The organism is Pseudomonas sp. NPDC089395 (genome assembly GCF_044749525.1).
In the GTDB taxonomy this organism is placed as follows: Bacteria; Pseudomonadota; Gammaproteobacteria; order Pseudomonadales; family Pseudomonadaceae; genus Aquipseudomonas.
Genome location: NZ_JBIVID010000012.1, coordinates 113,857 through 168,345 on the forward strand (window position 1 = coordinate 113,857; position 54,489 = coordinate 168,345).

General features: G+C 63.0%; 49 protein-coding genes, 1 tRNA gene and 2 pseudogenes (1 of these 52 only partly in view). 21 read left to right on the forward strand and 31 right to left on the reverse strand.

The features are described 5' to 3' along the window. Together rssB and ACIPZG_RS22860 are read right to left on the reverse strand one after the other, a co-directional pair. Positions 1 to 104: the start of a two-component system response regulator RssB gene (gene rssB, locus ACIPZG_RS22855; RefSeq protein WP_043274075.1), read on the reverse strand. 1,081 nt of this gene lie to the left of the window's left edge; the window shows 104 of its 1,185 coding nt (coding positions 1-104); the start codon lies at positions 102 to 104; the stop codon falls past the left edge of the window. 294 nt (positions 105 to 398) lie between these two features. After that, complete coding sequence (locus tag ACIPZG_RS22860; RefSeq protein WP_400717130.1) at positions 399 to 1,106, reverse strand: VacJ family lipoprotein; 708 nt, start codon at positions 1,104 to 1,106, stop codon at positions 399 to 401. A gap of 189 nt (positions 1,107 to 1,295) precedes the next feature. Between ACIPZG_RS22860 and ACIPZG_RS22865 the strand changes: the two genes are divergently transcribed. Next, positions 1,296 to 1,859, forward strand: coding sequence for a phosphonoacetaldehyde phosphonohydrolase-related protein (locus ACIPZG_RS22865; protein WP_400717133.1), 564 nt, complete (start codon positions 1,296 to 1,298; stop codon positions 1,857 to 1,859). 123 nt (positions 1,860 to 1,982) lie between these two features. Beyond that, a complete protein-coding gene (locus ACIPZG_RS22870; protein ID WP_008099220.1) occupies positions 1,983 to 2,246 on the forward strand; it encodes a DUF4404 family protein in 264 nt (87 codons plus the stop codon). 120 nt (positions 2,247 to 2,366) lie between these two features. On the opposite strand, the gene queF is transcribed toward ACIPZG_RS22870, so the two are convergent. Beyond that, complete coding sequence (gene queF / locus ACIPZG_RS22875; RefSeq protein ID WP_400717136.1) at positions 2,367 to 3,197, reverse strand: NADPH-dependent 7-cyano-7-deazaguanine reductase QueF; 831 nt, start codon at positions 3,195 to 3,197, stop codon at positions 2,367 to 2,369. 68 nt (positions 3,198 to 3,265) lie between these two features. Next, entirely contained in the window at positions 3,266 to 3,769 is a 504-nt protein-coding gene (locus tag ACIPZG_RS22880) for a plastocyanin/azurin family copper-binding protein (RefSeq protein ID WP_400643429.1), read from the reverse strand. A 245-nt stretch (positions 3,770 to 4,014) separates the two neighbouring features. Between ACIPZG_RS22880 and cinR the strand changes: the two genes are divergently transcribed. Both cinR and ACIPZG_RS22890 read left to right on the forward strand, forming a co-directional pair. Beyond that, on the forward strand, positions 4,015 to 4,695 hold the full coding sequence (cinR, locus tag ACIPZG_RS22885) for a two-component system response regulator CinR (RefSeq protein WP_400717138.1): 681 nt from the start codon (positions 4,015 to 4,017) through the stop codon (positions 4,693 to 4,695). Then, on the forward strand, positions 4,695 to 6,032 hold the full coding sequence (locus tag ACIPZG_RS22890; RefSeq protein ID WP_400717141.1) for a heavy metal sensor histidine kinase: 1,338 nt from the start codon (positions 4,695 to 4,697) through the stop codon (positions 6,030 to 6,032). The genes cinR and ACIPZG_RS22890 overlap by 1 nt, the downstream gene beginning before the upstream one ends. Positions 6,033 to 6,141: 109 nt before the next feature. Here ACIPZG_RS22890 and ACIPZG_RS22895 read toward each other — a convergent pair whose 3' ends face one another. From ACIPZG_RS22895 to ACIPZG_RS22905, 3 genes are read right to left on the reverse strand one after another with little or no spacing between them, the layout of a single operon-like run. Then, positions 6,142 to 7,383, reverse strand: a complete 1,242-nt coding sequence (locus ACIPZG_RS22895) for a lipoprotein-releasing ABC transporter permease subunit (protein WP_400717143.1) — start codon at positions 7,381 to 7,383, stop codon at positions 6,142 to 6,144. Positions 7,384 to 7,423: 40 nt separating this feature from the next. Next, the gene (gene lolD / locus ACIPZG_RS22900; protein WP_400643433.1) at positions 7,424 to 8,107 is read right to left on the reverse strand and encodes a lipoprotein-releasing ABC transporter ATP-binding protein LolD; all 684 of its coding nucleotides are present in this window, start codon (positions 8,105 to 8,107) and stop codon (positions 7,424 to 7,426) included. 7 nt (positions 8,108 to 8,114) lie between these two features. After that, the gene (locus ACIPZG_RS22905) at positions 8,115 to 9,365 is read right to left on the reverse strand and encodes a lipoprotein-releasing ABC transporter permease subunit (protein ID WP_400717145.1); all 1,251 of its coding nucleotides are present in this window, start codon (positions 9,363 to 9,365) and stop codon (positions 8,115 to 8,117) included. 93 nt (positions 9,366 to 9,458) lie between these two features. On the opposite strand from ACIPZG_RS22905, the gene ACIPZG_RS22910 reads away from it, so the two are divergent. Together ACIPZG_RS22910 and ACIPZG_RS22915 are read left to right on the forward strand one after the other, a co-directional pair. Further along, entirely contained in the window at positions 9,459 to 10,043 is a 585-nt protein-coding gene (locus ACIPZG_RS22910) for a PilZ domain-containing protein (protein ID WP_400717148.1), read from the forward strand. A 31-nt stretch (positions 10,044 to 10,074) separates the two neighbouring features. Beyond that, a complete protein-coding gene (locus tag ACIPZG_RS22915; protein WP_008099191.1) occupies positions 10,075 to 10,791 on the forward strand; it encodes a glycerophosphodiester phosphodiesterase in 717 nt (238 codons plus the stop codon). A 48-nt stretch (positions 10,792 to 10,839) separates the two neighbouring features. Here the strand turns inward: ACIPZG_RS22915 and sthA are convergent, their stop codons facing one another. The 3 genes from sthA to ACIPZG_RS22930 form a co-directional block, all read right to left on the reverse strand. Further along, on the reverse strand, positions 10,840 to 12,234 hold the full coding sequence (sthA, locus tag ACIPZG_RS22920; RefSeq protein ID WP_400717151.1) for a Si-specific NAD(P)(+) transhydrogenase: 1,395 nt from the start codon (positions 12,232 to 12,234) through the stop codon (positions 10,840 to 10,842). 203 nt (positions 12,235 to 12,437) lie between these two features. Continuing rightward, complete coding sequence (locus ACIPZG_RS22925) at positions 12,438 to 13,436, reverse strand: FAD:protein FMN transferase (RefSeq protein ID WP_400717153.1); 999 nt, start codon at positions 13,434 to 13,436, stop codon at positions 12,438 to 12,440. Between the two features lie 185 nt (positions 13,437 to 13,621). Further along, positions 13,622 to 15,085 carry a glyceraldehyde-3-phosphate dehydrogenase gene (locus tag ACIPZG_RS22930; RefSeq protein WP_400643436.1) on the reverse strand — a complete coding sequence of 488 codons (1,464 nt, stop codon included), beginning with the start codon at positions 15,083 to 15,085 and terminating at the stop codon, positions 13,622 to 13,624. Between the two features lie 169 nt (positions 15,086 to 15,254). Here ACIPZG_RS22930 and mfd point away from each other — a divergent pair, with 169 nt between their 5' ends. The 3 genes from mfd to ACIPZG_RS22945 are packed head-to-tail and all read left to right on the forward strand — an operon-like array spanning position 15,255 to position 22,635. Further along, positions 15,255 to 18,704, forward strand: coding sequence for a transcription-repair coupling factor (mfd, locus tag ACIPZG_RS22935; protein WP_400717155.1), 3,450 nt, complete (start codon positions 15,255 to 15,257; stop codon positions 18,702 to 18,704). A 9-nt stretch (positions 18,705 to 18,713) separates the two neighbouring features. After that, a complete protein-coding gene (locus ACIPZG_RS22940; protein WP_400717158.1) occupies positions 18,714 to 19,286 on the forward strand; it encodes a CsiV family protein in 573 nt (190 codons plus the stop codon). A gap of 1 nt (position 19,287) precedes the next feature. Then, positions 19,288 to 22,635 (forward strand): SNF2-related protein, encoded by a 3,348-nt coding sequence (locus ACIPZG_RS22945; protein ID WP_400717161.1) that lies wholly within the window; start codon positions 19,288 to 19,290, stop codon positions 22,633 to 22,635. Between the two features lie 57 nt (positions 22,636 to 22,692). On the opposite strand, the gene nagZ is transcribed toward ACIPZG_RS22945, so the two are convergent. Genes nagZ through ACIPZG_RS22960 form a run of 3 tightly spaced genes read right to left on the reverse strand, consistent with a single transcriptional unit; the run spans position 22,693 to position 24,986 of the window. Next, positions 22,693 to 23,691: a beta-N-acetylhexosaminidase gene (gene nagZ, locus ACIPZG_RS22950; RefSeq protein WP_400717211.1), complete on the reverse strand. Its 999-nt coding sequence runs from the start codon at positions 23,689 to 23,691 to the stop codon at positions 22,693 to 22,695. 22 nt (positions 23,692 to 23,713) lie between these two features. Continuing rightward, positions 23,714 to 24,238: a L,D-transpeptidase family protein gene (locus tag ACIPZG_RS22955; RefSeq protein ID WP_400717164.1), complete on the reverse strand. Its 525-nt coding sequence runs from the start codon at positions 24,236 to 24,238 to the stop codon at positions 23,714 to 23,716. 40 nt (positions 24,239 to 24,278) lie between these two features. Further along, on the reverse strand, positions 24,279 to 24,986 hold the full coding sequence (locus tag ACIPZG_RS22960; protein WP_400643441.1) for a TetR/AcrR family transcriptional regulator: 708 nt from the start codon (positions 24,984 to 24,986) through the stop codon (positions 24,279 to 24,281). A 221-nt stretch (positions 24,987 to 25,207) separates the two neighbouring features. Here ACIPZG_RS22960 and lexA point away from each other — a divergent pair, with 221 nt between their 5' ends. Further along, positions 25,208 to 25,816 (forward strand): transcriptional repressor LexA, encoded by a 609-nt coding sequence (gene lexA / locus ACIPZG_RS22965; RefSeq protein ID WP_008094109.1) that lies wholly within the window; start codon positions 25,208 to 25,210, stop codon positions 25,814 to 25,816. A gap of 13 nt (positions 25,817 to 25,829) precedes the next feature. Continuing rightward, positions 25,830 to 26,306 (forward strand): SOS-induced cell division inhibitor SulA, encoded by a 477-nt coding sequence (sulA, locus tag ACIPZG_RS22970; protein WP_008094108.1) that lies wholly within the window; start codon positions 25,830 to 25,832, stop codon positions 26,304 to 26,306. A 39-nt stretch (positions 26,307 to 26,345) separates the two neighbouring features. On the opposite strand, the gene ACIPZG_RS22975 is transcribed toward sulA, so the two are convergent. From ACIPZG_RS22975 to ACIPZG_RS23005, 7 genes are all read right to left on the reverse strand, one after another. Beyond that, entirely contained in the window at positions 26,346 to 26,579 is a 234-nt protein-coding gene (locus ACIPZG_RS22975) for a hypothetical protein (protein ID WP_004376430.1), read from the reverse strand. A 50-nt stretch (positions 26,580 to 26,629) separates the two neighbouring features. Continuing rightward, positions 26,630 to 27,145: a DUF6586 family protein gene (locus ACIPZG_RS22980; RefSeq protein ID WP_400717166.1), complete on the reverse strand. Its 516-nt coding sequence runs from the start codon at positions 27,143 to 27,145 to the stop codon at positions 26,630 to 26,632. Between the two features lie 115 nt (positions 27,146 to 27,260). Continuing rightward, the gene (topA, locus tag ACIPZG_RS22985) at positions 27,261 to 29,873 is read right to left on the reverse strand and encodes a type I DNA topoisomerase (protein ID WP_400717168.1); all 2,613 of its coding nucleotides are present in this window, start codon (positions 29,871 to 29,873) and stop codon (positions 27,261 to 27,263) included. Positions 29,874 to 29,973: 100 nt separating this feature from the next. Further along, positions 29,974 to 30,225: a DUF1653 domain-containing protein gene (locus ACIPZG_RS22990; RefSeq protein ID WP_008094098.1), complete on the reverse strand. Its 252-nt coding sequence runs from the start codon at positions 30,223 to 30,225 to the stop codon at positions 29,974 to 29,976. 80 nt (positions 30,226 to 30,305) lie between these two features. After that, positions 30,306 to 31,481 carry an acetyl-CoA C-acyltransferase FadA gene (fadA, locus tag ACIPZG_RS22995; RefSeq protein WP_008094097.1) on the reverse strand — a complete coding sequence of 392 codons (1,176 nt, stop codon included), beginning with the start codon at positions 31,479 to 31,481 and terminating at the stop codon, positions 30,306 to 30,308. 31 nt (positions 31,482 to 31,512) lie between these two features. Next, a complete protein-coding gene (gene fadB, locus ACIPZG_RS23000; protein WP_400717170.1) occupies positions 31,513 to 33,660 on the reverse strand; it encodes a fatty acid oxidation complex subunit alpha FadB in 2,148 nt (715 codons plus the stop codon). A 499-nt stretch (positions 33,661 to 34,159) separates the two neighbouring features. After that, positions 34,160 to 34,597 carry a hypothetical protein gene (locus ACIPZG_RS23005; RefSeq protein WP_400717172.1) on the reverse strand — a complete coding sequence of 146 codons (438 nt, stop codon included), beginning with the start codon at positions 34,595 to 34,597 and terminating at the stop codon, positions 34,160 to 34,162. Between the two features lie 109 nt (positions 34,598 to 34,706). Here ACIPZG_RS23005 and ACIPZG_RS23010 point away from each other — a divergent pair, with 109 nt between their 5' ends. Further along, positions 34,707 to 35,147, forward strand: a complete 441-nt coding sequence (locus ACIPZG_RS23010; RefSeq protein WP_008094089.1) for a universal stress protein — start codon at positions 34,707 to 34,709, stop codon at positions 35,145 to 35,147. A gap of 57 nt (positions 35,148 to 35,204) precedes the next feature. On the opposite strand, the gene ACIPZG_RS23015 is transcribed toward ACIPZG_RS23010, so the two are convergent. After that, positions 35,205 to 37,133 carry an ATP-binding cassette domain-containing protein gene (locus tag ACIPZG_RS23015; RefSeq protein WP_400717174.1) on the reverse strand — a complete coding sequence of 643 codons (1,929 nt, stop codon included), beginning with the start codon at positions 37,131 to 37,133 and terminating at the stop codon, positions 35,205 to 35,207. A 221-nt stretch (positions 37,134 to 37,354) separates the two neighbouring features. Between ACIPZG_RS23015 and ACIPZG_RS23020 the strand changes: the two genes are divergently transcribed. After that, entirely contained in the window at positions 37,355 to 39,283 is a 1,929-nt protein-coding gene (locus tag ACIPZG_RS23020; RefSeq protein WP_400717176.1) for a transglycosylase SLT domain-containing protein, read from the forward strand. Between the two features lie 118 nt (positions 39,284 to 39,401). Here ACIPZG_RS23020 and ACIPZG_RS23025 read toward each other — a convergent pair whose 3' ends face one another. Both ACIPZG_RS23025 and ACIPZG_RS23030 read right to left on the reverse strand, forming a co-directional pair. Next, positions 39,402 to 40,205: an MOSC domain-containing protein gene (locus ACIPZG_RS23025; RefSeq protein WP_400717178.1), complete on the reverse strand. Its 804-nt coding sequence runs from the start codon at positions 40,203 to 40,205 to the stop codon at positions 39,402 to 39,404. Positions 40,206 to 40,261: 56 nt separating this feature from the next. After that, complete coding sequence (locus ACIPZG_RS23030) at positions 40,262 to 41,197, reverse strand: chemotaxis protein CheV (RefSeq protein WP_400717180.1); 936 nt, start codon at positions 41,195 to 41,197, stop codon at positions 40,262 to 40,264. A gap of 349 nt (positions 41,198 to 41,546) precedes the next feature. Here ACIPZG_RS23030 and ACIPZG_RS23035 point away from each other — a divergent pair, with 349 nt between their 5' ends. The 3 genes from ACIPZG_RS23035 to ACIPZG_RS23045 all read left to right on the forward strand — a co-directional run bounded on the left by ACIPZG_RS23035 (position 41,547) and on the right by ACIPZG_RS23045 (position 43,962). Further along, the gene (locus tag ACIPZG_RS23035) at positions 41,547 to 42,062 is read left to right on the forward strand and encodes a histidine kinase (protein ID WP_400717182.1); all 516 of its coding nucleotides are present in this window, start codon (positions 41,547 to 41,549) and stop codon (positions 42,060 to 42,062) included. Positions 42,063 to 42,418: 356 nt separating this feature from the next. Continuing rightward, on the forward strand, positions 42,419 to 43,306 hold the full coding sequence (locus ACIPZG_RS23040; protein WP_400717184.1) for a sensor histidine kinase: 888 nt from the start codon (positions 42,419 to 42,421) through the stop codon (positions 43,304 to 43,306). Continuing rightward, positions 43,303 to 43,962 carry a response regulator gene (locus tag ACIPZG_RS23045; protein WP_400717186.1) on the forward strand — a complete coding sequence of 220 codons (660 nt, stop codon included), beginning with the start codon at positions 43,303 to 43,305 and terminating at the stop codon, positions 43,960 to 43,962. The genes ACIPZG_RS23040 and ACIPZG_RS23045 overlap by 4 nt, the downstream gene beginning before the upstream one ends. Here ACIPZG_RS23045 and yegS read toward each other — a convergent pair. Continuing rightward, positions 43,946 to 44,833, reverse strand: a complete 888-nt coding sequence (gene yegS, locus ACIPZG_RS23050; RefSeq protein WP_400717189.1) for a lipid kinase YegS — start codon at positions 44,831 to 44,833, stop codon at positions 43,946 to 43,948. The two genes, ACIPZG_RS23045 and yegS, sit on opposite strands and share 17 nt — an antisense overlap. 72 nt (positions 44,834 to 44,905) lie before the next feature. Here yegS and ACIPZG_RS23055 point away from each other — a divergent pair. Together ACIPZG_RS23055 and ACIPZG_RS23060 are read left to right on the forward strand one after the other, a co-directional pair. After that, positions 44,906 to 45,064, forward strand: a pseudogene (locus tag ACIPZG_RS23055) (hypothetical protein); the annotation flags it as partial. 15 nt (positions 45,065 to 45,079) lie between these two features. Next, positions 45,080 to 46,327 (forward strand): glycosyltransferase family 4 protein, encoded by a 1,248-nt coding sequence (locus ACIPZG_RS23060; protein WP_400717191.1) that lies wholly within the window; start codon positions 45,080 to 45,082, stop codon positions 46,325 to 46,327. Here ACIPZG_RS23060 and glp read toward each other — a convergent pair. Both glp and moaB read right to left on the reverse strand, forming a co-directional pair. Then, positions 46,316 to 47,503, reverse strand: a complete 1,188-nt coding sequence (gene glp, locus ACIPZG_RS23065; protein ID WP_400717213.1) for a gephyrin-like molybdotransferase Glp — start codon at positions 47,501 to 47,503, stop codon at positions 46,316 to 46,318. The genes ACIPZG_RS23060 and glp overlap by 12 nt on opposite strands. A 22-nt stretch (positions 47,504 to 47,525) precedes the next feature. Next, a complete protein-coding gene (gene moaB / locus ACIPZG_RS23070; RefSeq protein ID WP_008090492.1) occupies positions 47,526 to 48,065 on the reverse strand; it encodes a molybdenum cofactor biosynthesis protein B in 540 nt (179 codons plus the stop codon). A gap of 174 nt (positions 48,066 to 48,239) precedes the next feature. Here moaB and ACIPZG_RS23075 point away from each other — a divergent pair, with 174 nt between their 5' ends. Together ACIPZG_RS23075 and ACIPZG_RS23080 are read left to right on the forward strand one after the other, a co-directional pair. Further along, positions 48,240 to 48,461 carry a YgdI/YgdR family lipoprotein gene (locus ACIPZG_RS23075; protein ID WP_400717194.1) on the forward strand — a complete coding sequence of 74 codons (222 nt, stop codon included), beginning with the start codon at positions 48,240 to 48,242 and terminating at the stop codon, positions 48,459 to 48,461. An 81-nt stretch (positions 48,462 to 48,542) separates the two neighbouring features. Continuing rightward, positions 48,543 to 48,619 (forward strand) — tRNA-Pro (locus ACIPZG_RS23080). Positions 48,620 to 48,718: 99 nt separating this feature from the next. Here the strand turns inward: ACIPZG_RS23080 and ACIPZG_RS23085 are convergent. The 3 genes and pseudogenes from ACIPZG_RS23085 to ACIPZG_RS23095 all read right to left on the reverse strand — a co-directional run bounded on the left by ACIPZG_RS23085 (position 48,719) and on the right by ACIPZG_RS23095 (position 52,251). After that, positions 48,719 to 49,486 (reverse strand): methyl-accepting chemotaxis protein, encoded by a 768-nt coding sequence (locus ACIPZG_RS23085; RefSeq protein ID WP_400717215.1) that lies wholly within the window; start codon positions 49,484 to 49,486, stop codon positions 48,719 to 48,721. Positions 49,487 to 49,651: 165 nt separating this feature from the next. Further along, a pseudogene (locus ACIPZG_RS23090) lies at positions 49,652 to 50,335 on the reverse strand (methyl-accepting chemotaxis protein); the annotation flags it as partial. Positions 50,336 to 50,487: 152 nt separating this feature from the next. Further along, on the reverse strand, positions 50,488 to 52,251 hold the full coding sequence (locus tag ACIPZG_RS23095) for an ABC transporter transmembrane domain-containing protein (protein ID WP_400717197.1): 1,764 nt from the start codon (positions 52,249 to 52,251) through the stop codon (positions 50,488 to 50,490). Between the two features lie 207 nt (positions 52,252 to 52,458). Between ACIPZG_RS23095 and ACIPZG_RS23100 the strand changes: the two genes are divergently transcribed. After that, entirely contained in the window at positions 52,459 to 52,632 is a 174-nt protein-coding gene (locus ACIPZG_RS23100) for a PA1571 family protein (RefSeq protein ID WP_008090497.1), read from the forward strand. A 101-nt stretch (positions 52,633 to 52,733) separates the two neighbouring features. Here the strand turns inward: ACIPZG_RS23100 and pdxB are convergent, their stop codons facing one another. After that, positions 52,734 to 53,876 carry a 4-phosphoerythronate dehydrogenase PdxB gene (gene pdxB, locus ACIPZG_RS23105; RefSeq protein WP_400717199.1) on the reverse strand — a complete coding sequence of 381 codons (1,143 nt, stop codon included), beginning with the start codon at positions 53,874 to 53,876 and terminating at the stop codon, positions 52,734 to 52,736. Positions 53,877 to 53,936: 60 nt separating this feature from the next. Further along, positions 53,937 to 54,179: a sulfurtransferase TusA gene (gene tusA, locus ACIPZG_RS23110; protein WP_008090850.1), complete on the reverse strand. Its 243-nt coding sequence runs from the start codon at positions 54,177 to 54,179 to the stop codon at positions 53,937 to 53,939. Positions 54,180 to 54,489: the final 310 nt, after the last annotated feature.

Below are 54,489 nucleotides of genomic sequence, written 5' to 3' on the forward strand. Positions count from 1 at the left end.
GCCTGGAGGACGCTGAAGCCACTGTCTTCCAGATAGGCGGCGAGGCTCGCACGGACCACGTCGTCATCATCGATGATCAGCAGCGTTGCACTGATTTTCTGCATGTGGGCGAACGGCGCCGATTTGGGGTGATGCAGGGGCGTCTGCAAGGCTGACATCCGACTGCTGGAATTCTTTGTAGTAACGCTCTACTTGAGTTGTAGGCCAAGAACAGTGGCCAGGCAACCGGCAGAGGTACCTCGTAAGGCGCAGACGGTACTCCCATCCGCCAGGCGTTTCAAGCATACGAGGGTCGAGTCGCTCGCAGTTTGAAGGGCAAATTACTGGCAGTTATAAGAAAGCCGATCACAGTGACAAAAAAGGCGACCCCAAGGTCGCCTTTTTTGCTGTGCCATGAATCAGAAATCGTCTTCGACTTCGCCATCCTTGACCCGGAACTCGCGGTTCTGCAGGTAGGCGTTGCGAATGAAGATGTATTTGTCACCCTGAATCAGCTTTTCCGCCGACAGCAGGCTGGCACGGGTGTCGACCACGTCCAGGGCGAAGATCGAATTGCGGGTCGGCACGTGGTCGATATAGCGGTAAGGCTTGGTGTAGGTGTCCGGGTACTTGGCCAGGCCGTCACGCACGGTGCTCGGGCCCAGCAGCGGGATGACCACGTAGGGACCGCTTGGGACACCCCAGTAACCCAGGGTCTGGCCGAAGTCCTCGTCGTTGCGCGTCAGGCCCATCTTGGTGCCGACGTCGAAGAAGCCGCCGAGGCCGAAGGTGGTGTTGACGATCAACCGCGCCGTGTCCACACCCGCCGCATGGGGCTTGAACTGCAACAGGTTGTTGGCCAGGTTGGTGACATCGCCCAGGTTCAGGAAGATGTTGTGGATACCGTCCTCGAGGAACTGCGGAGTGACTGCCTGGTAGCCCTTGGCCAATGGCTTGAGGGCATATGTGTCGAGGGTATCGTTGAAGCGGAAGATTGGCCGGTTGACCACCTCCCAGGGATCCTCCTCGGTGGCTGCCTGGGTGGCTGCCACGGGCACCAGCAACAGGCTGGCACAGACACAGGCCTGGGTGATTCGCTTGATCACGTCGGCACCGATCCTACGCATAAATGTTCTCCATCGAATTTCTTGGCCGCAAGCGCAACGGGTCGCACTGCAGGTACGGCGGCAGTATAGAGCCTTGCGGGCTGATAAACAGCTTTACACATTTTTGCTCAATATTTTGTGAACAACTGTTGCCGTCACAGGACCGTAACAATCAGCGAATAGCCTGCGGACTATTTCAGGGAAGTTGCCATGCACGATGCATCCGCCTTCACCGCTGTGCTGTTCGGCCTGCGCGGCTGCCTGGTCCAGGCCGCCAGCGGCAGCCCACTGCCCGCCCCTGGCGCCCTTGAAGCGCTGGCCAGCTTGCGCCGTCAGCAAGTGCCTTGCATCTGGCTGGATGACCTGAGCAGCGCACAAAGCCAGCGCCTGGCCGGCGTGCTGCCCGACTGGTTGCCCGGCCAGCGAGTCAATGGCGTGCGCTGGCCGGCACCCAATGCTTGCTGGCAGGCCCTGATGGCCCTGGCCAGTGACCGACTGGATGGGTGCGTGCTGGTCAGCGGTGAACCTGCCTTGCTGCAGTCGGGGCTCAATGCAGGGCTGTGGACCATCGGCCTGGCCGCCTGCAGCCCTTCCTGCGACCTGGGTTCACAGCAATGGCAGGCCATGAGTCCCAAGGAACAGGAGCTGGCCCGCGGCAAGGCCACGCTGGAATTGTTTCGCCTGGGCGTACACTCGGTAATCGACCACCTCGAGGCGCTGGACACTTGCCTGCTGGACATCGCCCAGCGCCGCCGCAAAGGCGAGAAGCCCTGACGCGATGCCATTGATGCGGATCATGCAAAGCGAGCGCAAGTGGATTACGCTTGGAGACAGGCACGAACCTTTGCCGCTTCGCTGAGGTCCATGCCTTGCCAAGCCATTGATGGAGAACAACCAATGCCTGCCCGCGAATTGCAAGAGCGCCTGAACAGCTTGCGCGAGCAACTGGATAGAAATGTCCCGCTGACGGATGAGGAGCTCGCCGCGCTCCACGAAGAAGCCAGACAGATCGAGGCGCAACTCAAACTCGAAGAAGCCACGCCGGACAACAACCTGGTAGATGGTGTGAACCTGGCGATCGAGCGCTTCGAGGCCGATCACCCCGACCTGACCGCTACCCTGCGCAGCATCGCCAACTCGCTGCACAGCATGGGTATCTGAAGCCGCACGGAGCAAGCCCGCTCCCACAGGGTCTGCGCCGCTTTCAAAGGCGGCGCAGAACCTGTGGGAGCGGGCTTGCCCTGCGAATGGGCCGCCAAGCGGCCCTCGTCACACTGAAAACTACTGACGAACCAGGCGCAGGTTCTTCGGGCTGATCGCCCCGGTGCTGCGATAGGGGTTGATGTCCAGCCCACCGCGGCGCACATACCGCGCATACACCGTCAAATGCTCCGGTTGCAGCAGGTTTTTCAGGTCCAGGTAGATCCGCTCCACGCATTGCTCGTGGAAGTCGGCATGCTGGCGGAAGCTGATCAGGTAGGTCAGCAAGCTGGCATGGTCCAGCGCCCTGCCCTTGTACTCCACCACGACACTGCCCCAGTCCGGCTGGCCGGTGACCGGGCAGTTGGATTTGAGCAGGTGGCTGTGCACGGTTTCTTCCACGACCCGCTCCGGGTTGCAGCGCAGCAATTCGGGCTGCGGCTCTTCGTAGTTGCTGATGGCCACATCCAGGGCATCGATGCACTGCCCCGGCAACGCCACCACGCCTTGCGCCTCGACCTCGGCCAGGGTGCGCACCTGCACGCCCACAGGCTTGCCAGCGGCTGTCGACAAATCCTTTTCCAGGCAGGCGCGCAGCTTATCGATCGAAGCAAACGCCGTCTGGTTCAGCGAGTTCAGGTACAGCTTGAACGACTTCGACTCGATGATGTTCGGCGAGTCGGCCGGAATGGCGAACTCACCGATCGCCACCACCGGCTTGCCGGAGGGCAGCAGCCAGGACAGCTCGAAGCAGTTCCAGTAGTCCACGCCCTGCCACGGCAGGGTCTGGGCGGTCACGCCCAGCTCGGCCCATTTGGCCGTGCGTGGGATCGGGAACAGCAGCGAAGGCGTGTAGGTGGCGATGTATTCGCTGGACTTGCCCAGCGGAGAGTGTTCGGCAGCAGGATGCATGAAAACTGACCTGAAGGTTCGGAATTGCCCCTATTCTACCGTTTTTACCCTCTGCCTTGGAGCGCAAGTCACTCGATGGTCAGCGGCCCCACCATACCGGCCTGGTAATGCCCCGGCACGTTGCAGGCGAACTCGATGGGCGCGGACTTGCGGAAGGTCCAGGTCAGCTCGGCCCGCTGGCCGGGTTGCACCAGCACGGTGTTGCCCGCGTCGTGACCATGGGCGCCATGGCCCATCTGGCCGTGGTCCATGCCTTCGTGGTTCATGCCTGCGGTGAAGAGCTTGCCTTGCATGGCGAGCATTTCCTTCTGATGCTCGGCGTGCATGGCCTTGTCGCCCAGGTTGAATTCGTGAGGCAGCTTGCCTTCGTTGATCAGCACGAAGCGCACGGTTTCACCGGCCTTGACCTGCAGGTTGCTGGGTTCGAAGGAAATGTCCTTGAGCACCACCTCGACCGTGCGCGTGGCCTTCGCTGCCGGGGCCGGCTCGCCGAAGGCGAAGGTTTTGCCGCTGTCTGCGAGGGCGGGCAGGCTTGCGAGGGCAAGAGCGGCGGCGATGAACAGGTGTTTCATGATGACTCCAAAGCATACAGCGGGGATGAGGTCATTTTAAGAAGGGCTGACTGGCAGCGACCTGACGGGAAGATTACAACTTTGTCAGCTTAGGCGACGCTGAACATAGTCACGTATCATTTCAGCCATTACACCGCCTCTGTAGGAGCGGCTTTAGCCGCGAATGTGCAGTGAAGCCACCCACGCATTCGCGGCTAAAGCCGCTCCTACAAGGACCGCGCCCCCACCCAGACTGCGGACACTGCATGAAACTGCTGATCGTCGAAGACCAGGCCCGCACCGGCCAATACCTGAGCCAGGGCCTCAACGAAGCCGGCTTTGCCACCGAGCTGGCCGCCGATGGCGAAACCGGCCAGTTCCTGGCCCTGACCGGCGATCATGACCTGCTGATCCTCGACGTGATGCTGCCCGGCCGCGACGGCTGGCAGATTCTCCAGGCAGTCCGCCAGGCCGGCCTGGACACGCCGGTGCTGTTCCTCACGGCCCGCGATGCCGTCGAGGACCGTGTGCATGGCCTGGAACTGGGGGCCGACGATTACCTGGTCAAACCCTTTGCCTTCTCCGAACTGCTCGCCCGGGTACGCAGCCTGCTGCGCCGTGGCAGCAGCCCCAGCCAGGACACCAGCCTGACGCTGGCCGACCTGCGCCTGGACCTGCTGCGTCGCCGCGCCGAACGTGCTGGCCAGCGCGTCGACCTGACCGCCAAGGAATTCGCCCTGCTCGAACTGCTGCTGCGACGCCAGGGCGAGGTGCTGCCCAAATCGCTGATCGCCTCACAGGTGTGGGACATGAATTTCGACAGTGACACCAACGTCATCGAAGTCGCTATCCGCCGTCTGCGCCTGAAGATCGACGACGCCCACCCCAACAAGCTGATCCACACGGTGCGTGGCATGGGCTACGTGCTCGAAGAGCGCCATGACTGATGCGCAGGCTCTCCCTCGGTAACCGCCTGGCGCTGCTGTTCGCGGCCTGCACCGCTGCCGTTTCGCTCGGCGCGGGCCTGCTGTTCAACCACGCCAGCAAGCAGCACTTCATCGAACTGGACCAGCAACTGCTGGAATCGCGCCTGTCGCTGTTTCGCACCCAGCTCGCCGGCCTGAACGGCCCCGGCGACTTGGAAAACCGGCTACCCGCCCTGCGCAACGAGCTCAGCCATCAGGCCGACCTGGCCTTGCGCATCACCGGCAGCGATGGCGCACCGTGGTACGCCAGCCGCAGCCCGTTGCCCGAAGCCCCCTCTGGCACGGGCCTGGCGACCGTGCATGCGGAGGGGGTCGACTACCGCAGCCTGGCGGTACCCTTGAACGAGAGCGCCCGGCTGACACTGTTCCTCGACATCACTCACCACCAGCATTTCCTGCAGGGCATGCAGCGCCTGATCTGGCTGACCGTGGGCCTGTCGGCGCTGGCGACGGCATTGCTAGGCGCCTGGGCCGCACGCCGCGGATTGCAGCCATTGCGTCAGATGGGCAAGGTGGCGGACAGCGTTTCGGCGCGCTCACTGACCACCCGCCTGCCCGCGGAGCAGATGCCCGAGGAACTGGCAGCGCTTGCCAGCACCGTGAATGCCATGCTGCAACGCCTGGATGACGCCTTCCAGCGCCTGTCGGCGTTTTCCGCCGACATTGCCCATGAACTGCGCACGCCACTTTCCAATCTGCTGACGCACACCCAGGTCACCCTCACCCGCCCACGCAGCCTTGAGGAATACCGCGAAGCCTTGCACGGCAATCTGGAGGAGCTGCAATGGATGGCGCAGATGATCAACGACATGTTGTTTCTCGCCAAGGCGGACCATGGCTTGCTGGTACCGGGCCAGGCGCCACTGGCCTTGCACGAGGAAGTGGATGCACTGCTGGAGTACTACGGTCCGCTGGCCGAAGAGGGCGAAGTAGACCTGTTGCGCGAGGGGGAAGCGACGCTGCGGGGGGATCGGCACATGCTGCGCCGGGCACTGTCCAACCTGCTCGACAATGCCCTGCGCTTCACACCAGCTGGCGGGCAGATCTGCGTGACGCTGGAGCCAGGCGTGCGGATCTGCGTGGCCAATACTGGCGCAGTGATAGAAGCGGCGGCGTTACCGCGCTTGTTCGACCGTTTTTACCGGGCGGACCCGGCGAGGCGGGAAGGCAGCAGCGAGCACGCGGGGTTGGGGTTGGCGATTACCCGGTCGATCGTGCAGGCCCATGGCGGGAGTATTCGGGCGGAATGTAAGGATGAGTGGACGCGGTTCGTGATCGAGTTGCCTGAAGGCCGGTGAAGGAGGCCGCTTTGCGGCCTGTCGCCGGCAAGCCGACTCCCACGGAGGCTGCGAGTGACGCGCAACCTGTGGGAGCGGGCTTGCCGTCGATAGTGCCCTCAAGCAGACATCAAACAGCCAAGCCGATCGCCGGCTGCACCTGCGACGCCCGATAAGCCGGGTAAATGGTCGCCAGGAAGCTCATCACCAACCCCGCCGCACAGATGATCCCCACATCCCCCCACTGCAACTCGGAAGGCAAGCTGCTGATGAAGTACACATCCGAGGTAAAGATGTGCTGCCCGCTCACCCGCTCCAGCCAGCCGACAATCTGGCTGACATTGAACGCGGCAATCACCCCGAGCACCCCACCGATCAAGGTGCCGACGATGCCGATCAGGCTGCCCTGAACCATGAACGTGCCCATGATCTGTGCCGGCGTGGCACCCAGGGTACGCAGGATGGCGATGTCCGGCCCCTTGTCGTTCACCACCATCACCAACGTGGCGATGATGTTGAACGCCGCCACGGCAATGATCATCAGCAGCAACAGACCGATCATGGTCTTTTCCATTTTCATCGCACTGAACAGGCTGCCCTGGGTATGCGACCAGTCGTCGGCGCGGTAGGCATCGCCCAGCCCGGCGGCGATGGCCTTGGACACCTGCGGCGCGGCGTACAGGTCATGCAGTTTCAGCCGCACGCCCTGCACCTGGCCCGGTGCCCAGCGCTGCATCTCACCGGCATCGGCCATGTGGATATAGGCCTGGGAACCGTCCAGCTCGGCCCCGACCTTGAAGATGCCGACCACGGTCAGGCGCTGCATGCGCGGGGTGATGCCGCCCGGCTCCTTGCTGATCTCCGGCACGATCAAGGTCAACTTGTCGCCGGTATTGAGGCGGAAGCGGCGCGCCGTGAGCTCACCGATCACCACCCCATATTCACCCGGCTGCAAATCCTGCAAACGGCCCTGGACGATGTGCCGGCCAACGATCGACACCTTGCCCTCTTCGGCCGGGTCGATACCGCTGACCTGAATCGGCTGCATCGCCCCCTTGTAGGAAAGCATGCCTTCCATTTCGGTGATCGGCGCTGCCGCCATCACAGCAGGGTTCTTCAACGCAGCGTCGGCGGTCGCGCGCCAGTCCTCCAGCGGTTGCACCCCAAGGATCGCGGCGTGCGGCACCAGGCCGAGAATTCGCGAACTCATCTCGCGCTGGAAGCCGTTCATTACCGACAGCACCACGATCATCGCCAGCACGCCCAGTGACAGGCCGATCATCGAGGTCATCGAGATGAACGAGATGAAATGGTTGCGGCGCTTGGCACGGGTGTAGCGAGCACCGATGAACAAGGGCAAGGGTCTGAACATGTACGAAAACACCCAATGAAAAAATGTGGGGCGGCCTGGCTCAGATCGCGACCAGGTGGCCGTCGTCGAGTTTCAGTACGCGGTCCATCTGGCGCGCCAGATTGAGGTCGTGGGTCACTACCAGGAACGCCGTGCGCGAGGCACTGGACAGTTCCTGCATCAACTCCTGGATTCCCTGGGCGGTGTGGTGGTCGAGGTTGCCGGTTGGCTCGTCGAGCATCACCAGGCCCGGGCGGTTGACCAGGGCGCGGGCGATCGCTACACGCTGGCGCTCGCCACCGGACAGTTCGGCCGGCTTGTGGTTCAGGCGGTGGCTCAGGCCCACGCGCTTGAGCAGCGCCCCGGCGCGTTCACGTGCCTCAGGGATCGCGGTGCGGCCGATCAGCAGCGGCATGCACACGTTCTCCAAGGCGGTGAACTCCGGCAGCAGGTGGTGGAACTGGTAGACGAACCCCAGCTCGCGATTGCGCAGCAGGCCGCGGGCACGCTCGCCCAGGGCCGACAACTCCTCGCCTGCCAGCCAGACACTGCCCTGGGTCGGCCGGTCGAGGCCGCCCAGCAGGTTGAGCAAGGTGCTCTTGCCCGAGCCCGAACTGCCGACGATGGCCACCCGCTCACCGGCGTGCAGCTCAAGGTTGAGGCCGGACAATACCTGCACCGACTCCGGGCCCTCGTCGTAGGACTTGCCCAGGTTGCGGCAACTCAGAACGGCTTTATCACTCATGCGCGACTCACTCATAACGTAGCGCCTCTGCAGGCTGGGTGCGCGCCGCACGCCAGGCCGGGTACAGGGTGGCGAAGAAACTCAGGACCAACGCCGCACCACAGACCATGTACACGTCCTGGGACTGGATCTGCGACGGCAGGTAATCGATGAAATACACGTCGGCATTGAGGAACTTGTGCCCGATCAGTTTCTCGATGCCGGCGATCACCGCACTGACATTGAGCGCGGCCACGATCCCGACCACGGCGCCGATCAGGGTGCCGATCACCCCGATCACCGTGCCCTGGACCATGAAGATGGCCATGATCTGCCCAGGTGTGGCGCCGAGGGTGCGCAGGATGGCGATGTCGCCACGCTTGTCGTTGACCACCATCACCAGGGTGGAAATGATGTTGAACGCGGCCACCGCGACGATCAGCAACAGCAGCAGGCCGATCATGGCCTTCTCCATGCGGATCGCCTGGTACAGGTTGCCGTGGGTACGGGTCCAGTCGCGGCTGTAGTACTCCTGGCCGCCCAACTGCTGGGCGATGCTCCAGGCCACACGCGGCGCCTGGAACAGGTCGTCGAACTTCAGGCGCAGGCCCTGCACCTGGTCCGCCTTCCAGCGGTGCAGGCGGGACAGGTCGGCAATGTTGGTCAGGCCCAGGTAGCCGTCGATCTCGCCGGCACCGACATGGAAGGTGCCGACCACTGTGAAGCGCTTCATGCGCGGGAACATCCCCGCCGGCGTGACGCTGACTTCGGGGGCGACGAAGGTGAGCTTGTCGCCGATGGCCACGCCCAGCTTGGCGGCGGCCTTGTCGCCGATCATGATGCCCCACTCGCCTGGCGCCAACTGGTCGAGCCGGCCTTGCAGGATGAAGTGGTCGATGATCGACACTTCACGTTCGCGGGCTGGGTCGATGCCGTTGAGCAGCACCTTCTGTACCTTGCCGTCATGGGTCAGCAGGCCCTGCATCTGGGTGTACGGGGCAACCGCCAGCACCTGCGGATTCTGCTTTACTTGTTGGGCAAGCGCAGGCCAGTCGTTGATCGGCTGGCCGCTCTCCAGCGTGGCATGCGGGATCATGCCCAGCACGCGGGTACGCATCTCGTGGTCGAAACCGTTCATGACCGAGAGCACCACGATCATCACCACCACGCCCAGGGCGAGGCCGATCATCGAGGTCAGGGAAATGAACGAGACGAAGTGATTACGGCGCTTGGCACGGGTATAACGCGTGCCGATGAATGCGAAAAGAGGTCTGAACATGTCGGGGCTTGTTCGGATGAAAGGGAACGTCCTTGTGGCGAGGCGCCTGTGGCGGCTTTACACTCGGACCACCGCCGCTACCATGGGTTCGCCATGACGACATTAGACGAAGAAGATCGCCGCGAATACTACCGCATCGAAGATCGGATCGCACTGGAAATAAGCCCTTTGAGCGCGGCCGAAGCCCTTGAGCCAGAACTGTTGCAGGATGATTCACCACTGTTCAACCTGCTCAGCGAGCTGCACCTTAGCGACTTCGAGTCACAGCACCTGCTGCGCCAGCTCAGCGACAAGGACCGTATCCTGGCGGCTTTCCTGCGGGCACAGAACAAACGCCTCGACCTGCTCAGCGCCGTCGTCGCGCACAGCCTGATCGGCGAGATCGGCCAGCCACAACGCGTGATCATCTCCGAGGGCGGTATCGATTTCACCCAGCCCCAACCGATTGCCCCCGACACCCGGGTCAAGCTGAAGATGGTGCTGATGCCGCGTGCCCACGGCCTGCTGCTGCGCGGCAAGGTCACCCATTGCGACCCGCGCCCGGAAGGGGGTTTTGAGGTCGGCACCGAATTCATCGACATGACCGACGCCCAGCGCCAACTGCTGGCCCGCTACATCCTGCAGCGCCAGCAACAACAACGCCGCCAGCAACTGGAACTGGAAGACCCCGCTTCCTGAGCTTTTTCATTCTTGACCTGAAGGAACGAACGTGACCCTCATTTACGGCCACCGTGGCGCCAAGGGCGAAGCGCCCGAGAACACCCTGACCAGCTTCCGCCAGTGCCTGTCCCACGGCGTCAACCGCTGCGAACTGGACCTGCACCTGTCGGCCGACAACGAGCTGATGGTCATCCACGACACGTCGCTCAAGCGCACCACGGGCCGGCGCGGCAAGGTGGTCGAACACCCGGCAGCCGACCTGGTCACCTACGACGCCCGCAAGGGCGGCCCGGGCCATGTGCAGCCCTGCCCTATCCCGCGGCTTGAAGAACTGTTCGAAAAATGCGCCTTCGAGCACTGGCAGCTGGAGGTCAAGAGTGCCTCGCGCACCCGCGCCGCCACCACGGTGCTGGCCATTCGCGAACTGGCCCAGCAGTACGGGCTGCTGGACAAGGTGACCATCACCTCCAGCTCACGCGAAGTACTGGGTGCGGCGCTTGAACTGGTGCCGGACGTGAAGCGCGGGCTGGTCGCCGAATATGCCTGGCTCGACCCGCTGAAGGTGGCGCAGAACTATGGCTGCGAGATGCTGGCCTTGAACTGGACACTGTGCACCCCGGAACGCCTGCTCAAGGCGCAGGGCCAGGGTTTGCATGTGTCGGTGTGGACGGTCAACGAACCGGCACTGATGCGCCGGCTCGCTGACTTTGGCGTGGACAGCCTGATTACAGACTTTCCCGGTTTGGCCAAGACCACCCTCGGGTAGGGCTGAAATCGGTCTCCCCGACCGGCTCAGGCCACCGGCCGGAGCCGCTTAAAAAAGCCGGTTCAGACCGTCGTAGGCAGCTACCCGATAGGCTTCGGCCATGGTCGGGTAGTTGAACGTGGTGTTGACGAAGTACTTCAGGTTATTCAGCTCGCCCGGCTGGTTCATGATCGCCTGGCCGATGTGGACGATTTCCGAAGCCTGGTAGCCGAAGCAGTGCACGCCGAGGATTTCCAGGGTTTCACGGTGGAACAGAATCTTCAGCATGCCCTGCGGCTCGCCAGCGATCTGCGCACGGGCCATGCCCTTGAAGAACGCCTTGCCCACTTCGTAAGGCACCTTGGCCTGGGTCAGCTCCTGCTCGTTCTTGCCGATCGAGCTGATCTCCGGGATGGTGTAGATGCCGGTCGGCACATCGTTGACGAAGCGCCAGCTGCCATTGTCGACAATGCTGCCGGCCGCCGAGCGACCCTGGTCGTGGGCGGCACTGGCCAGACTTGGCCAGCCGATCACGTCACCGGCGCCATAGATGTTCGGCACGGTGGTGCGATAGGCCTCGTCGACCTCGATCTGGCCACGGCTGTTGACCTTGATGCCGATGTTCTCCAGGCCCAGCTTGTCGGTGTTGCCGGTACGACCGTTGCACCACAGCAAGGCGTCGGCCTTGATCTTCTTGCCCGACTTCAGGTGCAGGATCACGCCGTTGTCCAGACCTTCGACCCGCTCGTACTCCTCGTTGTGGCGCACGGTGATGTTGTTGTTGCTGAAGTGGTAGCTCAGTGCCTGGGAGATTTCCGAGTCCAGGAAGCTGAGCAACTGGCCACGGTTGTCGACCAGCTCCACCAGCACACCCAGGCCGCTGAAGATCGAGGCGTATTCACAACCGATCACGCCGGCACCATAGACGATCAGCTTGCGCGGGGTGTGGCTCAGGCTGAGGATGGTGTCGCTGTCGTAGACGCGCGGGTGATGGAAGTCGATGTCGGCCGGGCGGTACGGACGCGAGCCGGTGGCGATGATGATGTGCTTGGCGTTGAGTTTTTCCACCACGCCGTTGGGGCAGACCACTTCGACGGTCTGCTCGTCGGCGAAGCTGCCGGTGCCGAAGAACACGTCGACGCGGTTACGGGCGTAGTAGCCGGTACGCGAGGCGACCTGCTTGGAAATCACCTTCTCGGCGCTCTTGAGCACGTCAGGGAAGGAGAACCAGCGCGGCTCACCGATGGCACGGAACATCGGATTGGTGTTGAACTGCATGATCTGCCGCACCGAGTGACGCAGTGCCTTGGACGGGATGGTGCCCAGGTGGGTGCAGTTGCCACCGACCTGACGACGGCTATCGACCATCGCCACCTTGCGCCCTGCTTTGGCGGCGTTCATTGCCGCACCTTCTCCGGCCGGGCCGGAACCCAACACCACTACGTCGTAGTTGTAGACAGCCATGCGTACTCCTTCAGAACTGGCCCGCCGGCCACGGTCGCCGCGGGACTCGATCATGCCGCCGGGGCGTCATGAGAAAATTCGTGTGCAGTCTAATCAAGCGTGAACGCCGCGCACATTAACCCTTGGTCGCGTCGTAGGCCAATTTTGCCTGCACTACATGTTATTGCCCGATTCCATGGCCTTGATCTTCCCTGCTTGCACTTTCACTCGCCTTTCGTTGCCCGTTCGAACGCGGGCGTAGCTCGGGAGACGAAACCACCCTCTACCCGGGTCACCAGTACGGCGGCCAGATCATGGGCCACGGCAAAGTCCCAACCGCGCTCCGGCCCAAGGACTAGCAGCAGGGTCGAGTAGCCGTCGGCTTGCAGCGCCGAGCCATCGAGTACAGTGACTGCAGCCAGGTCATGTTCGACCGGCCGCCCGAGGCGGGCATCGAAGGTGTGCGAATAGCGCCGGCCATTCTGCTCGAAATAGTGGCGATAGTCACCCGAGGTCGAAAGCGCAAGGCCATTGACCGGGATGACCTGGCGAGCGATCTGACGGTCTTCGCGGGGCAGCTCCAGGGCAATGCGCCAAAGGCTGCCATCGGGCTTGCGGCCGACGGCCTTGAGCTCGCCCGTGACCTCGGCGACGAAACTGGCCACCCCCATGGCGCGCAGTCGCTCGGCAATCAGGTCGACGGCGTAGCCAGCGGCGATGCTGTTGAAATCCAGCTGCACCGGCGCGTCCTTGCACAGCGTTTGGCCGTCGATGCGTAGGTGACGGAAGCCTACGCGCTGCCGAGCCTGAGCCAGGGCCTGCGGGTCGGGGACCTGCTCGTGGCGGGACTGGGGGCCGAAGCCCCACAGATCGAGCAGCGGCTCGACAGTGAGGTCGAAGGCGCCCTCGCTCTGCTCGGCCAGGTGCTGGCCGAGGGCGACCAGTTCTAGCATGTCGGATGGCAAGGTCAGGCACTGATTGGCAGGGAGCAGGTTGAACTGGCTGACAAGCGAGTCGCCGCGGTAGGTCGAGTAGAGCTGGTCGATGCCTTGCAGGAGGGTTTCGGCGGCGGCCTGGACCTGGGCAGGTGCTGGGCCGCCGGGTTCGCGCACGTACTGGATGCTGTAGCTGCTGCCCATGGTCGGGCCACCCAAGCGTTCCAGGGCTGGGCCCTGATTGCAGGCGGTGAGGAGCATCAGGAGGAACAGGAGGGCTGTGCGCAAGTTCGAACTCTCGGTTGTCTGTACTGGCCCTATCGCCGGCAAGCCGGCGCCCACAAAAAAGCAGGCCTGCGCTGTTCCTGTGGGAGCCGGCTTGCCGGCGATAAGGCCAGTACAGACACAATAAATGCAGGGCAAAAAAAACGGGAACCCGAAGGTTCCCGTTTTTTCATTGCCTTACAAGCGAATCAGCGTGGAAACGCTGGCGGGTTCACACCAGCCATCTCTTCCATCACGCGAACCACCTGGCAGCTGTAACCGAACTCGTTGTCGTACCAGACGTACAGAACAACGCGGTTGTCGTTGCAGATGGTAGCTTCGGCATCGACCACACCGGCGTGGCGCGAGCCCACGAAGTCGGTGGAGACCACTTCCTGAGAGCTGACGTAGTCGATCTGCTTGTGCAGTTCCGAGTGCATGGCGGTCTGGCGCAGGTACTCGTTGATTTCCTCGCGGCTGGTACCTTTTTCCAGGTTCAGGTTGAGGATGGCCATCGACACGTTCGGCGTCGGCACGCGAATGGCGTTGCCGGTCAGCTTGCCCTTGAGCACTGGCAGTGCCTTGGCGGCTGCGGTGGCGGCACCGGTTTCGGTGATGACCATGTTCAGCGGCGCGGCACGGCCACGGCGGCTGCCCTTGTGGAAGTTGTCGATCAGGTTCTGGTCGTTGGTGAACGAGTGAACGGTTTCGACGTGACCATTGATGATGCCGTACTGGTCATTGATGGCCTTGAGCACCGGCACGATGGCGTTGGTGGTGCAGGAGGCGGCCGAGATGATCTTGTCATCGGCGGCGATGTCACCGTGGTTGATGCCGTGCACGATGTTCTTCAGCGCGCCTTTGCCCGGCGCGGTGAGGATCACGCGGGCAGCGCCCGGGCAGGCCAGGTGCTGGCCCAGGCCGTCAGCGTCACGCCATACGCCGGTGTTGTCGACGATCAGTGCGTTTTCGATGCCGTACTGGGTGTAGTCGACTTCGCTCGGGCTCTTGGCGTAGATGATCTGGATCAGGTTGCCGTTGGCGGTGAGGGTGTTGTTGGCTTCGTCGATGGTGATGGTGCCATCGAACGGGCCATGCACCGAGTCACGGCGCAGCAGGCTGGCGCGCTTGACCAGGTCGTTCTCGGCGCCCTTGCGCACCACGATGGCACGCAGGCGCAGGCCGTCGCCACCACCGGTCTTCTCGATCAGGATGCGCGCCAGCAGGCGGCCGATGCGGCCGAAGCCGTACAGGACGACGTCGGTGCCCTTGCGCCCCGAAGCGTTCTGTTGGCCAACCACGTCAGCCAGCTCTTCACGCACGAACTGCTCGGCGCTGCGGCCGTTGCCTTCCTGCTTGAACTTGTTCGCCAGCTTGCCCAGGTCGACCGAAGCGGCGCCCAGTTTCAGCTCGCTCATGGCCTTGAGCAGGGGGAATGTCTCGTGGACGGACAGTTCGGTTTCGTCGGTTTGACGATGACGCGCAAAGCGGTGTGCCTTGAGGATCGAGATAACCGAACGGTTGATCAGGCTGCGGCCATAAATCGAGCTCACCACGTTGTTATTGCGGTAGAGCTGACCGATAAGCGGGATCATCGCTTCAGCCAGAGCTTCACGATCAATCCACTCACCAAGACACTGGTCGGGCTTCTGAGTCACGGGAACCTTCCACATGTAGGGGGAGAAAAAAGGGGCTACATTATGACGCCCCAACGCGTAACCGGCAATGAGCACCTGTCGCCGGAGCCCAAGCCTGTGTTCATGCCCCTTTCGGAGCCTGACAGCACGCACCGGCACCGGTACAATCGATCTCTTTGCCGCAACGCTTGGAGTGCAATCTCCCGTGTCAGTTCTGCGCCTACCGCAAATGTCGGCCACGGCCGGCAAACAAACCTGGGGCAACCTGCCCGGTGCCGCCCTCAGCCTGGCCATCGCCGAAGCCGCCAGCAGTGCTGGTCGCTTCACCCTGCTGCTGACCGCCGACAGCCAGGCCGCCGATCGCCTGGAACAGGAGCTGCGCTTCTTCGCCCCGGAGCTGCCGGTGCTGCCGTTTCCCGACTGGGAAACCCTGCCCTACGACCTGTTCTCGCCGCACCAGGACATCATTTCCCAGCGCATCGCCAGTCTCTACCGGCTGCCAGAGCTGAGCCATGGCATCCTCGTCGTGCCGATCACCACCGCCCTGCACCGCCTGGCGCCAACACGCTTTCTGCTCGGCAGCAGCCTGGTGCTGGACGTGGGCCAGACCATCGACGTGGAACAGATGCGCACGCGCCTGGAAGCCAGTGGCTACCGCTGCGTCGACACGGTCTACGAGCATGGCGAGTTCGCCGTGCGCGGCGCGCTGATCGACCTGTTCCCGATGGGCAGCAAGCTGCCCTACCGCATCGACCTGTTCGACGACGAAATCGAGACCCTGCGCACCTTCGACCCGGAGACCCAGCGCTCGATCGACAAGGTCGACTCGATCCGCCTGCTGCCGGCGCGCGAATTTCCCATGCAGAAGGAAGAGGTGACGCGCTTCAAGGCGCGCTTCCGCGAGCGTTTCGACGTCGACTTCCGCCGCAGCGCGATCTTCCAGGACCTGGCCAGCGGCATCATTCCCGCCGGCATCGAGTACTACCTGCCGCTGTTCTTCGAAGAAACTTCGACCCTGTTCGACTACCTGCCCAGCGACACCCAGGTGTTCTCCCTGCCGGGCGTCGAACAGGCCGCCGAGCACTTCTGGAACGATGTGCGCGGGCGTTATGAAGACCGCCGCGGCGACCTGACCCGCCCACTGCTGCCACCGGCTGAACTGTTCCTGCCGGTGGAAGACTGCTTCGCCCAGCTCAAGCAGTGGCCACGGGTGGTGGTCAGCGCTGACGAAGTGGAACCGGGTGCCGGCCGCGAGCGCTTCCCGGCACGCGCCCTGCCCAACCTGGCCATCGAGGCCAAGGCCAACCAGCCACTGGCGGCACTGTCCGAATTCCTCGACCAGTTCCCGGGCCGGGTGTTGTTCACTGCCGAGTCGGCGGGCCGTCGTGAAGTCCTGCTGGAGCTGCTCGAACGCCTCAAGCTGAGGCCGCAGATGGTCGAAGGCTGGACTGACTTCATTACCGGCAAGGAACGCCTGGCGATCACCATCGCCCCGCTCGACGAGGGCCTGCTGCTCGAAGACCCGGGCCTTGCCCTGGTTGCCGAAAGCCCGCTGTTCGGCCAGCGCGTGATGCAGCGCCGGCGCCGCGACAAGCGCGGCGAGGCCGCCAACGATGCGGTCATCAAGAACCTCACCGAATTGCGTGAAGGCGCGCCGGTGGTGCACATCGACCACGGCGTAGGGCGTTACCTGGGCCTGGCCACCCTGGAGATCGAAGGCCAGGCCGCCGAGTTCCTGACCCTGGAATACGCCGAGGGCGCCAAGCTCTACGTGCCGGTGGCCAACCTGCACCTGATCGCCCGCTACACCGGCAGCGACGACGCCCTGGCGCCCCTGCACAGACTGGGTTCGGAAGCCTGGCAGAAGGCCAAGCGCAAGGCCGCCGAGCAGGTTCGCGACGTGGCTGCCGAGCTGCTCGATATCTACGCCCGCCGTGCCGCGCGCAAAGGCTATGCCTTCGCCGACCCGGCTGCCGACTATGCCACCTTCAGTGCCGGCTTCCCCTTCGAGGAAACCCCGGACCAGCAGAACGCCATCGAAGCCGTGCGCGCCGACATGCTCGCGGCCAAGCCGATGGACCGCCTGGTGTGTGGCGATGTCGGCTTCGGCAAGACCGAAGTGGCCATGCGCGCGGCCTTCATTGCCGTGCACAGTGGCCGCCAGGTGGCCGTCCTGGTGCCCACGACCCTGCTCGCCCAACAGCACTACAACAGCTTCCGCGACCGCTTCGCCGACTGGCCGGTGACGGTCGAGGTGATGAGCCGCTTCAAGTCGGCCAAGGAAGTGGCCGCCGCCGCCGCCGACCTCGCCGAAGGCAAGATCGATATCCTCATCGGCACCCACAAGCTGCTGCAGGATGATGTGCGCTTCAAGGACCTGGGGCTGGTGGTGATCGACGAAGAGCACCGCTTCGGCGTTCGCCAGAAAGAGCAGCTCAAGGCCCTGCGCAGCGAGGTGGATATCCTCACCCTGACCGCCACGCCGATCCCGCGTACCTTGAACATGGCCGTGGCCGGCATGCGCGACTTGTCGATCATCGCCACGCCACCGGCGCGGCGCCTGTCGGTGCGCACCTTCGTCATGGAGCACAACAACAGCACGGTCAAGGAAGCCCTGTTGCGGGAACTGCTGCGCGGCGGCCAGGTGTACTACCTGCACAACGACGTGAAGACCATCGAGAAGTGCGCCGCCGACCTCGCCGAGCTGGTTCCGGAAGCGCGTATCGGCATCGGCCACGGGCAGATGCGCGAGCGTGAGCTGGAACAGGTGATGAGCGACTTCTATCACAAACGCTTCAACGTGCTGATCGCCTCGACCATCATCGAAACGGGCATCGACGTGCCCAGCGCCAACACCATCGTCATCGAGCGCGCCGACAAGTTCGGCCTGGCCCAGCTGCACCAGCTGCGCGGCCGGGTCGGGCGCAGCCACCACCAGGCCTACGCCTACCTGCTGACCCCTGCGCGGCAGAAGGTCAGCAGCGACGCCGAGAAACGTCTGGAAGCCATCGCCAACACCCAGGACCTGGGGGCAGGCTTCGTCCTGGCCACCAACGACCTGGAAATCCGCGGCGCCGGCGAGCTGCTCGGCGAAGGCCAGAGCGGGCAGATCCAGGCAGTGGGCTTCACCCTCTACATGGAAATGCTCGAACGCGCCGTCAAGGCCATCCGCAAGGGTACTCAACCGAACCTCGAACAGCCCCTGGGCGGTGGCCCGGAGATCAACCTGCGCCTGCCGGCACTGATCCCCGAGGACTACCTGCCGGACGTGCATGCGCGCCTGATTTTGTACAAACGCATTGCCTCGGCGGCCGACGAAGAAGGCCTCAAGGACCTGCAGGTGGAAATGATCGACCGCTTTGGCCTGCTGCCCGAGCCGACCAAGAACCTGATGCGCTTGACTCAGCTCAAGCTGCAAGCAGAAAAGCTCGGCATCAAGAAAGTCGACGCCGGCCCCAATGGCGGCAAGCTCGAATTCGAAGCCGAAACCCCCGTCGACCCGCTGACCCTGATCAAGCTGATCCAGGGCCAGCCCAAACGCTACAAGTTCGAAGGCGCGACCCAGTTCCGCTTCCTGGTGCCAATGGAACGCCCCGACGAACGATTCAACACTTTGGAAGCGCTGTTCGAGCGCTTGACCCCACAGACAGCCTAAGGAAGAAACATGCGTGCCATCCGTTGCCTGACCTTGTTGCTTGCGCTGTTCGCGCCGGCGGCCTTCGCCGAAGGGCTGTATCAGGTGGAAATGATCCTGGTGCGGCAAAACAGCGTGCCCGCCTTCACCAGCCCGTTTGCGCCGGAAGACTGGAGCGCCGGCGCCCCGCGCCTGGACAAGGGTGCCGAACGCCCGCTGGCGCTGGAGGACGAAGTCACCCGCCTGCAGGCCACCGCCGACTACACCGTGCTGCTGCACAAGGCCTGGCAGCAGCAGGTCGGCAGCGAGCCCAGCCGCATCGCCCTGGGCGCCGGCGAGGAGCAGTTCGGCCACTTCCCGATCGAAGGCAACCTGAGCCTTACCGAAGGCCGCTTCATCGCGGTGGAAGCCAACTTCTGGGTCAACCAGCTCGACGGCAACGGCAACGTGCTGCAGAGCGAGCAGTTCAAGCAGAACAACAGCAACATGAAGGGCGGCCAGCTGACCTTCATGGACGGCGGCCACCTGGCGCTGCTGTTGAAGGTCACCCCGCCCGGCACACCGAAAATGCCGGTGATGGACCCGGAGATGATGGAGCAGTGATGTGAGCGAGAGCGATGCGCAATTCTTTGTCCGGGCGCACGACGGATGGACGCTTGCGTTTGACCGCAGATCCCTGCAGCGCGGCCTGGACTATGCGCAGGAAGGCAGGAGCGAGATCGTATCGATTCTGAACCTGACCATCCGCGCTCAGTGCACGGGCTCGGCAGGCCGCGCCTATTACCAGCGCATCACGCTGGACATGACCGAGGACGGCCTTGAATGCGAGGGCACCTGCTCATGCCCGGTAGGCGAGAATTGCAAGCACTGCGCGGCTGCACTCTATTTGCTGGAACGTGGCCCGGACTATACCGAAGGCGAGCGTGTCGAATTGCTTGCAGCCACAGTTTCAGGGCAGCCCTCCCTCGAACTGCCTCCAGAACTCGCACATTGGGTCGAGGCCCTGGAAGTACCGGCAGCACCTGTCGTCGAGCCGACCAGACGCAAGGGCCCCTCGCTCTACTACGTGGTGAGCACTGATCAAGGCCGATGCTTCCTCAGCGTATTCAAGGGGAGCCGACAGGCCGATGGCACATTGAACCTGAGCCGGTCCAGTTCGATGCCTGAACTCATCTACTACACGCCGAAATATGTGACCGACGAGGACCTGCGTGCGCTGCGACTGATCGACGCCATCAGCAAGGATTACGGCGCGCCAATTGTGAGACTGGAAGGAAAAAAGGGCGCTGAACTCTATGAGTATGCACTCGCCACCGGCCGCGTGTTATACGACCAGCAACACACACCCCTTGCCCCGGGCCCTGACCTGCATGCCGAATTCCGCTGGGTGAGGCTGGATGATGGGAGCTATCGCGGTGCCTGGCATCATGATGAAAATACCCACGTGCTGGCGCTGCCGCTCGATCCACTCTATTACGTAGACACCCGAACCGGGCAAACAGGCAAGCTGCTGCACGATCTTGACCCGTTCATCGCCAGCCAACTGGCAAGTGCACCGACGATTCCAGAACACCTGATCATTCCCTTGAGCCACCGTTTGAATGCTTTGAACCGCCAGGTACCAACACCCACAACAGTGCGCAGCGAACAGATCGACACTATACAACCTCGCCCTCACCTGACCCTCGGCAGCCTCGAATTCAGCGCCTACATGCCCAAGACCGGCCGCATGCAGCGCCAGATGCAACACCGCGCCGCCTTGTCGTTCGACTACGATGGCCTGCGCGCCATCGGCAGTGACGACAAGCCCCTGACCCGCCTGGTCGGCGCCACCAGCCAGCGTATTCGCCGCCAGCCCCAGGCCGAGCAGGCGCTGCGCAAGGCCCTGCGCGAGCTCGGCTTCAAGCCCGCCACCCGGCAGAGCAAGGCACTGCCCGACAGCGCCGGCGAGATGCACCAGCTGCCCGATGACGAAGCCTGGCTGCACTTCGCCCGCGAAGGCTTGCCGCGCTTGCGCGAAGCCGGGTGGGACATCGACATTCACCGCGATTTCGCCTTCAACCTGCAGGAAGTGGACGACTGGTACGCCAGCATCGACGAAGCCCCGGGCCACGAATGGTTCGACCTGGAGCTGGGCATCGTCGTCGACGGCCAGCGCCACAGCCTGCTGCCGATCGTGCTGCAACTGCTGCGCAGCAACCCTGAACTGCTGCGCCCAAGCGAATTGGCCCGACGCAGTGACGACGAGCACCTGCTGATCGACCTCAACCGTGGCCGCCTGGACAGCCCGGCACTTCGCGTCGCCCTGCCCTACGGGCGGATCAAGGCGGTGATGGGCACCCTTGGCGAGCTGTACCTGCACGAAGACGCCGTCGGCCCGACCCTGCGCATGGACCGCGCCGACGCGGCGCGCCTGAACGACATCGAGCACCTGCCCCTGCACTGGGAAGGCGGTGCCCATGTGCGTGACCTCGGCCGACGCCTGCGCGATGCCCGCGACCTGCAAGTCGAACTGCCCACCGAGCTGAACGCCACCCTGCGCCCCTATCAGCAGCAAGGCCTGAACTGGCTCCAGGCCCTGCGCGAAATGGGCACCGGCGGCATCCTCGGCGACGACATGGGCTTGGGCAAAACCCTGCAGACCCTCGCTCACCTGCTGCTGGAAAAACAGCACGGGCGCCTGGCCAACCCGGCCTTGGCGGTAATGCCCACCAGCCTTGTGCCCAACTGGCTGGACGAAGCCCACCGCTTCGCCCCGGGCCTGCGCGTGCTGGCCCTGCACGGCCCTGGCCGCAGCAAGCATTTCGACAAGCTGGGCGACTACGACCTGGTGCTCACCACTTATGCCCTGGTACCGCGGGACCTGCCTCACCTGCGCGAAAGAACCTGGAGCGTGCTGGTGCTCGACGAAGCGCAGAACATCAAGAGCAGCACCAGCAAGGCCGCCCTCGCCGTCTGCGAGTTGCAGGCCAACCAGCGCCTGTGCCTGACCGGCACGCCGATGGAAAACAACCTGGGCGAGCTGTGGTCACTCTTCCACTTCCTGATGCCCGGCTGGCTGGGCGAGGTCAAGCGCTTCAACCAGGAGTACCGCACACCGATCGAGCGCCATGGCGACAGCGAGCGTCTGGCCCACTTGGTCAGCCGCGTACGCCCGTTCCTGCTGCGCCGCACCAAGGAACAGGTGGCCACCGAGCTGCCGGCCAAGACCGAAATGGTGCATTGGGTCGAGCTCAGCGACGCCCAGCGCGACACCTACGAGGCGGTGCGGGTGGCGATGGACAAGAAAGTGCGAGACGAGATTGCCCGCAACGGCGCATCACGCAGCCAGATCGTGATCCTCGACGCCCTGCTCAAACTGCGCCAGGTGTGCTGCGACCTGCGCCTGGTCAAAGGCGTCGAGAGCAAAGGCAACCAGGCCGACAAAGGCAAGCTCGGCGCATTGCTGGCGATGCTCGACGAGCTGCTCAGCGAAGGGCGGCGGGTTTTGCTGTTTTCGCAGTTCACTTCGATGCTGGCGCTGATCGAGCAGGAGTTGGAAAAACGCAAGATCCGCTACAGCCTGCTCACCGGCGACACCCGCGACCGGCGCACGCCGGTGCAGCAGTTTCAGCAGGGCGACAGCGAGGTGTTTCTGATCAGCCTCAAGGCCGGTGGCGTCGGCCTGAACCTGACGGCTGCGGATACGGTCATTCACTTCGACCCGTGGTGGAACCCGGCCAGCGAAAACCAGGCCACCGACCGCGCCTATCGAATCGGCCAGGACAAGCCGGTGTTCGTGTTCAAGCTGATTACCCGGGGTACGGTGGAAGAGAAGATCCAGCAATTGCAGCAGGAGAAGGCCGCGTTGGCGGCGAGCCTGCTCGATGGCGGGCAGGCGGGGCAGTGGCGCCTTGGGGATGAGGAGATCGAGGCGCTGTTTGCCCCATTGCCCGGAAAGCGCGGGCGTTAATCCTCTGGTGCCTGATGCGGCCCTATCGCCGGCTTGCCGGCGATAGGGCCCGCGCGGTCAATCAATCAACTGCGCGTCCTTCAAAGCCCCCAGCGCCTCCAGCCAACGCGGCTGCTGGCGATAATCGGTCCGCGCAAAGCCCTGCCCTCGCATCCGCGCAATCCGCGGTGAAGGCTTGACCTTCAAGCGCTGCGCCGCCGTCAACGCCAGCTCCGCCGCCGCCCGGTCATTGCACACCAGGCCCATGTCGCAACCGGCACTCAACGCCGCCTCGATACGGTTGGCCGCATCCCCAACCACATGCGCCCCAGCCATCGACAGGTCATCACTGAAGATCACCCCGTCAAAGCCCAGCTCGCCACGCAGGATGTCCTGCAGCCAACGGCGCGAGAACCCGGCAGGCTGGTTGTCGACCTGCGGGTAGATGACATGCGCCGGCATCACCGCCGCCAACTGCCCACTGAGGCGGGTGAACGGGACCAGGTCGGCCTGGCGCAGTTGCTCCAGGCTACGCTCGTCGGTGGGGATGGCCACATGGGAGTCCGCCTCGGCCCAGCCATGCCCTGGGAAGTGCTTGCCACAGGCGGCCATGCCCGCGGCGTTCATGCCGCGAATGAACGCGCCGGCCAGTTGCGTAGCGCGCTGGGGGTCGCCTTCGAAGGCACGGCTGCCGACCACGGCGCTGCGCTGGTGATCCAGGTCGAGTACCGGGGCGAAACTCAGGTCTAGGCCGACCGCCAGCACCTCGGTGGCCATCAACCAGCCGCATTGCTCGGCCAGGTACTCGGCATTGATGTTGTCGGCGATCGCGCGCATGGCCGGCAGCCGCACGAAACCTTGACGCAGACGCTGCACCCGGCCGCCTTCCTGATCCACCGCGAGGATCAGGTCAGGGCGCAGGGCCCGGATCGATGCACACAGTTCGCGCACCTGGCGCGGGCTGTCGATGTTGCGGGCAAAGATGATCAGGCCGGCCACTTCAGGCTGGCGCAAAAGCTGGCGGTCCTCGGCGGTCAGCCATTTACCGGCGATATCCACCATCAAGGAGCCTTGCAGGCTGGCGGTCATAAACAATCCTTCATTGCAAACTAATGGAAGCCCACTGGGGGCAAGCGGCCTCGTCGATGCGTACCGGGCAATGCGCCGGTACACGCTCGAACAGGCCAAGCAGATCGGTGTTGCGCAGGCGTATGCAGCCATGGGACAGCGGTACGCCAAAGGGTTCCGAGTCTGGTGCGCCATGCAGGTAGATATAACGGTGAAAGGTGTCCACCGGCCCCAGGCGATTGAAGCCGGGCTCGCAGCCGCATAGCCAGAGAATGCGGGTCAGGATCCAGTCGCGCCCGGGATACTGTGCATGCAATTGAGGCGTCCAGATCTCACCGGTCCAACGACGACTACAGAGCACGGCATTGAGCGGCAAGCCCGTGCCGATTTTCGCACGGACCTGGTGCAGCCCACGCGGCGTACACCCCGAGCCATTGCGCTCGCCGGCGCCATTGCGTGCGGTGGAAACCTCCAGGCGCACGCGCAGCTGCCCATGGGCAAAGCCATAGAGGCGCTGGTCGGCGAGGGAGATGTGCAGGAAATCGAGGTCGGGCATGGGCGCTAGCTTAGCCGAAGCGCCCTGCCCCGCCCAGCCTTCAGGCCTTGGCGGTGGTGCTGCCGGTCTTGCTGCGCGGGCGTAGCTGGGCTGCGGCCATGGCATTGTCGGTAACGCCACTGTCGGCGCGCATGCCAGCCGCCAGGAACGGCACCATCAGGCGCATGACCTGCTCGATCGAGGTATTGATGCCGAAATCGGTTTCAGCGATGGCACGCAGTGCCTTGATACCGGACATGCTGAACGCCGCGGCACCGAGCATGAAGTGCACGCGCCAGAACAGCTCAAGCGGCGGAATGCGCGGCGCCGCCTCATTGACCAGCAGCATGTAGCGGCGGAACACCTTGCCGTACATGTCCTCCAGGTAGCGGCGCAAATGCCCCTGGCTCTGGCTGAAGGCCAAGCCCAGCAGGCGCATGAAGATCGACAGGTCGTTGTTGCTGCGTGGTTGCACCGCCAGGGCCTGCTCGACCAGCATCTCCAGCAGCTCTTCCAGGCTGGGCTTTTGCTCGGGCTTGGCCTGGCGCCGTTCCAGCTCGCGTTCGAGGCTGGCGCAGAATGGCCCGAGGAAGCGGGAGAAGACCGCCTGGATCAGTGCCTTCTTCGAACCGAAGTGATAGTTGACCGCCGCCAGGTTGACCCCGGCCTTGCTGGTAATCAGCCGCAACGAGGTTTCCGCAAACCCCCTTTCCGCGAACAGCTGCTCGGCAGCATCGAGAATGCGTTCAACGGTTTCCGATTGGGCCATGACTACTCCAGCAGGCAGACAAACAGGTGTTTGAAACATACGTTTCAGACCTGGCTCTGTCAAGGTCAGGTGACCGGGCGGTCGCCATTTAAATGCGCCAAGCTGCAGGCTGCAAGCGCCATGTTGAGCCGATTGCGGCTTTTAATGCATCTTTGGCGCTTGCAGCGTATCCAGTACTGTATATAATTCCAGTCACTGTATAAAAAGACAGAGCGCTCGCCATGTTGAAACTGACGCCACGCCAAGCCGAAATCCTGGCTTTCATCAAACGCTGCCTCGAAGACAACGGCTTCCCGCCAACCCGCGCGGAAATCGCCCAGGAGCTGGGCTTCAAGTCACCCAACGCTGCTGAAGAGCACCTCAAGGCGCTCGCCCGCAAGGGTGCCATTGAAATGACCCCGGGGGCATCGCGCGGCATCCGCATCCCAGGCGTCGAAGCCAAGAGCGAAGAAAGCGGCCTGCCGATCATCGGCCGGGTCGCTGCCGGTGCGCCGATCCTCGCCGAACAGCACATCGAGCAATCCTGCAACATCAACCCGACCTTTTTCCACCCTCGCGCCGACTACTTGCTGCGTGTACACGGCATGAGCATGAAGGACGTCGGCATCTTCGACGGCGATCTGCTGGCAGTGCACACCTGTCGCGAGGCCCGCAACGGCCAGATCGTCGTTGCCCGTATCGGCGATGAAGTGACCGTCAAGCGCTTCAAGCGCGAAGGCAACAGGGTCTGGCTGATCGCTGAAAACCCCGAATTCGCCCCTATCGAAGTCGACCTGAAAGAACAGGATCTGGTGATCGAGGGTTTGAGTGTCGGCGTTATTCGCCGCTGATCCAGGAGGCGTCATGCAGCAGTTCACCCAAACACACCAGCAGGTCCAGCTTCCATTGTTCGAAGCCTTCCTTGCGCAACCGGTTTTGCCAGGCCTGAAGGCCACTGAGCAGGCTCGAAAAAGCAGCCGGCCGGAGCTGTTCAGCGAACTGTCCCTGCGTGGCGCACCCGAGCATTGCCAGAGCCTGTTGGCACCGGTATTGCGCGAATTGAGCGAAGAGCAAGAGGCCCGCTGGCTGACCCTGATCGCCCCGCCCGCCAGCCTGACCCAGGCCTGGCTGCGCGATGCCGGCCTGAATCGCGAGCGCATCCTGCTGTTGCAGCCAGGTGGCAACCAGAGTGCGCTGCAACTGGCCTGCGAAGCCTTGCGCCTGGGGCGCAGCCACACGGTGGTGAGCTGGCTGGGGAGTGTCAATGCCACGGCACGCCAGCAACTGGTACGTGCCGCCAGTGTCGGAAACGCAAAAAGCCTGAACATCCGCCTCGGCTGATGTTCAGGCTTTGCCTGTCTCGCAATTGAGAATTGGGGCTTAGTGCAGCACGCGCGGCCCTTCGTCGCGCTCCAGCTCGCCATCCATGAGGCGGCCAGCCATCTGCACACCGACACTCAGCATGGCTTTGGCGACTTCGACATGTTGGCCCTGCAGGAATGCCTTGGCGTCTTCCGAGAAATCCAGGGTTACCAGGGAGCCTTCATCCTCGGCGCGACGCAGTTCGATCCGGCCATCAGGCAACTCGACAATTTCCAGAAACGACGTAGACATATAGGGCTGTTCTCCACGAAAGGCCAGTAGTGTACCAGCCGCGACGGCTATCAGCACTCACTCAACGCGTCACGGAAACGTCTCACCAAGCCTTTGAGATTGCTGCGCCAGCTTTCCAGCTCTTCACGCGAAAGCGCCGGCTGCTCGGGTTGATCGAGATTGACGGCCTGGATCAGTGGCTGGGTGACATCGGTTTTCGGCGTTTTCTTCACGACAGGTGGTCGGAACAAATCGGCATAAGCGCTGAGCAGTTGCGCCAACCAGGTTTCGCGTTGACGGGCCAGCTCCAGCAGCTCGGCCACTTCTGGAATGGCGATGGCATTCAGGGCGTCGTCGGCGAGCAACTGTTCAACATTGGGTGCTGTCGGCAACCGATAGTAGCCAGCGATCTCATGACACAACCCCAGCAACGCACCATACAGGTGGAATAACGCTGACTCGCGCTCGGCCTGGACCAGGCCCTGGGCATTCATCGCTTGGCTTTCGACTGCCTTGGCCATGGATTCCAAGGCAAGGCCAGCGAAGAACAGTTTCTGGTTGGTGCGGGTGTAGAGTTCCTGGGCCATGTCGGGTGGCCTCCTTAAAGGCTGCAAGGCGAATACCTGCAGTTTCAAGGATCGAGGGGTACTTGTCACCAATGAAATGGGGCCGCAAAGCGGCCCCATTCACGGCACTGAAGAATCAGCGCTTGTCTTCGACTTTCCAGGCATTGCCGTCATAGAAGGCCTTCCAGCCGGTCGGCTTGCCATCGACCTCGGACTGCACGTACTGCTCCTTGGTCTTGCGGCTGTAGCGGATTACCGCCGGGCGTCCATCCGGGTCTTTCTGCGGCGCATCGCAAAGGAAGTGATACTTCGGGTCGATCTCATGCTTGTGCGGCAGGATCTCCAGCACCAGCGGCGCGCGCGTTTCGCGGTTCTTGGGGAACTGACTGGCCGCCAGGAACAACCCCGAAGCACCATCACGCAGCACATAGGTGTCGTCGACCTTCTCGCACTTGAGCTCCGGCATCTCCACCTTGTCCATCTTCGGTGGTGCTGCCTCACCGCTCTTGAGCAGCTTGCGGGTGTTCTTGCACGCCGGGTTGGTGCAACCGAAGAACTTGCCGAAGCGGCCCGTCTTGAGCTGCATCTCGCTGCCGCACTTGTCGCACTCCAGGCTCGGCCCTTCGTAACCCTTGATGCGGTAGCTGCCTTCTTCGATCTCGTAGCCGACGCAATCAGGGTTGTTACCGCAGATATGCAGCTTGTGCTTCTCGTCGAGCAGGTAGGCATCCATGGCCGTGGCGCAGATCGGGCAGCGGTGCTTGCCACGCAGCACCAGGGATTCGGATTCACCCTCGTCGTCGGCGGCAATCTCGTCGCCCGGCACCAGGTTGACGGTGGCCTTGCAACGCTCTTTCGGCGGCAGGCTGTAGCCCGAGCAGCCGAGGAACACGCCGGTGGAGGCGGTACGAATCATCATCGGTCGACCACACTCCTTGCACGGAATGTTGGTCATGGTCGGCTGGTTGGCGCGCATGCCGTTTTCGGCAGACTCGGCGGTCAGCAGCTTCTTGCTGAAATCACCGTAGAACTCGTCGAGCACGTGCTTCCAGTCACGCTCACCCTGGGCCACGTCGTCGAGGTTCTCTTCCATACCGGCGGTGAAGCCGTAGTCCATCAGGTTGGAGAAGCTTTCCGACAGGCGCTCGGTGACGATGTCACCCATCTTCTCGGAATAGAAACGACGGTTGTGCAGCGTGACGTAGCCGCGGTCCTGGATGGTGGAAATGATCGCCGCGTAGGTCGACGGGCGGCCGATACCGCGCTTTTCCATTTCCTTGACCAGGCTGGCTTCAGTAAAGCGTGCCGGCGGCTTGGTGAAGTGCTGGCTCGGGTCGAGCTGAATCAGCTTAAGCGACTCGCCCTGGGCCATTTCCGGCAGCACGTCGTCTTCGCCCGGCTTGCTCTGTTGCGGCAGCACACGGGTGTAACCGTCGAACTTGAGGATGCGGCCCTTGGCGCGCAGCTCGAAATCGCCAGCAGCCACGGTGACGCTGGTGGACAGGTACTGCGCGGGCGGCATCTGGCAGGCCAGGAACTGGCGCCAGATCAGCTCGTACAGGCGCTCGGCGTCCCGCTCCATGCCACTGAGCTTGGTCGGGTGGGTGTTGACGTCAGACGGGCGAATCGCTTCGTGCGCCTCCTGGGCGCCTTCCTTGCTGCCGTACACCAGCGGCGCTTCCGGCAGGTACTGCTTGCCGAACTCACGTTCGATGTAGCTGCGTGCCATGTCCAGGGCGTCGGCCGACAGGTTGGTCGAATCGGTACGCATGTAAGTGATGTAGCCGGCTTCGTACAGACGCTGGGCCATCATCATGGTTTTCTTCACCCCGAAGCCCAGGCGATTGCTCGCCGCCTGCTGCAGGGTGGAGGTGATGAACGGTGCCGACGGCTTGCTGCTGGTCGGGCGGTCTTCGCGCTTGATGACGCTGTAGCTGGACTCCTTGAGCTTCTCCAGCGCAGCCATGGCCTGGGCTTCATTCAGCGGCTTGAAGGCTTCGCCCTTCTCGCGAGCCACTTCGAAGCGCACCTGGGCGTTCTTGGCGGTGCCGAGGTCGGCGTGCACTTCCCAGTACTCTTCGGGGTTGAAGGCACGGATCTCGCGCTCACGCTCGACCACCAGCTTCACCGCCACCGACTGCACGCGCCCGGCCGACAGGCCACGGGCGATCTTGGCCCACAGCAGCGGCGAGACCATGTAGCCCACTACGCGGTCGAGGAAGCGGCGTGCCTGCTGGGCATTGACGCGATCGATGTCCAGCTCGCCAGGCTGCGAAAAGGCTTCCTGGATGGCTTTCTTGGTAATTTCGTTGAACACCACGCGCTTGTAGCGGGTGTCATCGCCGCCGATGGCCTCGCGCAGGTGCCAGGCAATGGCTTCCCCTTCGCGGTCCAAGTCGGTTGCGAGATAGATGGTGTCGGCATCTTTGGCCAGGCGGCGCAGCTCTTCGATCACCTTTTCCTTGCCGGGCAGGATCTCGTATTTGGCCTTCCAGCCGTGCTCGGGGTCGACGCCCATGCGTGCCACCAGCTGGCGGCGAGCCTTTTCTTTCGGCGACAGGGCCGGAGCCTCACCCGCAGCAGCCTTGCCACGCTTGGCGGCCGGCTCTTTGCTGGCGCTGGCCGAACCGCTGGTGGGGAGGTCACGGATGTGGCCGATACTCGACTTCACCACGTACTGGTTGCCCAGGTACTTGTTGATGGTCTTGGCCTTGGCCGGGGATTCCACAATGACCAGCGATTTGCCCATGGATCGGAGTATTCCTGAATCTGAAGATGAAAAACGCGTCAGGTGCCAGACGCGGCACCGCTATATATAGTGGCAAAAGAGTGAGGTCAAGCGCGGTCGTTCACTCTTGCGACTTGCCAGGCACCCCAGGCAGCCCTTCTTCGGCCTTGACCAAAGCAAAGCGCGGCACCTGCTCGCCGTCAACCTCGACGGACTCCTGGAACATGGAAAGAGGGCGTACCCAATAGCTGTAATCACCATACAGGCATTGGTAGAAGACCATCCACTCTTCGCTTTCGGAGTGCCGTGCAACACTGAAGACACGATACTCAGGCCCTTTGTAATGCCGGTATACGCCTGGTTGTATCTGCATGTCGCTTACCCTCTTGAAACAATTTTCGTAAAAAAACAAAAACCGGGGCACGAGGCCCCGGCTGCTGCCTTGCTCTGCGATCAGACGCGTTCGAAGACAGTGGTGATGCCTTGACCCAGGCCGACACACATGGTGGCCACACCCAGGGTACCGCCATTTTGCTTCATGACGTTGAGCAGGGTGCCGGAAATCCGCGCCCCGGAGCAACCGAACGGGTGGCCCAACGCAATGGCGCCGCCGTGCAGGTTAACCTTCTCATTCATCTTGTCGAGCACTTTCAAGTCTTTCAGCACGGGCAGTGCCTGCGCAGCGAAGGCTTCGTTGAGCTCGATGAAGTCGATGTCGGCCATGGTCAGGCCGGCGCGCTTGAGGGCTTTCTGGGTCGAAGGCACCGGGCCGTAGCCCATGATTGCCGGGTCGACACCGGCCACGGCCATGGCGCGGATCACGGCCAACGGCTGGATGCCGAGGTCCATGGCACGCTGGCCGGACATGACGATCATGCACGAAGCACCGTCGGTGATCTGCGACGAAGTACCGGCGGTCACGGTACCACCTTTGGGGTTGAACGCAGGCTTCAGCGAAGCCAGGCCTTCCAGAGTGGTTTCCGGGCGAATGGTCTCGTCGAAGTCGAACACCTTCAGGAAGCCGTTCTCGTCATACCCTTGCATCGGGATGATCTCGTCCTTGAACTTGCCTTCGACAGTCGCCTTGTGGGCGAGCTGGTGCGAACGCAGGCCAAACAGGTCCTGCTGCTCACGGGTGATGCCATGCATCTTGCCCAGCATCTCGGCAGTCAGGCCCATCATCCCGGACGCCTTGGCCGCGTGCAGGGACAGGTGCGGGTTGGGGTCGACGCCATGCATCATGCTGACGTGGCCCATGTGCTCCACGCCACCGACCACGAACACATCGCCGTTGCCGGTCATGATCGCCTGGGCAGCGGTGTGCAGCGCGCTCATCGACGAGCCGCACAGGCGGCTGACAGTCTGGGCGGCCGAGGTGTGCGGGATCTGGGTCATCAACGACGCCATGCGGGCGATGTTCCAGCCCTGCTCCAGGGTCTGGTTGACGCAGCCCCAGATCACGTCCTCGACTTCTTTCGGGTCGACCTTGTCGTTGCGCTCGAGCAACTTGCTGATCAGGTGCGCCGACATGTCTTCGGCGCGGGTGTTGCGGTGCATGCCACCCTTGGAGCGGCCCATCGGCGTGCGACCGAAGTCGACAATCACCACGTCTCTTGGATTCAGGCTCATATCAATATTCTCGCTCTAGCTCTTTGGCCGCTCAGTTGAAGAAGCGCTGGCCGTTCTTGGCCATTTCACGCAGCTTCGCAGTCGGGTGGTACAGCGGCCCCAGGTCGGCGTACTGATCGGCCAGGGCGACGAATTCGGCCACGCCGATCGAGTCGATGTAACGCAGCGCACCACCACGGAAGGGAGGGAAACCAATGCCGTAGACCAGGCCCATGTCCGCTTCGGCAGCCGTCTCGACGATGTCGTCTTCCAGGCAGCGCACGGTCTCCAGGCACAGCGGTACCATCATCCAGTTGATGATGTCTTCGTCAGTGACTTCGCGCTGCTCGAAGACGACCGGCTTGAGCACATCGAGCACGGTGGCATCGAAGACTTTCTTCGGCTTGCCGCGCTTGTCGGTCTCGTAGGCATAGAAGCCCTTGCCGTTCTTCTGACCCAGGCGATTGGCCTCGTACAGGGCGTCAACGGCCGAGCGACGCTCGTCCTTCATGCGATCCGGGAAGCCTTCGGCCATCACGTCGCGACCATGGTGGCCGGTGTCGATGCCGACCACGTCCATCAGGTAGGCCGGGCCCATCGGCCAGCCGAACTTTTCCATGACCTTGTCGATGCGCACGAAGTCGACGCCGGCGCTGACCAGCTTGGCGAAACCGCCGAAGTACGGGAACAGCACGCGGTTGACCAGGAAGCCTGGGCAATCGTTGACCACGATCGGGTTCTTGCCCATCTTCTTGGCGTAAGCCACCGTGGTGGCAACCGCCACGTCACTGGACTTCTCGCCACGGATGACTTCGACCAGCGGCATCATGTGCACCGGGTTGAAGAAGTGCATGCCGACGAAGTTCTCGGGGCGCTTGAGGGCCTTGGCCAGCAGGTTGATGGAAATGGTCGAGGTGTTGGAGGCGAGGATCGCGTCCTCTTTCACCTGGCCTTCCACTTCCGCCAGCACGGCCTGCTTGACCTTCGGGTTCTCGACCACGGCTTCGACGACGATGTCGACGTTGGCGAAATCACCGTAGGACAGGGTCGGACGAATGGCGTTGAGTGCCTCGGCCATTTTCGCCGGGGTCAGGCGGCCCTTCTCGACGCGTTTTCCGAGCAGCTTGGACGCTTCGTTGAGGCCCAGTTGAATGGCTTCCTCGCGGATGTCCTTCATCAGGATCGGGGTGCCCTTGACCGCCGACTGGTAGGCGATGCCGCCGCCCATGATACCGGCGCCGAGCACGGCGGCCTGTTTCACGTCGTGGGCGATCTCGTCGTGGGCCTTGGCCTTGCGCTTGAGCTCCTGGTCGTTCAGGAACAGGCCGATCAGGCTCTCGGCGACCGAGGTCTTGGCCAGCTTGGCAAAACCTGCCGCTTCGACTTCCAGGGCCTTGTCACGGCCGAAGTTGGCGGCCTTCTGGATGCTCTTGATGGCTTCGACGGGTGCCGGGTAGTTCGGTCCGGCCTGGCCCGCGACAAAGCCTTTTGCGGTTTCGAAGGCCATCATCTGCTCGATGGCGTTGAGCTTGAGCTTTTCCAGCTTGGGCTGGCGCTTAGCCTTGTAGTCCAGCTCGCCGCTGATGGCGCGCTTGATCAGGTCGAGGGCACCGGCTTGCAGCAGTTCAGGGGCGACCACAGCGTCGACGGCACCGACCTTCAGCGCGTCTTCGGCGCGGTTTTCCTTGCCGGCGGCGATCCACTCGATGGCATTGTCCGAGCCGATCAGACGCGGCAACCGCACGGTACCGCCGAAGCCTGGGTAGATCCCCAGCTTGACTTCCGGCAGGCCGATCTTGGCGCTGCTGGCCATGACCCGATAGTCGGCCGCCAGGCACATTTCCAGGCCGCCACCCAGGGCGATGCCGTTGATGGCCGCCACGGTCGGGACTTCGAGGTCTTCGAAGGCGTTGAAGATACGATTGGCTTCCAGACTGCCGGCCACCAGCTCGGCCTCGGGCAGCTTGAAGTTTTCGACGAATTCGGTGATGTCGGCGCCGACGATGAACACGTCCTTGCCACTGCTGACGATCACACCTTTCACCGAGGCGTCGGCCTTGATGGCGTCGACGGCCTGGCGCAGCTCGTCCAGGGTCAGGCGATTGAACTTGTTGACGGACTCACCCTTGAGATCGAACTTCAGTTCGACGATGCCGCTTTCAAGAGCCTTAACCGTGATGGCTTTACCTTCGTAAATCATCAACTGATCTCCACGATATGGAAGCTGAACTGTACACGCCGATCGCTGGTGAAAAAGCAGCCCTTCGCTGCCCTCGCCCCAGGCACACCCGTCAGCGCGCTAGTCGGGATTTTGTTCGAGCGGTGTGACATACAAACGCTCAATTCATACGCCCGTTTGATTTGGGTCTGCACACATTCTCCGAAAAGATCCGCGTTGTCAAATGCTCACGAGCACGGTGAAAACGCGACTTTCCGGTCATTTTCCATCAGTCGGGGGCAAAACATGATGACAGTGATTGCTGATCATTCATGTCAGCGATTGACCACAGAAGTGGCCCGGAGGTGCATTTTTCATGCACGGAGCGCAAAGCTGGCTACACTGCCACTCGCTCCCTGAAATTCCCGGCCTGCCTGGCCTTTTCTGCAGCGCAGAAACGACAAAGCGGCAACCCGGCAGCACCTCGAAGGGTGCTGCCGGGTTGCCGCTTTGTCGTTACGGTACAGCCGTTACGCTGCGATCAAGCGAGGGTTTCGAAGGCGTGAGCAATATCCTGCAACACAGATTTATCACCCCGCTCGCTCCAGTACAGCGCGATCATGCGCGTGTCGGCTTCGACCTTGTAGACGGTCTTTGGCAGGCGGGCGAACACTTCAATCAGGCGCGGCTCCTCGCACACTTCACGCCACTTGTTCCACCACACGCCAGGGCTGACCTGCCAGTAGCACCAGCTGTCTTCATGCCCCCGACGCCGCGCCCGGTGGTACTGCGGGCAAGGGCTGGGCGGTTCATTTTCCAGCCAGTGCGGCCACTGCTGCGGCGCCAGTTGCATGGCCAGGCCCATACGCCGCGCCTCCAGGCGCAGGCTCATCTGTTCGCCCTGTTTGCGCGACAGGCGCAACCAGGAAAGCGGACTTAGAATCAGCGCAAGGATTGACACCACCAGCCATACCGTCATATCTGTAGATTCCATAAAGCGTTGCAAATGAGCGGGTTACTCGGTTTCACGGAAGACCTGCCCGAAAGCGACCATACTTCTACTATCGCGATTGTCAGGAGTACAGCTCATGTCCTACGAACATCTTCTGGTCGCCGTCGACCTCACCGAAGAGTGCGACCCGGTGATCAAACGTGCCATGAAGCTCGCCGAACCTACCGGTGCCAAGGTTTCGCTGGTGCACATCGTCGAACCGATGGCCATGGCCTTTGGCGGCGATGTACCGATGGACCTGTCGCAACTGCAACAACAGCAGTTCGACCAGGCGAAAGAGCGCATGGAACGGCTGTTCAACAAGTATCCCGACATCAACCGTGGCGATTCACACCTGACCTATGGCCAGCCACGCCAGGAAATCCACCAACTGGCCAAGGACCAGCAGTGCGACCTGATCGTAGTGGGCAGCCATGGCCGGCATGGCCTGGCATTGCTACTGGGCTCCACTGCCAATGACGTGCTGCACGGCGCGCCGTGCGATGTGCTGGCGGTGCGGTTGCAGAAGAAGGAATGATGTAGCCCGTACTGGCCTAATCGCCGGCAAGCCGGCGATAGGGCCAAAAGGTCGAACTCAGCCTTCCAGCTCAGCCCAACGCTCTACCAGCACATCCAGCTCGCCCTGCAATTTCTCTATCTGCGCCAGCACCGCCGAAGTCTCGGCAATCGGCCGCTGATAGAAGCCAGCTGCATTGACCTCTTCCTGAGCCACCGCCATGCGCTGTTCCAGTTGGTCGATCTGCCCCGGCAACATCTCCAGCTCGCGCTGCAACTTGTAGCTGAGCTTCTTCTTCGCGGCATCGGCCGCCGGTGCCACCGGCTCAGGCGCAGCCTCGACCGGCGCCTTCTCGACCACCGCACTGTTGAGTTCGGACTTGCCGCCCTTGCTTTCGGTCACGCCCAGCAACTTCGGCGAACCACCCTGGCGGATCCAGTCTTCGTAGCCGCCCACATACTCGCGTACCTTGCCCTCCCCTTCGAACACCAGGGTGCTGGTGACCACGTTATCGAGGAACGCCCGGTCGTGGCTGACCATCAGTACCGTGCCTTTGTAGTTGCACAGCACTTCTTCCAGCAGCTCGAGGGTTTCCACATCGAGGTCGTTGGTCGGTTCGTCGAGCACCAGCAGGTTGGCCGGCTTGCTGAACAGCTTGGCCAGCAGCAGGCGCGCACGCTCACCACCGGACAACGCCTTGACCGGCGTGCGGGCACGTTGCGGACTGAACAGGAAGTCGCCGAGGTAGCTCAGCACATGCCGGCTCTGGCCATCGATGTCGATGAAGTCGCGGCCTTCGGCCAGGTTGTCGATCACGGTCTTTTCCAGCTCGAGCTGGTGGCGCATCTGGTCGAAATAGGCGACTTCCAGCTTGGTACCACGCTCGACCTTGCCCGATATGGGCTCCAGGTCACCCAGCATCAGCTTGAGCAGCGTGGTCTTGCCGGTGCCGTTGGCGCCCAGCAGGCCGATACGGTCCTGACGCTGCAGGACCATGGAGAAGTCCTTGACCAACATCGGCCCTTCAGGGTGCGAGAAGCTGACGTTTTCCAGCACCATCACCTGTTTGCCGGATTTCTCCGCCGCTTCGATCTGGATGTTCGCCTTGCCCTGGCGGTCGCGCCGCTCGCTGCGCTCGACGCGCAGGGCCTTGAGTGCACGCACTCGGCCTTCGTTGCGGGTACGGCGAGCCTTGATGCCCTGGCGGATCCACACCTCTTCCTGGGCCAGGCGCTTGTCGAACAGCGCGTTGGCGGTTTCCTCGGCGGCCAGCGCGGCCTCTTTGTGCACCAGGAAGCTGGCGTAGTCGCCGTTCCAGTCGATCAGGCCGCCGCGGTCCAGTTCGAGGATGCGGGTGGCCAGGTTCTGCAGGAAGGAACGGTCGTGGGTGATGAACAGCACAGCACCGTTGAAGCCGTTCAGGGCCTCTTCGAGCCAGGCGATGGCGCCGATGTCCAGGTGGTTGGTCGGCTCGTCGAGCAGCAGCAGGTCAGGCTCGGAAACCAGCGCCTGCGCCAGCAGGACGCGGCGACGCCAGCCACCGGAGAGCTCGGCCAGGGTTTTCTCGGCCGGCAGTTGCAGGCGGCTCAGGGTGCTTTCCACCACCTGCTGCAGGCGCCAGCCGTCACGCGCTTCCAGCTCGTGCTGGACGTGCATGAGCTTTTCCAGGTCTTCGTCGCCGTGGATGTTCTGGCTAAGGTGGTGGTATTCGGCCAGCAACTCGCCGACGCCATCGAGCCCGGCGGCCACAACGTCGAACACGCTGCGCTCATCGGCCACCGGCAGTTCCTGCGGCAATTCGCCGATCTTCAGACCGGGGGCGCGCCAGATCTCGCCGTCATCGCCCTTCTGCTCGCCCTTGACCAGACGTAGCATGCTGGACTTGCCGGTGCCGTTGCGGCCGATGATGCACACCCGCTCGCCACGGGCGATCTGCCAGGACACTTTGTCCAGCAGCGGCATCGCGCCGAATGCGAGGGACACATCGCTGAATTTGAGCAGGGTCATGTTCGTCTCCAGAAAGCGGGCGCGCATTCTACCTGAGTTGGCCCGTTCCAGCATTAAGTTGACCTCCTTGCCAGGGTATTGCGACATCCGGTCGGTGTTAACGCCTTGATACAAGCACAGTGCTTTCACCCGCTGCCGGCAAACAGCTAAGCTAAGGCAATAGCTTCCAACAGTGCTGGCTTCGCCGTCACTTTCCCATGGTTCAACTGCCCGGACGTATCATGCGCAGCCGCCTGTTACAGATTGCTTCCTGCCTGCTGCTCACCGCCGCCACCGCCAACGTGGCGCAGGCCACCGACCTCACCCTTCAACGCCAGTACTACGACCAGGCCAAGCGTGCACTGGCCAAGGGCGACAAAGGCCCTTACCTGCGTTATGCCCAGGAATTGCGCGACTATCCACTGACGCCCTACCTGGCCTACGACGAACTCACCGCGCGCCTCAAGAGCGCCAGCAACGAGGAAATCGAAGGTTTCCTCGCCAAGCACGGCGATCTGCCCCAGGCCAACTGGATGAAACTGCGCTGGTTGCGCTGGCTGGCAGAACGTGGCGAGTGGAACACCTTCGTCAAGTACTATGACCCCAAGCTCAACTTCACCGAGCTGGACTGCCTCAATGGCCAGTACGAGCTGAGCCACGGCAAGCGTGCCGAAGGCTATGCCAGCGCCGAGAAACTGTGGAACGTGGGCAAGTCGCAACCGGCCGCCTGTGACACCCTGTTCGGCATGTGGGCCGCCGAAGGTCAACTGACCGAGGCCAAGCGCTGGAACCGCGCCAAGCTGGCGGCCCAGGCACGTAACTACAGCCTGGCCAACAACCTGGTCCAGGGCCTGACCACCCTCGGCCCGCAGGGTCGTTTGCTGATCGACGTGGCGCAGAAGCCCGAGCTGCTCAATCAGCCGTCGCGCTTCACCCCCGTCAATGAAGCCATGTCCGACGTGGTCAGCCTCGGCCTGCGCCGCCTGGCCCGCCAGGACCCTGAACGGGCCATGGCACTGCTCGACGATTACGCCCAGCGCATGCACTTCTCCCGCGACGAAAAGGTCGCCATCGCCCGCGAGATCGGCCTGACCCTGGCGCGCCGCTACGACCCGCGGGCGCTCGACCTGATGACCCGCTACGACCCTGAACTGCGCGACAACACCGTCAGCGAGTGGCGCCTGCGCCTGTTGCTGCGCCTGGGCCGCTGGGAAGACGCCTACGAGCTGACCAAACGCCTGCCCCAGGACCTGGCCAGCAGTAACCGCTGGAAGTACTGGCAAGCGCGCAGCCTGGAGCTGGCCCAGCCGAACAACCCGCAGGTTCCGCTGCTGTACAAGAACGTGGCGCGCGAGCGCGACTTCTACGGCTTCCTCGCCGCCGACCGTGCGCAGACACCGTACCAGCTGAACAACAAACCGCTGGTGCTGAGCCCGGCATTGGTCAACAAGGTGCGCAACACCCCAGGTGTGCAGCGCGCCCTGGAATTCCATGCCCGCGGGCAGATCGTCGAAGGCCGCCGCGAGTGGTACCACGTGAGCCGCCACTTTACCCGGGACGAAATGGTCGCCCAGGCGCGCCTGGCCTATGACCTGCGCTGGTACTTCCCGGCCATTCGCACCATCAGCCAGGCGCAGTACTGGGACGACCTGGATATCCGCTTCCCGATGGCCCACCGCGATACCTTGGTGCGCGAAGCCAAGGTACGCGGCTTGCATTCGAGCTGGGTGTTCGCCATCACGCGCCAGGAAAGCGCCTTCATGGAAGATGCCCGCTCCAGCGTCGGTGCCAGTGGCCTGATGCAGTTGATGCCAGCCACGGCCAAGGAAACCGCACGCAAGTTCAGCATTCCGCTGGCGTCGCCCCAGCAAGTGTTCAACCCGGACAAGAACATCCAATTGGGCGCGGCCTACCTGAGCCAGGTGCACAGCCAGTTCAACGGCAACCGGGTACTGGCATCGGCGGCATACAACGCAGGGCCTGGGCGTGTGCGCCAGTGGCTCAAGGGCGCCAAGCATTTGAGCTTCGATGTGTGGGTGGAATCGATTCCGTTCGACGAAACGCGCCAGTACGTGCAGAACGTGCTGTCGTACTCGGTGATCTACGGGCAGAAGCTCAATGCGCCGCAGCCGCTGGTGGACTGGCATGAGCGGTATTTCGATGACAACTGAAAGCTGCTGAGCTTCGACCGGCCTCATCGCCGGCAAGCCGGCTCCCGCAGGTGCTCCACTGCCCTCAAGGCCTGTGCTGTACCTGCGGGAGCCGGCTTGCCGGCGATGAGGCCAAGCACTACTCCAAAATCTCGACCGCCATCCCCACTTCCAGCCTACCGCTGCCGTCCACCGCCAGGTTCTGCCCGAACAGGATATCTCCCTCCTTCTCCCGGAAGGTTTTCAAGGTAGTCAGCGGCTCACGGTCCGGGCTGCGCTCCCCTGTCGCAGGATCCAGTGTGGTGAAGATGCACCGCACACTGGGCTTGATCACCCGAAATTCCAGCTCGCCAATACGAATCCGCTTCCAGCCATCCTCGGCGAAGGGCTCGGCCCCCTGCACCACCAGGTTCGGTCGGAAACGCAGCATTTCCATTGGCCGGCCAATCCGCCGGTTCAACTCGTCCAACGAACCTTGCCCTATGAGCAACAATGGGAAACCATCGGGAAACGCCGCGCGGTCACTGTTCAGACCGTAACCGTTGGGCAGGTAGCGCGCCCGTTGCTCCGGGCAATAGACCAGGCGCAGGGGTTTGCCTAGCAGTTGCGACAACCAGGCCGCCGCCTCGTCGCCCGCATCGGGCACACGCAACGTGTCGCGCCAGATGGTAACGCCTCGCAAGCTGTCATCGGCGGCGGGCACCGCCACCTGCAACGGCACCTGCCCCGGCGCTTCCAGCAACAGCGCGCCGGACTCGCCCTCGCTGGCTTTGAGCTGACTGAGTTGCGGCCAGGCACGCTGGGTAAGGAAACGTCCGCTCTCTTCCTCCACCACCATCCAGCGCCGATCGCCTTGCAACCCCAGAAGGTCTACCGGTGAACCCTGCAGGCGCTGGGCCTGCCCCGACTTCACCGGGTATCGATACAACTCACTCAGAAACATCCTTGCCTGCCTCGTGCCATGCAAAAAGCCAAGCTTATACCTGGCAGGCTAAAGGATCACGCAGTGGCAACATCGAGCAGCAGGCGTTGCTTGACCACGTCAACCAGGCGGTCAGGCTGAAACTTGGAGAGGAAATTGTCGCAGCCCACCTTTTTCACCATCGACTCGTTGAAGCTGCCTGACAACGAGGTATGGAGCACCACGTGCAACTTGCGCAGGCGCGCATCGCTGCGGATCTCGGTGGTCAGACGGTAGCCGTCCATCTCCGGCATTTCGGCATCGGTGAACACCATCAGCAGTTTTTCACACACATCCTCGCCGGCGTCGACCCAGCCTTTGAGCATGCGCAAAGCCTTCAGGCCATCGCTGGCCACATGCAGTTTCATCCCCAGTTGCGAGAGGGTGTCACGCAGTTGCGCCAGGGCCACGCTGGAATCGTCCACCAGTAGCACCTCACGCCCACGGGCGCGGGCCAGCACCGGATCGGCGAGCTTGTCGCCGGAAACCCTGGCGTTGTACGGCACGATTTCGGCCAACACTTTCTCCACATCGATCACTTCCACCAGTTGCTCATCCACCTTGGTGATGGCCGTCAGGTAGTGCTGGCGGCCAGCACTGGAAGGCGGCGGCAGGATGGCTTCCCAGTTCATGTTGACGATGCGATCGACGCCACCGACCAGAAACGCCTGCACTGAACGGTTGTATTCGGTCACGATGATGGTGCTGTCCGGCCCCGGCTGCAGCGGGCGCATGCCGATCGCCTGGGACAAGTCGATGACGGGCAAGGTCTGCCCACGCAGGTTGACCACACCGCAGACGAACGCATGACGCTGGGGCATCAAGGTCAGTTTGGGCAGCTGCAGCACCTCTTGCACCTTGAAGACGTTGATCGCGAACAGCTGGCGACCGGCCAGGCGAAACATGAGAATTTCCAGGCGGTTCTCACCCACCAGTTGCGTGCGTTGGTCTACCGTGTCGAGAATGCCAGCCATTGGAAAACCCCCGGGCTTGAGTGGGAAATGGTCAATTGATCTTCCCTGTATCGGCGGCTTCAGGCTCAGCTTGACCCTGATGGGAAAATGCCGCGCGAGCAATTGATATCATATTACCATCATGCTTTACTGCGAAAATCGCCACCTTGGATGCATTCCTGCGCGCGGCAGTCGCACCCTAGATAGCCATCAGGGAAACCCCTAGTGGCAATCGGGTGCAACCTGATGTTCGCGATATCCTTTAGCCATTAATGTGACGCCATTCTCACTGCATGAATGGAGTCAGGCTTTTGCGAGCGATCGACTTGACGTGGCCATCCCCTGCTCTTGCCTTGCGCGCAGGAGTGTCATGATGGACAGCACCGTCTTCAACAACAGCGCCCTGCAGGAATTTCTGCTGGATGCGCAGGTCTTGCTGACCCAGTCCCAGGAATGCCTGCAACACCTGGAACTGATCACCAATGACCCCGACGCCTGTCATTGCCTGAACAATACCCTCGACACGCTCGCCCGACGCGCCAGCGGCCTCAACCTGCGCGAAGTCGCGCACTATGCCGACGCCCTGCAGCAGCTGCTCGCCCCGGCCTGTCGGCAACTGCACCTGCACAGCGAAGCGCTGCCGCCGCTGGAGGCGTGCCTGACATTGCTGGCCTGGCAACTGGAACTGGTGGATGTGCGCACCGGCCGGCTTGCCCTCGACACCAGCGAGCAAGTTGCGCTGCTGACTGACCTTGCGAACGCGCTGCATCAGCCCTTGCCGCAAACGTGTGCGCCCTGCCATGAAACCGGCAGCAGCTGTATCCACCCGCACACTCCTGTAGCCAACCGCGCCTATGCACTAGCAAGTGCGGCACGGGGCAACTAAGCGATACTGGCGATGGCCTATCAGGTCAAACTTGCCTAGTGCCAAGGCCTATAGCCAAATGCCGCTCACAAAAGTTGCAGTGGGTAAGTCGAAGGGTTGAATCGGTGGTGTCACTTTGCCATCTTGCGGCGTAGGGAAGACGCCGCGATCAGCCCGTAAATCCCGAGGTTTCAAAGCATTACCCGGCCGCGACCAACGCAGTCCGAAGTGATACCATGCGCACCAACAAACACCGGCCAGCCGTATATGAATTGCTTTCAACGCGCACTCGCCAGTTATTGAAAGCTCGACGCCAACGCCTCTGGTAAACCATGCGCACGGCCTCCATCAGCAAGACTTCAGTGGCTTCCCTATCTATGTCCCCACGCTTGAAGATTCCTCTGCGTCGCTGTTCCCGCGCCACCTTGCTGCGCTGGGCGACAGCGTCGCTGTGCGTGGTGTCGCTGGTCGCCAATCTGTCGCTGGTGGTCACGCAGGCCCTTCCGGCCGTCCTGCTGCTGTTGCAACTGGTCGCGACCCTCGGCGTCTGCTGGCACCTGAGCCACGGCGCCCGGTCGATCAGCATGCGCCCGGCGGAATTGGCCGATCGCATGCTCAAGGTGCAGGAGGGCGAGCGCCAGCACCTGAGCCGTGAATTGCATGACGACATTGGCCAGTTGCTCACTGCCGCCAAGCTGCAACTGGACTGGTTGCAACGGCGATTGCCCAGTGAATTGCAGACGCACTGCGGGACCTTGCGCAGCACCCTGGAAGACTCGTTGAGCAAGGTGCGCGACGTGTCCGCCATCCTCAATCCCCGGCAACTGGCCAGCCTTGGTCTGGAAGCCAGTCTGCGCGCCCACCTGGTGCGCACCCTGGAAAGCAGTGATGTGCACTGGAGCCTGGAGTGCCAGCAGCGTCTGGGCGGGATTTCCGAGGAAGTGGCCATGGCCGCTTTTCGCATCACCCAGGAAGCTGTCACCAACATGCTGCGTCACGCCCAGGCACGCAACCTGACCATCCGCCTGCAGCGCAAGCCCGATGGCCTGGCCTTGTCTATCCAGGACGATGGCCTGGGGTTCATCCCTGCAATCAACCCTGCCGAGGCGGGTCAACGCGGCATGGCGGGCATGCAGGAACGCGCCACCGCGCTCAAGGGCAGCCTGGAAATTACCAGCCAGCTCGGCCTTGGCACGCGGATCGATGTCTTGTTTCCGTGGCAACCACGCACCCATGAACGCGCCAGGACCCCGATTTCGCCATGACCTGTAGACTGCTGCTGGTGGATGACCACTCGCTCATCCGCGCCGGGGTGCGTGCCCTGGTGTCCGATATCCCGGGCTACACCGTGGTTGGTGAGGCCGAAGACGGCGACCAACTGCTTGAACAGGCTCAGCAACTGGCACCCGACATCGTGCTGCTGGACATTTCCATGCGCTCGACCAGCGGCCTGGACGCCCTCACCTTGCTGCGCGCCAATGGCCACGCCTGCAGGGTGCTGATCCTGTCCATGCACACCGACCCGGAGCTGATCATGCGGGCGCTGGAAAGCGGCGCCCAGGGTTACCTGCTCAAGGATGCCACCGCCACCGAACTGGAGCAGGCGCTGACCGCCCTGCGCAGCGGCGAACGCTACCTCAGCCCGGCCATCGCCCATACCGTGATCAACCAGGCCCTGATGCGCGCGCAGCACGGCAAGCACGCCCATGGCGACCGCCACAATCTGACGGCACGGCAGCTGGAAATTCTGCGCCTTATCGCACGTGGCAAGTCCACGCGCGAGATCGCCAGCGGTCTTGGCCTGTCGATCAAGACCGTGGAAACCCACCGCTCGCAAATCATGAAACGCCTGCAGATCTACGATGTCGCCGGGCTGGTGCTGTTTGCCGTGCGCGAGAAGATCATCAGCCTGGACGACTGAGCAGCGGCGAGTCCGCTGGCAAATGCAGCCGCAATGCTGCGGGGCATGCTTCAAAACGCAAGCTGTCAGCCTGTAGCGGTTCACCATCGAGGTTGATGTCCAGGCCCTGGGAACACTTGATTTCGACCCAGGGCAAACGCGAACGCACGAACAATCCCTCCCCCGCCAGCAACTCACGCAATGCCCCAACCATTTCCTGCGGTGCCGGCAGTATGGCGATGTCCAACAGGCCATCATCCACCCGAGCTTCCGGGCACAATACCTGCCCGCCACCGGCCTGGCGGCCATTGCCGATACCCAGCGCCAACAGTTCACCCTGCCAATGGAAGTCCGGCCCCGTCAGCTCCACCGATGCAGCCTGCAGCTCACTGAAGCGCGACAGGCCGGTGAACAGGTAAGCCGCCGCGCCCAGTATTTTCTTCAAGTCCTCGGAGGTATTGGCGGTGACTTGGCTACCAAAGCCGCCCGTGGCCATGTTGAGGAACCACTCATCGCCCACCCGCCCCAGGTCGATCGGCCTCGGCGGCAGTTCGAGCAATGACAGGGCTTCATCAGGTTGCAACGAAACCCCGGCTGCCCTGGCGAAGTCATTGGCGGTTCCCAACGGCAGCAGGGCCAGGCTGGCATCGGTTTTCGCCTGGCCCATGGCTTCGGCCACATCACGCAAGGTGCCATCGCCACCCCCGGCAACCACATGGCTATAACCGGCCGATAGCGCTTCGCCGACCAGACGCTGGGCGTCCCCACCCTCCCAGGTCACTCGCACATCCAGCGTCCAGCCGCGCTCGCGCATGGCCACGACTGCCTGACGTACGTCCTCGTTCATCGCCTGCTTGCCATGCAGGATCACCATTGCCTTGCGCTTTTGCATTGTGCCTCTCCATGGGAAGCCGTCAGTCCAGATCTCGACCACAAGCAGGAGCACAATGCTGCATTGCCGCTTCATCGCCCGACCAACCCCGGCGCCATCGACCTGGAGATGATCGAGGTACAAAGCAGCGAGTACCTGGGCGAAGACGGTATCGTGGGCTTTACTGATAGCTACGGACGCGTCCCGGCAGCATCGATTGCACAGGGCGCTTTTTTTGTCCGCGGCTTTTAGTGAGGATTCCGGGTTATGCGCATACTCTGGACACTGCCCTACCTGCCCTGGCCCACCACCAGCGGCAGCAAGACCCGGCAATACCACCTGCTGCGCGCGCTGGCGCAGCATGGCCACCGGATCACCTTGCTGGTGCAGACGAAGATCCCCCTGAGCGACGCTACCCGTGAAGCCCTTGAACCGCTGGTCGAACGCCTGATCGTACTGCCCAGGCGCGCGTTGCACAGCCCACTCAACCTGCTGGCCTCGCCGATCATCGACTACCCGATGCGCGCCATCATCAATGGCCTTGCGCCGCGCCTGCGGCATCGCTTCGAGCAGTTGCTGGACGAGCCCTGGGACGTGATCCAGATCGAGCACAGCTACAGCTTCCAGCCTTTCGAAAAAGCCCTGCAAGCCCGCGGTCTGCCCTACTTGCTCAGCGAGCATACCCTGGAATCGGTGATGGGCGCGGCCTGCCACGATCGCCTGCCATTGTGGCTGCGGCCGCTCAATGCTTTCGACCGCTGGCGCTATCGGCGCTGGGAACAGCGCGTACTGCGCCAACCCAGCGAAGTGGTAGCGGTGTGCGCGCACGACGCCGAACTGATCAGCCAGATCAGCGGGCGGCCGGTGAACGTGGTGGTCAATGGCGTGGATTGCGATTACTACCAGGACGTGCGCCCGGCCCTGCACAGCCAGCGCCTGCTGTTCGTCGGAAACTTCGAGTACGGTGCCAACCTCGAAGCCATCGAATGGGCACTGGAGGACATTCTCCCCCAGGTATGGATGAGCAATCCGGCGGTGCGCCTTGCGATTGCTGGACACGCCCTGCCCGCCAGCTGGAAGCGACACTGGAACGACCCGCGTATCGAATGGATAGGCTATCGCCCCGACCTGCGCGAACTGCAACGGCGTTCGGCGCTATTTTTCGCGCCGTTGCGCTACGCGGGCGGCTCCAAGGTAAAAATCCTCGAAGCCATGGCTGCCGGACTGCCGGTAATCACCACCGCCAAGGGGGTTTCAGGCCTTGCGCTGAACAACGGCGAGCACTACCTGGGCAGCGACGACGGGGACCAGTTGGCGCTGTCGATCACCCAGTTGCTCAACCAGCCCTGGCGGATGTGCCAGATGAGCGAGGCCGGTCGCCAGTTTGCCCGGCAACGCCACGACTGGAGCATCGCGGCGCAGCAACTGGAGACCGTGCACATGCGCCTGATGCAGTCGGCACCGGCCGATGTCTCACAGCGCAGTGCCAGCTGGATAGGCCGTTCAACCGAGTAGTTCACTCAGCGGAATGAACGGCACACTGTCGCCCACCTTCGGCGTGCTGCCTTCACGCACCTCGACCAAGCCTTCGGCCCAGGCGGCGCTGCGCAGCACACCGGAACTCTGGTTCTTGTAGATACGCACCTGACCGTTTTCGATACGAGCGCGCAAGTACTCGCGCCGGGTACCGGCCTTGGGCCAGTCGAATCCAGCGGGCACGTCGAACTGCAGCGGCGTGACCGCTGCCACACCCTGGCGGCGCAGCAGGTAGGGGCGAGTGAGCAGGCCAAAGGTGACCAGCGTCGACGCCGGGTTACCCGGCAGGCCGATCACCGGAACGCCTTGATAATGGCCGAAGGTCAGCGGCTTGCCCGGCTTGATCGCCAGTTTCCACAGGGCCAGTTCGCCCGCCTCGCGCAGCGCTGCCCCAAGGTAATCAGCTTCGCCCACGGAAACACCGCCGGTGGACAGGATCAGGTCGACATCGCCCAGCCCGCCCAGGCACTGACGGGTGCGCGCCAGGTCATCGGGAAGAATACCCATGTCACGCACTTCGCAGCCCAGGCGTTGCAACCAGCTGACCAGCAGGCGCCGGTTGCTGTTGTAAATCTGCCCCGGGCCCAACGGCAGGCCTGGTTCGACCAACTCGTCGCCGGTAGATAGCACAGCTACGCGCACCCGGCGCACGACCTGCAGATGGGCGTGCCCCAAGGTTGCCGCCAGACCCAGTTCGATCGGCCCCAGGCGAGTGCCGGCGACCATCACCTGCTCGCCTTTTCGGGTTTCCTGGCCTTGGGGGCGAACGTTCTGGTCGATCTGCAAGGGTTCGAGGAAGCGCACTCGACCGTCGTCCAGCACTTCGGTGTTTTCCTGCATCTCGACGCAGTCGGCACCGGCCGGCAGCGGCGCGCCGGTAAAGATCCGCGCGCAGGTGCCTGGCAGCAACGGTTCTGGGGCGTGGCCGGCGAAGATCTTTTGACTGACCGGCAAAGGTTCACCCAGGTGATCGGCCATGCGCAGCGCGTAGCCGTCCATGGCGCTGTTCGGCCACGGCGGCAGGTCGAGCGAGGCGACCAGGTCGGTCGCCAGCACTCGGCCCTCGGCTTCGGCCAGCGAGACCTGCTCGATATCCTTGATCGGTGCCGCTTCAGCCAGCGCCAGCAGGCGTTCGAGGGCTTCTTCCACCGGCATCAGCGGCCGGGCGTGTGGCGCCTCAGCCACGGCTTTCACAGGCCGCAACCTGCTTCAGGTGAGGCACGAAATTGCACGGACGATGACGGGCATCGAGCTGTTCAGCGAGGATGCCGTCCCAGCCGGTGCGCACGGCATTGGTCGAGCCCGGCAGGCAGCACACCAGGGTGCCGTTGGCGAGGCCGGCCAAGGCGCGCGACTGGACGGTGGAGGTGCCGATGTCGGCCACGGAAATCTGCCGGAACAGTTCGCCGAAGCCTTCAACCTGCTTGTCCAGCAGGCAGGCAACAGCCTCAGGCGTGCTGTCGCGACCGGTAAAACCGGTACCCCCGGTAATCAGCACCACCTGCACGCTTTCGTCGGCAATCCAGGTGGCGACCTGGGCGCGAATCTTGTACAGGTCGTCCTTGAGCAGCACACGGGCCGCCAATTGGTGGCCCGCGGCGGTCAGGCGATCGACGAACAGTTGTCCGGACGTATCGGTTTCGAAGGTACGGGTATCGCTGACCGTCAGCACGGCGATGTTCAGCGCCACGAAGGGGGTATCTGCCTTGGCTTTCATGAGGGTCCGTCGCAGGAGAAGAGGATGCCCGCATTTATATCACAGCAGGCCTCGGGCCAGCCCTGCAGATCCAGGTCAATAACCCACTAACAGGGCTATGCTGAACTGCTAAGGAACTTGCGCAGACGCACCGCGTCATAAAATCATCTAGCACCCTTGCACTGGAGAAACACGATGATTCAACGGACTCTTCCCGCCTTCCTGCTCGCCCTCGGCATTGGCGCCCTCGCCGGCTGCTCCTCGCCCAGCGTGATCACCCTGAACGATGGCCGCGAGATCCAGGCAACCGATACCCCTTCCTATGACGATGAGTCCGGTTTCTACGAATTCGAGCAGCTCGACGGCAAGCGCACGCGCCTGAACAAAGACCAGGTTCGCACCGTCAAAGAGCTCTGATTCAGCCGCTGTTTTTGACATAAGCCCTTTTAACAACAAGGGCTTGCGCTCGAAAAAGCGATGCAGTAGGATTTCGTTCATCGGAGTGTAGCGCAGCCAGGTAGCGCGTCTCGTTCGGGACGAGAAGGCCGCAGGTTCGAATCCTGTCTCTCCGACCAAATCCTGCTCAAAAAGCCCGCCTTGTGCGGGCTTTTTGTTGTGCCTGAGAAAATCGCTGTGCGCTTCGCCGGCAACCTCGCGAAACGCACAGCGTACCTTCAAGCGGTAAGCCGCGACGTCACCTCGCCCAACTGCCCCGACAACCCATGCAAGCGCTGGCCCGCCTGCTCGGTATGCTGCACAGCTTCCTGGTTGGCGGTGGCGATGCGGGTGATTTCGATCAGGTTGCGCGAGATATCCTCGGCTACGCTGGTCTGCTCCTCGGCAGCCGTGGCGATCTGCCGGTTCATGTCGCGGATCGCCTCGACCGCCGTGGTAATGCGCTGCAGCATGTGCCCGGCCTGCTGTACCTGCTCGGCGCCCTCCTCACTGCGCTGCTGCCCACTCTCGATGGCCTTGACCGCCTCCAGCGCGCCTGACTGCACCGCTTCGATGATCTGATGGATTTCGGCGATCGAGGCTGCCGTGCGCTGGGCCAGACTGCGGACTTCGTCGGCCACCACCGCAAAACCACGCCCGGCCTCGCCGGCACGGGCCGCCTCGATGGCGGCGTTGAGCGCCAGCAGGTTGGTCTGTTCGGCAATGCCGCGGATCACTTCCAGCACCTTGCCGATGCGCGAGCTGTCACTCTCCAGGTCGCGGATCACCGCCGCGGTTCCGGCGATCTCACGGTTGACCACGCCGATGATGTCGATGGTCAGCTGCATGACCTGCTCGCCTGCCTGGGCACTGTGATCGGCCTCATCGGCTGCACGCGCGGCTTCGGCTGCGTGGCGGGCCACTTCCTGGGCGGTGGCGGACATTTCGTGCATGGCCGTGGCCACCTGGTCGGTACGCTGGAACTGGTCGTGGGTGCCACGGGCCATGTCCCCGGCGATGTTGCGCAACTGGCCGCTGGCGCCTTCCAGTTCCTGGGCATTGTCCTTGAGCCTGCCCACGGTGTCGGCGAGAAAATCACGCAAGGTATTGGCTGCGCGCGCCAGCCGACCCAGTTCGTCCTCGCGACGGCTGTCGACACGTGCGGCAAAGCGACCCTGGCTCAGTTGCGCCACATACTCGATCAACTGGCGGATCGGCTCGATCAGGCTGCGGTTGACCCGCCACACGCTGAACAGCCCCACGAGCAACGCTGAGCCAAGCATCACCAGCATCCCCAACCATACCGTGCGCTCTGCGCTGGCGCTGATGCTGGCGGCGCGCGTGCGGGCATCGGCGCGAAGTTGCTCGACCAGCGCGCTCATCTGTTCGCTGGCGGCACGGTCGACGCCTTTGACGGCCTGGTCGCCAACCAGCGGATCGCCACCGGCGGCCATGAACGCCTGGCGGCCCTGCTCATAGGCCACGCCCAGTTGCCGGTGGCTGTCGCGCAGCTGCTGCAACGGTGCCTTCAAAGACACATCGCTGGTGTCGATCAATTGCCCAAGCAATTGCTGAACCTGCTGCTCGCGCGCCTGAAATTGCTGCCAGTACTTGTCACGCTCGGCCGGCTGGCGCCCGCGCAACAGCACGTTCTTCCATTCCTGCACCTGGATCTTGAACTGCAGGTTGGCTTCGTCGAGGGTTTGCGAAGCCCGCAGCGGCCCATCGACCAGCTCGGCGTATCCGCGAACGCTGGAGGACAGAAACTGGAAACACACCAAGGCTATTAGCAGCATCGCCGCCAGGCTGGCACCCAGCAAGGTGAGAATTTGCACTCTGAGGGAAGTACGCAACATCGCAGATCTCTGGTACAGGAAAGTGGGGAAACGTTTTCGTAGGCCAAAAAAAAGCTGCCATCGATCGATAGCAGCCAAGTCGAGCACTTACGCAACAGTTGGGCCAATACTCTCAGGCATTTGCTACAGAAATGTTACAGGTTGACGATGACTCAGCCGCTGGCGAACTGCAGCGCAGCCAGGCGGGCATACAACGGACTTTCCTCGATGAGTTGGCGATGACTCCCCACCGCCACCACCCGGCCCTTGTCGATGACGGCGATGCGGTCGGCATGCTGCACCGTGGCCAGGCGGTGGGCGATGACCAGCGTGGTGCGGCCAGCCATCAAGCTGGGCAGCGCCTGCTGGATCAGGTACTCGCTCTGCGCATCGAGGGCGCTGGTGGCTTCGTCGAGCAGCAGGATGGGCGCATCCACCAGCAGCGCACGGGCAATCGCCAGGCGTTGCCGCTGGCCACCCGACAAGCCGACACCGCCCTCGCCCAAGAGCGTCTGGTAGCCCTGCGGCAACTGGCGGATGAATTCGTCGGCATAGGCGCCTTGCGCCGCAGCCTTGACTTCGGCCATGGATGCCTCGGGCCGGCCATAGCGGATATTGGCTTCGACAGTGCCACGAAACAGGGCGGGGTTCTGCGCCACCAAGGCGAACTGACGGCGCAGCTCACTGGGCTCCATCGCGGTGATTGGCACGCCATCGAGAAGAATGCGTCCCTGCTGCGGGTCATAGAAGCGCAGCAACAGGTCGAACAACGTCGACTTGCCGGCCCCCGAAGGCCCGACCAGGGCCAGCGTCTGACCGGGTTCGATGACCAGGCTCAGGTTGTCGATGGCGGCCACCGAGGGCCGCGAGGGGTAGGCAAACGCCACCTGTTGCAACGCGATGCGCCCGCCACCGCGCTGGCGCGCCAAGGCGACCGCCACCTCGGGTGCCAGGATCGCGCTGCGCGCCGCCAGCAACTCGGCAATGCGCTCGGCGGCGCCGGCGGCGCGCTGCAACTCCCCGATCACTTCGCTAAGGGTGCCGCAGGCACTGCCGACGATCAGGCTGTAGAACACGAACGCCGCCAGGTCGCCCGCCGAAATGCGCCCGGCGATCACGTCCATGCCACCGACCCACAGCATCACCCCCACCGCGCCTAGCACCAGCACGATGACCAGGGTAATCAGCCAGGCACGCTGGGCGATACGCCGCCTGGCCACGGCGAAGGCCGCCTCGACCGTGTCGGCGAACAGCGCACGGTCGCGCGCCTGGTGGTTGTAGGCCTGTACGGTCTTGATCTGCCCCAGGGTTTCGGCCACGTAGCTGCCCACGTCCGCCACCCGGTCCTGGCTCTGCCGCGACAGGCGGCGCACGCTTCGGCCGAACAGCAGGATCGGCGCCAGCACCAGCGGCAGGGCCAGCACCACAATGCTGGTGAGCTTGACGTTGGTGATGAACAACAGCACCACGCCGCCGATCACCATCAACACGTTGCGCAGGAACATCGACAGCGACGAGCCGATCACCGACTGCAGCAAGGTGGTGTCGGTGGTCAGCCGCGACTGGATCTCGGAGCTGCGGTTGTCTTCGAAGAAACCGGGGTGCAGCCCGATCAGATGATCAAACACGGCCCGGCGAATATCGGCTACGCAGCGTTCGCCGATCCATGAAACCAGGTAGAAGCGGCTGAAGGTGCCAATCGCCAGTGCCAGCACCAGCACCAGGAACAGGCCGATGGTCTGGTTCAACTGGTGCGTCGAGCGCGTCATGAAGCCCTGGTCGACCAGCAGGCGGATACCCTGTCCCATGGACAGGGTGATGGCTGCAGTCACGACCAGTGCCAGCAATGCCAGCAGGGCCTGACGACGGTAAGGTCGAATGAATTGCCAGCCCAGGCGCAAGGCGCGGCGTTGGCGGGTGGAGACCGGTTCGGGCATGACAGCGACCAAAGCAGCGGGGGAGAAAAAGCAGACTACCACTCAACCACCGCGCCTGCGGCTATAGCCCAACGTTCTAACGGGCCTCTGGAGGTTTTTTGCGCTTTCTGTTGGACTGTGGGATGTCCGCGACACCCAAGAGCCCTTGTCACAGGCCGGTCACGGCACAGGTTTACTTTGATATTGGACCTGATGAGGAGACAGCGAATGAGTTTGCAGCATGGCAGCGATACCCCGAAAAGCCAGAGCACCCCGCAACCCAAGGCCTGCGGTTCGATCATCGACGCCCAGGGCCGTGAGGTTCCGATTACCGAGCAGATGATTCAACACGCATGCAAGAAGCTGGAGGAGAGCCGCGACGAAAAAAGTCGCAAGGGCTGAGCCGCGAATTCTTTGCAACCCGGCGCTTGCGCCGGGTTTTTTATTGCCCGTTTGGGGTTGCCTGTAGCGGCCTCATCGCCGGTACGGCATGCCCAAGTCGGTCAGTCCATTACCGCACCCAAGGCACTGACCATCTGCACCAACTGTGGTGCCTCGCCCCGCACCCGCACCGCCAGCCCTTCGATTTCGCGCCGTGGCGGATAATGCTTGCGCAGCTGGTCGAACGCCGCCCGTTGCTCGGCGGCATCTTCACTCAGGCTACGGCGGAAATCGGCATCGTCGCGACGGGGGTCGTATACCGCTCGGCACAGCGTCGCCAGCGCCCATCCCAGGTCAGCCTCGCCATCCAGCTCGATCTGCGCCAGCGGCGGCTTGGGCAGCAGGTCGGCCAGTTGCACCCGCTCAGGCTGGTCGAGGAAGCGGCACAGCGCCTGATAGATCTGCGCCGTGCCACGCTGGCGGCCATCCAGGCTGTAACCTGCGATATGCGGCGTGGCCAAGGTGCACAGATCGGCCAGTTGCAGATCGACCTGCGGTTCGCCTTCCCAGACATCGAGCACGGCGTGCACATCTTCGCGGTCCAGCAGCAGCTCACGCAGGGCTGCGTTGTCCACTACCGGCCCACGGCTGGCGTTGATCAGCCAGGCACCCGGTCGCAGGCTTGCCAGTTGCGCGGTGCCCAGCAGGTGCCAGGTCGGGTGCTCACCGTCTCGCTGCAGTGGCGTGTGCAGGCTGATCACGTCGCACTGTTCCAGGATCGTTTCGAGGCTGACGAAATCGCCGCCTTCGCTGGCCTGGCGCAGCGGGTCGCACACCAGCACCTTCCAGCCCAGGCCGTGCAGCACGCGCACCAGCCGGCCACCAACTTCACCTGCCCCGACCACACCATAGGTGCGGTGTGGCAACGCTACGCCATCCAGTTCGGCCAGGGTCAACAGGCTACCCAGTACGTAGTCGACCACGCCACGGGCATTGCAGCCTGGGGCGCTGCTCCAGTGAATGCCGGCTTCGGCGAAATAGTTCAGGTCGAGGTGATCGGTGCCGATGGTGCAGGTGCCGACGAAGCGTACCTTGCTGCCTTCGAGCAGTTGCCGATCGACCTTGGTCACCGAACGCACCAGCAGCACATCGGCCTCTTTGACACTGGCGGCGTCGAGGCTCCTGCCGGGGTATCGGCGGATCTCGCCGAAGCCTTCGAAGAAGGCATCGAGCAGCGGGATATTCTCGTCGGCAACTATCAGCATGGCGCTCTCCTGTCAGGGGAACGCAGTGTAGGCGCTACGACGGGCGTGTTCCAGCGCGGCTCAGTCGGCTTTCTTGCGAATCCAGTAGAGGAAGGTGCCTGCCTCTTCCTGCTGCTGCAGCAGCTCGTGGCCGAGGAAGTTGCAGAACTTGGGAATGTCGCGTCGGGTCGAGGGGTCGGTGGCGATGACCTTGAGCAGGCCACCGGCGGCCAGGTTGCGCACGTGCTGGTGCAGCATCATGACTGGCTCCGGGCAGTTCAGGCCGGTGGCATCGAGGATCGCGTCAGGGGTGAATTCAGTCATGGGGGGGCTCCGCAAATGATCGCTATTGTCGCGCATAGCGTGACGCAGACCAATAGCCACCTGCCGCCCACTGCGTCGCGCAGCGCGGCTTGCCCTGCTTTTGCTTTGGCTTTTGCTTTGGCTTTTGCTGTTGCTTCTAAGCGCGCGGTAGTTCAGTCACCGCCAATTGCGACGTCAGGAGGCCGAGCGGAGGTCTTGCGGAGGGAGGTGACGGGCATGGATGCCCGTCAAGCGCTGGGCCCCAGGATGGGGCCTGCAGCGCGGTCCTCCCGGGAGCAAGACCGGAGCGAGGGAACCCCGGAGCGAAGCG

What these genes read in the sequence shown, in the direction of transcription:
- ACIPZG_RS22860 (WP_400717130.1), bottom strand. Translation starts at nt 1,106, where the DNA reads ATGCGTAGGATCGGTGCCGACGTGATCAAGCGAATCACCCAGGCCTGT.
- ACIPZG_RS22865 (WP_400717133.1), top strand. Translation starts at nt 1,296, where the DNA reads ATGCACGATGCATCCGCCTTCACCGCTGTGCTGTTCGGCCTGCGCGGC.
- ACIPZG_RS22870 (WP_008099220.1), top strand. Translation starts at nt 1,983, where the DNA reads ATGCCTGCCCGCGAATTGCAAGAGCGCCTGAACAGCTTGCGCGAGCAA.
- queF (WP_400717136.1), bottom strand. Translation starts at nt 3,197, where the DNA reads ATGCATCCTGCTGCCGAACACTCTCCGCTGGGCAAGTCCAGCGAATAC.
- ACIPZG_RS22880 (WP_400643429.1), bottom strand. Translation starts at nt 3,769, where the DNA reads ATGAAACACCTGTTCATCGCCGCCGCTCTTGCCCTCGCAAGCCTGCCC.
- cinR (WP_400717138.1), top strand. Translation starts at nt 4,015, where the DNA reads ATGAAACTGCTGATCGTCGAAGACCAGGCCCGCACCGGCCAATACCTG.
- ACIPZG_RS22890 (WP_400717141.1), top strand. Translation starts at nt 4,695, where the DNA reads ATGCGCAGGCTCTCCCTCGGTAACCGCCTGGCGCTGCTGTTCGCGGCC.
- ACIPZG_RS22895 (WP_400717143.1), bottom strand. Translation starts at nt 7,383, where the DNA reads ATGTTCAGACCCTTGCCCTTGTTCATCGGTGCTCGCTACACCCGTGCC.
- lolD (WP_400643433.1), bottom strand. Translation starts at nt 8,107, where the DNA reads ATGAGTGATAAAGCCGTTCTGAGTTGCCGCAACCTGGGCAAGTCCTAC.
- ACIPZG_RS22905 (WP_400717145.1), bottom strand. Translation starts at nt 9,365, where the DNA reads ATGTTCAGACCTCTTTTCGCATTCATCGGCACGCGTTATACCCGTGCC.
- ACIPZG_RS22910 (WP_400717148.1), top strand. Translation starts at nt 9,459, where the DNA reads ATGACGACATTAGACGAAGAAGATCGCCGCGAATACTACCGCATCGAA.
- sthA (WP_400717151.1), bottom strand. Translation starts at nt 12,234, where the DNA reads ATGGCTGTCTACAACTACGACGTAGTGGTGTTGGGTTCCGGCCCGGCC.
- ACIPZG_RS22930 (WP_400643436.1), bottom strand. Translation starts at nt 15,085, where the DNA reads ATGTGGAAGGTTCCCGTGACTCAGAAGCCCGACCAGTGTCTTGGTGAG.
- ACIPZG_RS22940 (WP_400717158.1), top strand. Translation starts at nt 18,714, where the DNA reads ATGCGTGCCATCCGTTGCCTGACCTTGTTGCTTGCGCTGTTCGCGCCG.
- ACIPZG_RS22955 (WP_400717164.1), bottom strand. Translation starts at nt 24,238, where the DNA reads ATGCCCGACCTCGATTTCCTGCACATCTCCCTCGCCGACCAGCGCCTC.
- ACIPZG_RS22960 (WP_400643441.1), bottom strand. Translation starts at nt 24,986, where the DNA reads ATGGCCCAATCGGAAACCGTTGAACGCATTCTCGATGCTGCCGAGCAG.
- lexA (WP_008094109.1), top strand. Translation starts at nt 25,208, where the DNA reads ATGTTGAAACTGACGCCACGCCAAGCCGAAATCCTGGCTTTCATCAAA.
- sulA (WP_008094108.1), top strand. Translation starts at nt 25,830, where the DNA reads ATGCAGCAGTTCACCCAAACACACCAGCAGGTCCAGCTTCCATTGTTC.
- ACIPZG_RS22975 (WP_004376430.1), bottom strand. Translation starts at nt 26,579, where the DNA reads ATGTCTACGTCGTTTCTGGAAATTGTCGAGTTGCCTGATGGCCGGATC.
- ACIPZG_RS22980 (WP_400717166.1), bottom strand. Translation starts at nt 27,145, where the DNA reads ATGGCCCAGGAACTCTACACCCGCACCAACCAGAAACTGTTCTTCGCT.
- topA (WP_400717168.1), bottom strand. Translation starts at nt 29,873, where the DNA reads ATGGGCAAATCGCTGGTCATTGTGGAATCCCCGGCCAAGGCCAAGACC.
- ACIPZG_RS22990 (WP_008094098.1), bottom strand. Translation starts at nt 30,225, where the DNA reads ATGCAGATACAACCAGGCGTATACCGGCATTACAAAGGGCCTGAGTAT.
- fadA (WP_008094097.1), bottom strand. Translation starts at nt 31,481, where the DNA reads ATGAGCCTGAATCCAAGAGACGTGGTGATTGTCGACTTCGGTCGCACG.
- fadB (WP_400717170.1), bottom strand. Translation starts at nt 33,660, where the DNA reads ATGATTTACGAAGGTAAAGCCATCACGGTTAAGGCTCTTGAAAGCGGC.
- ACIPZG_RS23005 (WP_400717172.1), bottom strand. Translation starts at nt 34,597, where the DNA reads ATGACGGTATGGCTGGTGGTGTCAATCCTTGCGCTGATTCTAAGTCCG.
- ACIPZG_RS23010 (WP_008094089.1), top strand. Translation starts at nt 34,707, where the DNA reads ATGTCCTACGAACATCTTCTGGTCGCCGTCGACCTCACCGAAGAGTGC.
- ACIPZG_RS23015 (WP_400717174.1), bottom strand. Translation starts at nt 37,133, where the DNA reads ATGACCCTGCTCAAATTCAGCGATGTGTCCCTCGCATTCGGCGCGATG.
- ACIPZG_RS23020 (WP_400717176.1), top strand. Translation starts at nt 37,355, where the DNA reads ATGCGCAGCCGCCTGTTACAGATTGCTTCCTGCCTGCTGCTCACCGCC.
- ACIPZG_RS23025 (WP_400717178.1), bottom strand. Translation starts at nt 40,205, where the DNA reads ATGTTTCTGAGTGAGTTGTATCGATACCCGGTGAAGTCGGGGCAGGCC.
- ACIPZG_RS23030 (WP_400717180.1), bottom strand. Translation starts at nt 41,197, where the DNA reads ATGGCTGGCATTCTCGACACGGTAGACCAACGCACGCAACTGGTGGGT.
- ACIPZG_RS23035 (WP_400717182.1), top strand. Translation starts at nt 41,547, where the DNA reads ATGATGGACAGCACCGTCTTCAACAACAGCGCCCTGCAGGAATTTCTG.
- ACIPZG_RS23040 (WP_400717184.1), top strand. Translation starts at nt 42,419, where the DNA reads ATGTCCCCACGCTTGAAGATTCCTCTGCGTCGCTGTTCCCGCGCCACC.
- ACIPZG_RS23045 (WP_400717186.1), top strand. Translation starts at nt 43,303, where the DNA reads ATGACCTGTAGACTGCTGCTGGTGGATGACCACTCGCTCATCCGCGCC.
- yegS (WP_400717189.1), bottom strand. Translation starts at nt 44,833, where the DNA reads ATGCAAAAGCGCAAGGCAATGGTGATCCTGCATGGCAAGCAGGCGATG.
- ACIPZG_RS23060 (WP_400717191.1), top strand. Translation starts at nt 45,080, where the DNA reads ATGCGCATACTCTGGACACTGCCCTACCTGCCCTGGCCCACCACCAGC.
- glp (WP_400717213.1), bottom strand. Translation starts at nt 47,503, where the DNA reads ATGCCGGTGGAAGAAGCCCTCGAACGCCTGCTGGCGCTGGCTGAAGCG.
- moaB (WP_008090492.1), bottom strand. Translation starts at nt 48,065, where the DNA reads ATGAAAGCCAAGGCAGATACCCCCTTCGTGGCGCTGAACATCGCCGTG.
- ACIPZG_RS23075 (WP_400717194.1), top strand. Translation starts at nt 48,240, where the DNA reads ATGATTCAACGGACTCTTCCCGCCTTCCTGCTCGCCCTCGGCATTGGC.
- ACIPZG_RS23085 (WP_400717215.1), bottom strand. Translation starts at nt 49,486, where the DNA reads ATGGCCCGTGGCACCCACGACCAGTTCCAGCGTACCGACCAGGTGGCC.
- ACIPZG_RS23095 (WP_400717197.1), bottom strand. Translation starts at nt 52,251, where the DNA reads ATGCCCGAACCGGTCTCCACCCGCCAACGCCGCGCCTTGCGCCTGGGC.
- ACIPZG_RS23100 (WP_008090497.1), top strand. Translation starts at nt 52,459, where the DNA reads ATGAGTTTGCAGCATGGCAGCGATACCCCGAAAAGCCAGAGCACCCCG.
- pdxB (WP_400717199.1), bottom strand. Translation starts at nt 53,876, where the DNA reads ATGCTGATAGTTGCCGACGAGAATATCCCGCTGCTCGATGCCTTCTTC.
- tusA (WP_008090850.1), bottom strand. Translation starts at nt 54,179, where the DNA reads ATGACTGAATTCACCCCTGACGCGATCCTCGATGCCACCGGCCTGAAC.